Origin of the sequence: Bradyrhizobium sp. 62, assembly GCF_023073035.1 — a bacterium.
In the GTDB taxonomy this organism is placed as follows: domain Bacteria; phylum Pseudomonadota; class Alphaproteobacteria; order Rhizobiales; family Xanthobacteraceae; genus Bradyrhizobium.
The window spans coordinates 2,735-55,423 of record NZ_JADPIT010000027.1 but is presented as its reverse complement, the minus strand read 5'-3'; the positions used below and the strand labels follow the sequence as shown (position 1 = coordinate 55,423).

The 52,689-nt window shown below is 64.7% G+C and carries 54 protein-coding genes, 1 tRNA gene and 1 pseudogene; 22 read left to right on the top strand and 34 right to left on the bottom strand.

Features of this window, described 5'->3' with window-relative positions:
* The 5 genes from IVB47_RS26060 to IVB47_RS26040 all read right to left on the bottom strand — a co-directional run.
* Positions 1 to 823, bottom strand: an 823-nt coding sequence (locus IVB47_RS26060; protein ID WP_247465600.1) for an ABC transporter ATP-binding protein, incomplete at its 3' end; no start/stop codon positions are given.
* Positions 823 to 1,740 carry an ABC transporter permease gene (locus tag IVB47_RS26055; RefSeq protein WP_007615333.1) on the bottom strand — a complete coding sequence of 306 codons (918 nt, stop codon included), beginning with the start codon at positions 1,738 to 1,740 and terminating at the stop codon, positions 823 to 825. The genes IVB47_RS26060 and IVB47_RS26055, both read right to left, overlap by 1 nt.
* Positions 1,706 to 2,665 carry an ABC transporter permease gene (locus IVB47_RS26050; protein WP_007597394.1) on the bottom strand — a complete coding sequence of 320 codons (960 nt, stop codon included), beginning with the start codon at positions 2,663 to 2,665 and terminating at the stop codon, positions 1,706 to 1,708. The genes IVB47_RS26055 and IVB47_RS26050 overlap by 35 nt, the downstream gene beginning before the upstream one ends.
* Before the next feature lie 28 nt (positions 2,666 to 2,693).
* Positions 2,694 to 4,484 carry a peptide ABC transporter substrate-binding protein gene (locus IVB47_RS26045; protein ID WP_247465597.1) on the bottom strand — a complete coding sequence of 597 codons (1,791 nt, stop codon included), beginning with the start codon at positions 4,482 to 4,484 and terminating at the stop codon, positions 2,694 to 2,696.
* A 260-nt stretch (positions 4,485 to 4,744) separates the two neighbouring features.
* Positions 4,745 to 6,163, bottom strand: a complete 1,419-nt coding sequence (locus IVB47_RS26040; protein WP_247465595.1) for a M20 family metallopeptidase — start codon at positions 6,161 to 6,163, stop codon at positions 4,745 to 4,747.
* 287 nt (positions 6,164 to 6,450) lie between these two features.
* Between IVB47_RS26040 and IVB47_RS26035 the strand changes: the two genes are divergently transcribed.
* From IVB47_RS26035 to IVB47_RS26025, 3 genes are all read left to right on the top strand, one after another.
* Positions 6,451 to 7,422: a S1C family serine protease gene (locus IVB47_RS26035; protein ID WP_247465592.1), complete on the top strand. Its 972-nt coding sequence runs from the start codon at positions 6,451 to 6,453 to the stop codon at positions 7,420 to 7,422.
* 28 nt (positions 7,423 to 7,450) lie between these two features.
* Positions 7,451 to 8,521, top strand: a complete 1,071-nt coding sequence (locus IVB47_RS26030) for a phospholipase (RefSeq protein ID WP_247465590.1) — start codon at positions 7,451 to 7,453, stop codon at positions 8,519 to 8,521.
* Positions 8,522 to 8,603: 82 nt separating this feature from the next.
* Positions 8,604 to 8,810, top strand: coding sequence for a hypothetical protein (locus tag IVB47_RS26025; RefSeq protein ID WP_027514183.1), 207 nt, complete (start codon positions 8,604 to 8,606; stop codon positions 8,808 to 8,810).
* Between the two features lie 82 nt (positions 8,811 to 8,892).
* On the opposite strand, the gene IVB47_RS26020 is transcribed toward IVB47_RS26025, so the two are convergent.
* The 5 genes from IVB47_RS26020 to IVB47_RS26000 all read right to left on the bottom strand — a co-directional run bounded on the left by IVB47_RS26020 (position 8,893) and on the right by IVB47_RS26000 (position 11,695).
* Positions 8,893 to 9,552, bottom strand: a complete 660-nt coding sequence (locus IVB47_RS26020) for a DsbA family protein (RefSeq protein WP_027565644.1) — start codon at positions 9,550 to 9,552, stop codon at positions 8,893 to 8,895.
* An 87-nt stretch (positions 9,553 to 9,639) separates the two neighbouring features.
* Entirely contained in the window at positions 9,640 to 10,362 is a 723-nt protein-coding gene (locus IVB47_RS26015) for an LrgB family protein (RefSeq protein WP_027565645.1), read from the bottom strand.
* Complete coding sequence (locus IVB47_RS26010) at positions 10,359 to 10,742, bottom strand: CidA/LrgA family protein (protein WP_247406828.1); 384 nt, start codon at positions 10,740 to 10,742, stop codon at positions 10,359 to 10,361. Before IVB47_RS26010 ends, IVB47_RS26015 begins: the two co-directional genes overlap by 4 nt.
* Before the next feature lie 44 nt (positions 10,743 to 10,786).
* Positions 10,787 to 11,263, bottom strand: a complete 477-nt coding sequence (locus IVB47_RS26005; protein ID WP_247465587.1) for a PaaI family thioesterase — start codon at positions 11,261 to 11,263, stop codon at positions 10,787 to 10,789.
* Positions 11,264 to 11,266: 3 nt separating this feature from the next.
* Positions 11,267 to 11,695, bottom strand: coding sequence for an acyl-CoA thioesterase (locus tag IVB47_RS26000; RefSeq protein ID WP_247406832.1), 429 nt, complete (start codon positions 11,693 to 11,695; stop codon positions 11,267 to 11,269).
* Between the two features lie 129 nt (positions 11,696 to 11,824).
* On the opposite strand from IVB47_RS26000, the gene IVB47_RS25995 reads away from it, so the two are divergent.
* Positions 11,825 to 12,373: a TetR/AcrR family transcriptional regulator gene (locus IVB47_RS25995; protein WP_027565649.1), complete on the top strand. Its 549-nt coding sequence runs from the start codon at positions 11,825 to 11,827 to the stop codon at positions 12,371 to 12,373.
* Positions 12,374 to 12,420: 47 nt separating this feature from the next.
* Here IVB47_RS25995 and IVB47_RS25990 read toward each other — a convergent pair whose 3' ends face one another.
* Positions 12,421 to 12,903 (bottom strand): hypothetical protein, encoded by a 483-nt coding sequence (locus tag IVB47_RS25990; protein ID WP_247465584.1) that lies wholly within the window; start codon positions 12,901 to 12,903, stop codon positions 12,421 to 12,423.
* Positions 12,904 to 13,105: 202 nt separating this feature from the next.
* Here IVB47_RS25990 and IVB47_RS25985 point away from each other — a divergent pair, with 202 nt between their 5' ends.
* Entirely contained in the window at positions 13,106 to 13,390 is a 285-nt protein-coding gene (locus IVB47_RS25985; RefSeq protein ID WP_007597424.1) for a PsiF family protein, read from the top strand.
* Between the two features lie 96 nt (positions 13,391 to 13,486).
* A pseudogene (locus IVB47_RS25980) lies at positions 13,487 to 14,573 on the top strand (AbrB family transcriptional regulator).
* Between the two features lie 3 nt (positions 14,574 to 14,576).
* Here the strand turns inward: IVB47_RS25980 and IVB47_RS25975 are convergent.
* Positions 14,577 to 15,116 (bottom strand): disulfide bond formation protein B, encoded by a 540-nt coding sequence (locus IVB47_RS25975; RefSeq protein WP_247357770.1) that lies wholly within the window; start codon positions 15,114 to 15,116, stop codon positions 14,577 to 14,579.
* A gap of 154 nt (positions 15,117 to 15,270) precedes the next feature.
* Here IVB47_RS25975 and IVB47_RS25970 point away from each other — a divergent pair.
* The 5 genes from IVB47_RS25970 to IVB47_RS25950 all read left to right on the top strand — a co-directional run bounded on the left by IVB47_RS25970 (position 15,271) and on the right by IVB47_RS25950 (position 19,094).
* Positions 15,271 to 15,355: transfer RNA gene (locus tag IVB47_RS25970), tRNA-Leu, on the top strand.
* Positions 15,356 to 15,528: 173 nt separating this feature from the next.
* Positions 15,529 to 15,831 (top strand): hypothetical protein, encoded by a 303-nt coding sequence (locus tag IVB47_RS25965; protein WP_247465579.1) that lies wholly within the window; start codon positions 15,529 to 15,531, stop codon positions 15,829 to 15,831.
* A 160-nt stretch (positions 15,832 to 15,991) separates the two neighbouring features.
* On the top strand, positions 15,992 to 16,225 hold the full coding sequence (locus IVB47_RS25960) for a hypothetical protein (protein ID WP_247357768.1): 234 nt from the start codon (positions 15,992 to 15,994) through the stop codon (positions 16,223 to 16,225).
* A 251-nt stretch (positions 16,226 to 16,476) separates the two neighbouring features.
* Entirely contained in the window at positions 16,477 to 17,160 is a 684-nt protein-coding gene (locus IVB47_RS25955) for a response regulator transcription factor (protein WP_027565655.1), read from the top strand.
* The gene (locus IVB47_RS25950) at positions 17,157 to 19,094 is read left to right on the top strand and encodes an ATP-binding protein (protein ID WP_247465576.1); all 1,938 of its coding nucleotides are present in this window, start codon (positions 17,157 to 17,159) and stop codon (positions 19,092 to 19,094) included. The genes IVB47_RS25955 and IVB47_RS25950 overlap by 4 nt, the downstream gene beginning before the upstream one ends.
* Before the next feature lie 117 nt (positions 19,095 to 19,211).
* On the opposite strand, the gene IVB47_RS25945 is transcribed toward IVB47_RS25950, so the two are convergent.
* The gene (locus IVB47_RS25945; RefSeq protein ID WP_247285761.1) at positions 19,212 to 19,493 is read right to left on the bottom strand and encodes a hypothetical protein; all 282 of its coding nucleotides are present in this window, start codon (positions 19,491 to 19,493) and stop codon (positions 19,212 to 19,214) included.
* A gap of 69 nt (positions 19,494 to 19,562) precedes the next feature.
* Here IVB47_RS25945 and IVB47_RS25940 point away from each other — a divergent pair, with 69 nt between their 5' ends.
* Positions 19,563 to 19,952, top strand: coding sequence for a hypothetical protein (locus tag IVB47_RS25940; protein WP_247465572.1), 390 nt, complete (start codon positions 19,563 to 19,565; stop codon positions 19,950 to 19,952).
* Between the two features lie 96 nt (positions 19,953 to 20,048).
* Here IVB47_RS25940 and IVB47_RS25935 read toward each other — a convergent pair whose 3' ends face one another.
* The 4 genes from IVB47_RS25935 to IVB47_RS25920 form a co-directional block, all read right to left on the bottom strand.
* Positions 20,049 to 20,762, bottom strand: a complete 714-nt coding sequence (locus IVB47_RS25935) for a hypothetical protein (RefSeq protein WP_247465570.1) — start codon at positions 20,760 to 20,762, stop codon at positions 20,049 to 20,051.
* Between the two features lie 103 nt (positions 20,763 to 20,865).
* The gene (locus IVB47_RS25930) at positions 20,866 to 21,576 is read right to left on the bottom strand and encodes a hypothetical protein (protein WP_247465568.1); all 711 of its coding nucleotides are present in this window, start codon (positions 21,574 to 21,576) and stop codon (positions 20,866 to 20,868) included.
* 132 nt (positions 21,577 to 21,708) lie between these two features.
* Entirely contained in the window at positions 21,709 to 21,957 is a 249-nt protein-coding gene (locus IVB47_RS25925; protein WP_247285759.1) for a hypothetical protein, read from the bottom strand.
* Positions 21,958 to 22,095: 138 nt separating this feature from the next.
* Positions 22,096 to 23,070: a nitronate monooxygenase gene (locus IVB47_RS25920; protein WP_247465566.1), complete on the bottom strand. Its 975-nt coding sequence runs from the start codon at positions 23,068 to 23,070 to the stop codon at positions 22,096 to 22,098.
* Positions 23,071 to 23,178: 108 nt separating this feature from the next.
* Between IVB47_RS25920 and IVB47_RS25915 the strand changes: the two genes are divergently transcribed.
* Positions 23,179 to 24,741, top strand: a complete 1,563-nt coding sequence (locus IVB47_RS25915; protein WP_247465564.1) for an AMP-binding protein — start codon at positions 23,179 to 23,181, stop codon at positions 24,739 to 24,741.
* Between the two features lie 10 nt (positions 24,742 to 24,751).
* Here IVB47_RS25915 and IVB47_RS25910 read toward each other — a convergent pair whose 3' ends face one another.
* The 7 genes from IVB47_RS25910 to IVB47_RS25880 form a co-directional block, all read right to left on the bottom strand.
* Entirely contained in the window at positions 24,752 to 25,525 is a 774-nt protein-coding gene (locus tag IVB47_RS25910; protein ID WP_247465562.1) for a thioesterase family protein, read from the bottom strand.
* An 88-nt stretch (positions 25,526 to 25,613) separates the two neighbouring features.
* Positions 25,614 to 26,582 carry a nitronate monooxygenase family protein gene (locus IVB47_RS25905; protein WP_027565664.1) on the bottom strand — a complete coding sequence of 323 codons (969 nt, stop codon included), beginning with the start codon at positions 26,580 to 26,582 and terminating at the stop codon, positions 25,614 to 25,616.
* 148 nt (positions 26,583 to 26,730) lie between these two features.
* Positions 26,731 to 28,131: an aspartate ammonia-lyase gene (locus IVB47_RS25900; protein ID WP_027565665.1), complete on the bottom strand. Its 1,401-nt coding sequence runs from the start codon at positions 28,129 to 28,131 to the stop codon at positions 26,731 to 26,733.
* Positions 28,132 to 28,161: 30 nt separating this feature from the next.
* On the bottom strand, positions 28,162 to 28,698 hold the full coding sequence (locus IVB47_RS25895; RefSeq protein WP_247465560.1) for a hypothetical protein: 537 nt from the start codon (positions 28,696 to 28,698) through the stop codon (positions 28,162 to 28,164).
* Between the two features lie 48 nt (positions 28,699 to 28,746).
* The gene (locus IVB47_RS25890) at positions 28,747 to 29,349 is read right to left on the bottom strand and encodes a YqaA family protein (RefSeq protein WP_081747784.1); all 603 of its coding nucleotides are present in this window, start codon (positions 29,347 to 29,349) and stop codon (positions 28,747 to 28,749) included.
* Positions 29,350 to 29,394: 45 nt separating this feature from the next.
* Positions 29,395 to 29,799 (bottom strand): phosphoribosyl-ATP diphosphatase, encoded by a 405-nt coding sequence (hisE, locus tag IVB47_RS25885; RefSeq protein WP_027565667.1) that lies wholly within the window; start codon positions 29,797 to 29,799, stop codon positions 29,395 to 29,397.
* Between the two features lie 112 nt (positions 29,800 to 29,911).
* On the bottom strand, positions 29,912 to 30,283 hold the full coding sequence (locus IVB47_RS25880; protein WP_247465559.1) for a hypothetical protein: 372 nt from the start codon (positions 30,281 to 30,283) through the stop codon (positions 29,912 to 29,914).
* A 224-nt stretch (positions 30,284 to 30,507) separates the two neighbouring features.
* On the opposite strand from IVB47_RS25880, the gene IVB47_RS25875 reads away from it, so the two are divergent.
* The 6 genes from IVB47_RS25875 to IVB47_RS25850 all read left to right on the top strand — a co-directional run bounded on the left by IVB47_RS25875 (position 30,508) and on the right by IVB47_RS25850 (position 38,152).
* Positions 30,508 to 31,554: an ABC transporter substrate-binding protein gene (locus IVB47_RS25875; RefSeq protein WP_247465557.1), complete on the top strand. Its 1,047-nt coding sequence runs from the start codon at positions 30,508 to 30,510 to the stop codon at positions 31,552 to 31,554.
* Positions 31,555 to 31,643: 89 nt separating this feature from the next.
* A complete protein-coding gene (locus IVB47_RS25870) occupies positions 31,644 to 33,440 on the top strand; it encodes a glucan ABC transporter ATP-binding protein/ permease (RefSeq protein ID WP_247427504.1) in 1,797 nt (598 codons plus the stop codon).
* 215 nt (positions 33,441 to 33,655) lie between these two features.
* Positions 33,656 to 35,104, top strand: a complete 1,449-nt coding sequence (locus IVB47_RS25865; RefSeq protein ID WP_027565671.1) for a D-alanyl-D-alanine carboxypeptidase family protein — start codon at positions 33,656 to 33,658, stop codon at positions 35,102 to 35,104.
* 189 nt (positions 35,105 to 35,293) lie between these two features.
* Entirely contained in the window at positions 35,294 to 36,979 is a 1,686-nt protein-coding gene (locus tag IVB47_RS25860; RefSeq protein WP_027514214.1) for a long-chain fatty acid--CoA ligase, read from the top strand.
* A 15-nt stretch (positions 36,980 to 36,994) separates the two neighbouring features.
* Positions 36,995 to 37,549 carry a DUF924 family protein gene (locus IVB47_RS25855; protein ID WP_247465554.1) on the top strand — a complete coding sequence of 185 codons (555 nt, stop codon included), beginning with the start codon at positions 36,995 to 36,997 and terminating at the stop codon, positions 37,547 to 37,549.
* A gap of 117 nt (positions 37,550 to 37,666) precedes the next feature.
* Positions 37,667 to 38,152: a peroxiredoxin gene (locus tag IVB47_RS25850; RefSeq protein ID WP_027565673.1), complete on the top strand. Its 486-nt coding sequence runs from the start codon at positions 37,667 to 37,669 to the stop codon at positions 38,150 to 38,152.
* 159 nt (positions 38,153 to 38,311) lie between these two features.
* Here the strand turns inward: IVB47_RS25850 and rnhA are convergent, their stop codons facing one another.
* Genes rnhA through ispH form a run of 3 tightly spaced genes read right to left on the bottom strand, consistent with a single transcriptional unit; the run spans position 38,312 to position 40,731 of the window.
* Positions 38,312 to 38,776 carry a ribonuclease HI gene (gene rnhA / locus IVB47_RS25845; protein WP_007597503.1) on the bottom strand — a complete coding sequence of 155 codons (465 nt, stop codon included), beginning with the start codon at positions 38,774 to 38,776 and terminating at the stop codon, positions 38,312 to 38,314.
* Positions 38,773 to 39,756 carry a homoserine kinase gene (locus tag IVB47_RS25840; protein ID WP_247465551.1) on the bottom strand — a complete coding sequence of 328 codons (984 nt, stop codon included), beginning with the start codon at positions 39,754 to 39,756 and terminating at the stop codon, positions 38,773 to 38,775. Before IVB47_RS25840 ends, rnhA begins: the two co-directional genes overlap by 4 nt.
* 6 nt (positions 39,757 to 39,762) lie before the next feature.
* Positions 39,763 to 40,731: a 4-hydroxy-3-methylbut-2-enyl diphosphate reductase gene (ispH, locus tag IVB47_RS25835; protein ID WP_007597506.1), complete on the bottom strand. Its 969-nt coding sequence runs from the start codon at positions 40,729 to 40,731 to the stop codon at positions 39,763 to 39,765.
* 253 nt (positions 40,732 to 40,984) lie between these two features.
* On the opposite strand from ispH, the gene IVB47_RS25830 reads away from it, so the two are divergent.
* Entirely contained in the window at positions 40,985 to 41,680 is a 696-nt protein-coding gene (locus IVB47_RS25830; protein ID WP_027565675.1) for a cell cycle transcriptional regulator TrcR, read from the top strand.
* Between the two features lie 203 nt (positions 41,681 to 41,883).
* Here the strand turns inward: IVB47_RS25830 and IVB47_RS25825 are convergent, their stop codons facing one another.
* The 4 genes from IVB47_RS25825 to IVB47_RS25810 form a co-directional block, all read right to left on the bottom strand.
* Positions 41,884 to 42,144 carry a hypothetical protein gene (locus IVB47_RS25825; RefSeq protein WP_007597509.1) on the bottom strand — a complete coding sequence of 87 codons (261 nt, stop codon included), beginning with the start codon at positions 42,142 to 42,144 and terminating at the stop codon, positions 41,884 to 41,886.
* A gap of 169 nt (positions 42,145 to 42,313) precedes the next feature.
* On the bottom strand, positions 42,314 to 44,236 hold the full coding sequence (locus IVB47_RS25820) for a propionyl-CoA synthetase (RefSeq protein ID WP_027565676.1): 1,923 nt from the start codon (positions 44,234 to 44,236) through the stop codon (positions 42,314 to 42,316).
* Positions 44,237 to 44,380: 144 nt separating this feature from the next.
* The gene (locus tag IVB47_RS25815) at positions 44,381 to 45,766 is read right to left on the bottom strand and encodes a tetratricopeptide repeat protein (RefSeq protein WP_247465549.1); all 1,386 of its coding nucleotides are present in this window, start codon (positions 45,764 to 45,766) and stop codon (positions 44,381 to 44,383) included.
* 146 nt (positions 45,767 to 45,912) lie between these two features.
* Complete coding sequence (locus tag IVB47_RS25810) at positions 45,913 to 46,671, bottom strand: tetratricopeptide repeat protein (protein ID WP_027565678.1); 759 nt, start codon at positions 46,669 to 46,671, stop codon at positions 45,913 to 45,915.
* Positions 46,672 to 46,766: 95 nt separating this feature from the next.
* On the opposite strand from IVB47_RS25810, the gene IVB47_RS25805 reads away from it, so the two are divergent.
* Complete coding sequence (locus IVB47_RS25805) at positions 46,767 to 48,344, top strand: sodium:proton antiporter (RefSeq protein WP_247465546.1); 1,578 nt, start codon at positions 46,767 to 46,769, stop codon at positions 48,342 to 48,344.
* Between the two features lie 77 nt (positions 48,345 to 48,421).
* Positions 48,422 to 49,192: a hypothetical protein gene (locus IVB47_RS25800; RefSeq protein WP_247465544.1), complete on the top strand. Its 771-nt coding sequence runs from the start codon at positions 48,422 to 48,424 to the stop codon at positions 49,190 to 49,192.
* A 45-nt stretch (positions 49,193 to 49,237) separates the two neighbouring features.
* Here the strand turns inward: IVB47_RS25800 and IVB47_RS25795 are convergent, their stop codons facing one another.
* The 3 genes from IVB47_RS25795 to IVB47_RS25785 are packed head-to-tail and all read right to left on the bottom strand — an operon-like array spanning position 49,238 to position 52,583.
* Complete coding sequence (locus IVB47_RS25795; RefSeq protein WP_247465541.1) at positions 49,238 to 50,044, bottom strand: glucose 1-dehydrogenase; 807 nt, start codon at positions 50,042 to 50,044, stop codon at positions 49,238 to 49,240.
* A gap of 56 nt (positions 50,045 to 50,100) precedes the next feature.
* Complete coding sequence (locus IVB47_RS25790; RefSeq protein WP_247357749.1) at positions 50,101 to 50,478, bottom strand: DUF1850 domain-containing protein; 378 nt, start codon at positions 50,476 to 50,478, stop codon at positions 50,101 to 50,103.
* Positions 50,475 to 52,583, bottom strand: a complete 2,109-nt coding sequence (locus IVB47_RS25785; RefSeq protein WP_247465539.1) for a TRAP transporter permease — start codon at positions 52,581 to 52,583, stop codon at positions 50,475 to 50,477. The genes IVB47_RS25790 and IVB47_RS25785 overlap by 4 nt, the downstream gene beginning before the upstream one ends.
* Between the last annotated feature and the right edge of the window lie 106 nt (positions 52,584 to 52,689).

The window sequence follows — 52,689 nt, the reverse complement described above, 5'->3', positions numbered from 1 at the left end:
TCGCCTCCAGCCGCACCTTGTGCTCGCTGGCGAGATCGATGCGCGGGATCGAGCGGATCAGTCCCTGGGTATAGGGATGGCCGGGATTGCCGAAGAGCTCGTCGACAGACGCCTCCTCCACCACCTTGCCGGCATACATCACGACGACGCGCTGCGCGGTCTCGGCGACGACGCCCATGGCATGGGTGATCAGCATCACCGCCATGCCGAAACGTTCCTTCATGTCCTGGAGCAGGTCGAGGATCTGCGCCTGAATGGTGACGTCGAGGGCCGTGGTGGGCTCGTCGGCGATGATCAGCTTCGGCTTGCAGGCGAGCGCCATCGCGATCATCACGCGCTGGCGCATGCCGCCGGAGAACTGATGCGGATAGTTGTGCACCCGGCCTTCGGCATTGGGAATCTGCACCAGCTTGAGCATCTCGATGGTGCGCTCGAGCGCCTGTTTCCTGGTGACGTTCTCATGGCGGCGCAGGCTTTCGGCGATCTGCTCGCCGATGGTCAGCACCGGATTGAGCGAGGTCATCGGCTCCTGGAAGATGAAGCCGATCTCCTTGGCGCGGATCTCGTCGAGCTGACTGCTCGTCAGCGGCACGAGATCGCGGCCTTCGAAGATGATCTCGCCCGCCGCGATGCGGCCCGGCGGCATCGCGATCAGCTTGAGGATCGACATCGCGGTGACGGTCTTGCCGCAGCCGGATTCGCCGACGACGCAGAGAGTCTCGCCGCGATTGATGGAGATGTCGACACCGTCGACGGCCTGGAGGATGCCGTCGTCGGTGGAGAAGTGGGTTTTCAGTCCCTTGATCTCGAGCAGCGGCGCCATCAGATCACCCGCCGCGCATCGAGCGCGTCACGCAGGCCGTCGCCGATGAAGTTGATGGCGACCACCGCGATGAAGATCGCGCCGCCCGGAAACAGCGCCCAGTGCGGGCCGATGTCGAGAAAGTCCTTGGCATCATAGAGCAGCCGGCCCCAGGTCGGGGTATCCGGAGGGAAGCCGAGGCCGAGGAAGGACAGCGTCGATTCCGCGATGATGGCGGCGGCCACGTCGATGGTGCCGGCGATGATCACCGGACCCAGCGCATTAGGCAGGATATGGCGCACTACCTGCCGCACCGGGCTTGCCCCGAGCGCGCGCGCGGCTTCGACGAATTCCTTCTCACGGATCGACAGGAACTGCGCCCGAACGAGCCGGGCGACGGGCATCCAGCGCAAGCCACCGATCACGAGCACGATCAGGATGAAAATGCCGCCCTCGGGGCCGAAAGCGGCCTTCAGCCCGTCGCGGAAGAGATAGATCAGCAGCAGCAGCAGGGGCAATTGCGGCAGCGACAGAAAGAGATCGGTGAGCCACATCAGCCCATGACCGAGCGCGCCGCGCGACATGCCAGCGAGCGCGCCGATCAACACGCCGACAAAGACCGAGACCAGCATCGCGGCGAGACCGACCGCGAGCGAGATGCGCCCGCCATAGATCATGCGGGCGAGGATATCCTGCCCGAGATCGTCGGTGCCAAAGGGATGGGCCAGCGACGGCCCCTGCATGCCCGCCACGATGTCGATGTCGTCGATCTTGACCCGCCAGACGAAGGGGCCGACCACCACCGCCAGGATCAGAACGAGGAGCAGGAACGCGCTGACCACGGCAAGCTTGTGCCGGCTATAGCGCCGCCACGTCTCGCGCCAGGGCGAGTAGACGCGCCGCTCAGCGGAGGGAGATGCGAGGGTCAAGCCAGCCATAAAGAACGTCCGCGATGAGATTGAACAGCACGACCAGGCACGCAAAGACGAAGGTGACGGCCATCACCACCGGCGTGTCGTTGGAAAGGATGGAGGAGATCAGCAGCGAGCCGATGCCGGGGATGCGGAAAATCTGCTCGGTGACGATCGCGCCGCCGAACACCGCCGGGATTTGCAACGCAATCAGCGTGACGACCGGGATCATCGCGTTGCGCATCACGTGCTTGATGATCACCCGCCGCTGGCCGATGCCCTTGGCGCGCGCGGTGGTGACGTAGTCGAGTCGGATCACGTCGAGCATCGCCGAGCGCACGAAACGCGTCATCGACGCAGCCTGGAACAGGCCGAGCACCGCCACCGGCATGATAGCCTGACGGATCATCTCCAGCACCCAGTGAATACCCGTGCCCTTGATGTCGGTCGTGTAGACGAAAGGCAGCCAGTCCAGCGTGACCGAGAAGATCAGGATGAACAGGATGCCGGTGAAAAAGGTCGGCAGCGAGAAGCCGACAAAGGCGAGCGTGTTGGCGACCTGGTCGAACAGCGAATAAGGTTTCGTCGCGGCATAGACCCCGACCGGGATCGCGATCAGGAGCGCCAGAATCTGCGCCGAGCCGATCACATAGAGCGTCGTGGGCAGTCGCTGGAGAATGAGCGTGTCGACGTTCATCCGGCTGACGAAGGAGAAACCCCAGTCGCCGTGCAGCATGGCGTTGAGCCAATGCAGGTAACGAAGGTAGATCGGATCGTCGAGGCCGAACTTCGCCCGAAGCGCGAGAGCGACTTCGGGCGGCACGTTCGGATTGGTCGCCAGCTCCGAGAAAGGATCGCCCGGGGCGAGTGCGAGCACGACAAACAGCACGAGCGAGATTCCGAGCAGGCTCGGAATCGCGATCAGGAGGCGACGCAGGACATACTGGCTCATGAAGAAGGACCGCTCTAGGCGTGCGTGATCATTCTTCGCGGTACCAGTCGAACAAATTGTCGGTCTCGTTGGCCCAGCCGGAAACGACCGGGCGCAGATTGTTGGCGGCCGCCTCGACCTTCAGGCGGTGCTGTACCGGGATGAAAACGATGTCCTGGTACATCAGATCATTGGCCTTGATGTAGAGCGCCGCACGCTTGACCGGATCCATCTCGCCGTCCGCGGCCATGATGGTCGCGTCGTACTCCTTGTTGACCCAGCGCGGGAAGTTGGTGCCCTGCCACTTGTTCTCCTTGGTGGCGACGAGGTTCGAAAGGTAGCGACGCATATGCTGCGACGGATCGGGCTGGCTCAGCGGGATCTGGAACATCTCCATGTCGGCGTAGAACTTGGAATAGGTGTCGGGATTGCCGACGTCGGAGGAGAAGAACACGGAGGCGACGACCGATTTCAGCTCGACGTCGATGCCCGCCTTCTGGCACGCCTGCTTGACGATCGCCTGCGTCTTCTGGCGCGGCCCGTTGATCGCGGTCTGGTAGAGGAGCTTCAACTTCTTGCCGTCCTTCTCGCGGATGCCGTCGGCGCCCGGCTTCCAGCCGGCGTCGTCGAGGATCTTCGAGGCCTTCTCGACGCTGAACTCCCACGAGGTGTTCTTGGACACGAATTTTTCGGGCCCGTTGAGGAAGTTGGCGGTGGTGCGGCCGGCGCGGCCGTAGATCGCCTTCTTGACTGACTCGCGATCGATCAGCAGCGAGAGCGCCTTGCGCACCGCCGGATCAGAAAACAGCGGGTGCTTGGTCTTGATCGAGGAGCGTTCGCCATCGACCTCGGTGTTGGGATCGGTGAAGTTCAGCGCGATGAATTCGGTGTCGCCACCCACGGCGTAGACGGTCTTTCCCTTGCCGCCCTTCTCCAGGCGCAGCAGCACGTCGTCCTCGACCTGAATGTTCCAGCCGAAATCATATTCGCCGGTCTGGATCACCGCGCGCGCGGCAGAGACGGCGTCGCCGCCGCCCTTCATCTCGATCGAATCGAAATAGGGCCGGTTCGCCATGTGATAATCGGGATTGATCACGCCGCGGACAAGATCGCCCGGCTTGAACTCGACGAACTTGTAGGGGCCGGTGCCGACCGGCGAGAGGTTGGTCGGCGCCTCCCGCGACTTGGACCCCATATAGTCCTTGAACAGATGTTTCGGGATGATGGTATTGGGGGCCCCGACAAAAGCGTCGGCCCAGAACGGCGTGGGCTTGTTGAAGAGGATGCGGACCGTGAGGTCGTCCACCTTCTCGACCGTGATGTCGCGGAGCGTCGCGATCGTCAGCGCGGAGGTCGCCGGATCCTTGGCATATTCCCAGTTGAAGACGACGTCGTCGGCCGTGAACGGCGTGCCGTCGTGCCATTTGACGCCGGGCTTGAGCTTCCAGGTCACCGACTTGCCGTCGGCGGCGAGGCCACCGTTCTGGATCGAGGGAGTTTCGGCGGCCAGGACCAGCTTCATGTTGCCGTCGGGATCCCAACAGGCGAGCGGCTCGTAGAACAGGCGCGCGCCGTCCTGGTCCTTGGTGCCGGTGGCAAAATGCGGATTGAGCAGGGTGGGCCCCTGCCACCACAGCAGCTTGAGCGCACCACCGCCGCCGCGCTTGGTCGGCTTGTAGGTCGAGGCGCCCTCAGCCATCGCGACGCCGCCAAGCGCGAGGATCTGGTTGGCCAAAGGCGCGGTGAGACCCACGGCAGCCAGGCGCTGAATGAAGCCGCGGCGATCCATCCGCCCGTCCTTCACGTCACCGATCATCGAACGCAGTTCTTTATCCAGCATGGTTGTCCCCGTCTGGTTCCCGTATGGATGCAGGCGGTCGCGCGGGGCGACCACCAAGTTGGCTGGCGGTAGATGGCACACCGAATGGGCCGCGCGTCAACCGGGACCGTGTGTATGCAAACGGTCTTCTGACTGTCTGTTGGGCATAATCATATTCCGCAGCCCATCCGTTCGGCAATCCAGCATCAAAACGCGCTGAATTCCGCGCTGCACTGCAGAAAATTTAATCGCCGGATCAGACGAAGTATCGAGGCGAAATTCTACGCCACGGACATGTCGAGCGGCGGCGCGACGTGGTCTGGCAGCGGACAGACGTAAGGCGTCTTGGCCGTCCGCTTCTTAAGGTCAGCCTTGGCAGCCTTGATCAGCTCCGGGTCCGTCAGCGCCTTGATGCCGATGCCGGCCATCGCCTTGGCGGCCTGCACCATGGCCTTGTGGGCATGCGCGCTCTTGCCCTGCGCGACCACCTGCCAAGTGTGGAAGGGCGTACCGATTGCAACCGTGGGTGCGTGAACCTGCACGGTCGGCACCACCCAGCTCACGTCGCCGACGTCGGTCGACCCGACCAGCGGATTGCGCTTGGCATCGAGTGGCACCAGGAAGTCAGCCAGCGGCCGGTCGGTCGGCTCCATGCCGATCGCGTAATAGACCGACTCGATGTCCTTGTCGCTCAACGTCGCGCGGATCTCCGTGGCAAAGCCCTTGTCTGCGTCGTCGAAATGCGGCGGTCCGAGCTCTTCCATGACCCGGTGCAGCGCGTGCTCCAGCGGCGTGTTCGGCAGGATGTTGGAGACCGCGGAGATGATCTTCATCTCGACCTTGGTCTCGGTCATCAGCGCCGCGCCGTCCGCGATCTTGCTCACGCGTCCGACCAGCTCGTTCATGCCGGGCAGATCACGGGCGCGGATCGAATAACGCACGCGCGCATGCGCCTGCACCACGTTCGGGGCGATGCCACCGGTGTCGAGCAGCGCGTAGTGCACGCGCGCGTCGCTCGGCATGTGCTCGCGCATATAGTTCACGCCGACATTCATCAGCTCCACGGCGTCGAGCGCGGAGCGGCCGAGATGCGGCGAGGCCGCCGCATGCGAGGTGCGGCCGGTGAAGATGAAGTCGGCGCGGGTGTTGGCGAGTGACGGCGTCACCGCGACTTCCCAGAAGCTGTGCGGATGCCAGGTGATGGCGATGTCGGCGTCTTCAAATGCGCCGGAGCGCACCATGAAGGCTTTTGCCGCGCCGCCCTCCTCCGCGGGGCAGCCGTAATAGCGCACGCGACCCGGCACCTTGTTCTCGGCAAGCCAGTCCTTCACCGCCGTCGCGGCGAGGAGAGCTGCGGAACCGAGCAGATTGTGACCGCAGCCATGGCCGTGGCCACCGGTCTCGACCGGACGATGCTCCGCGACGCCCGCCTCCTGGCTGAGGCCCGGCAGCGCGTCATATTCCCCCATGAAGGCAATGACCGGTCCGCCCTCGCCCCATTCGCCCATCACCGCGGTCGGAATGCCCGCGACCTGCTCGGTGATGCGAAAGCCCTGATGACGTAGCTCGGCAAGATGCTCGACGGCGGACCGCGCCTCGGTGTAGCAGACTTCGGGCATGCCCCAGACCTTGTCGCTGAGGTCGATGAAACGTGCCTTGATCGTGTCGATGCCACGCCAGATGTCGCTGCGGTTGTCCATGCTTCGGTCCGTGATCTCTAGGTCAAACCAAGCGGCAATGGTTAGCAGCTTCATTGTACGGCGCCTAGCACCTCGCCGGACAGCAGCCATGCGGTCAATGCCGGAGAGCCGCCCGACCGACCGACCGTGCATAACCGGTCCTGTGCCTTTCAAAGATTTCACACGGCGTTCTCTGGAATAGTTAGGAACGAGGCTTTCAAGACGGCCTCCTCCGGCCTAAATTATGCGTGCTTCGTGCGTCGTTCCGCTAGCCACGGCGGAGCGATGCTCTCAGCCAGGAGAACTCGATGCCCGCCCTGACCGAATGGAGAGTGCCGCCGGCCAATCAACCGCGTGCGAGCGATTACGATTTCGATCTCGACCGCGCGCTCGCCTCCGTCGTCGGCCTGCATGCCATCATCCCGCCGGACGCCTTCAGCGCCGAGACACTGGGGACCGAACGCGCCGGCAACGGCGTCGTGATCGACGATGGGCTGGTGCTCACCATCGGTTATCTCATCACCGAAGCAGAGTCCGTGTGGCTGCATGTCGGAGACGGGCGCGTGGTGGAAGGACATGTGCTCGGCTTCGACGCCGTCACCGGCTTTGGCCTGGTGCAGGCGCTCGGCCAGCTCGACGTCGCCCCCTTGCCGCTCGGTATCTCGGCCGAGACCCGGCTCGGCGACCGCGTCGTGGTCGGCGGCGCCGGGGGACGCACGCGTTCGGTCGCGAGCCAGATCGTGGCCAAGCAGGAATTCGCCGGCTACTGGGAATATCTGCTGGACGAGGCCATCTTCACCCATCCCGCGCACCCGAACTGGGGCGGCACGGCGCTCCTCAACGAGCGCGGCGAGCTGATCGGCATCGGCTCGCTGCAGCTCGAACGCGAGCGCGACGGCAAGGCCGAGCACGTCAACATGATCGTGCCGATCGACCTGTTGAAGCCGATCCTCGACGATCTGCGCAAGTTCGGTCGCGTCAACAAGCCGGCACGGCCATGGCTCGGACTCTTTTCGACCGAGATCGACAACCGCGTGGTGGTGATCGGAATCTCCGCCAATGGTCCCGCCGCCCGCGCCGAGCTCAAGACCGGCGACGTCATCCTCGCGGTCGACGGCGAGAAGGTCACGAGCCAGACCGGCTTCTACAAGAAGCTGTGGGGCCTCGGCGCCGCCGGCGTCGACGTGCCGCTGACGGTACATCATGAAGGCGTCACCTTCGACGTCACGGTGACCTCGACCGATCGCTTCAAGCTCTTGAAGGCGCCGAAGCTGCACTGACAAGGCGAACTGACGCAGGGAAACGACGATGAGCGAGGCCGTCGTTGACGACATCGTGGCCGTGCTGCCGCCGCTGCTCAATGCGCTGGAAGCGCTCGCATTCTTTCAGCGAAACCTGCACCCGCCGGCCTTCGGCTCCGTGATGAACGCGATCGGCGCTCCCGACGAGGCGCTGCAAACGGCGCGCGCGGCAATCGGAGAATGGCCGGGGCAGTTCACCGGACTGCGCGAGCGGCTCGATCGTGCCTGCGACGAAACGCTCGCCGCCTTTGCCAGCCTGCGCGAGGTTGAGCGTGGCAATGGCGACCTCGTCGCGGTGTTCCGCGCGCTGCGCCATGTGCCGCGCGCGCAGGAGGCACTCTATCCGCTGGCCGTGCAGTTTCCGCCGGTCAGCAGCTTCTTCCTCAACGCCGCCATGCGCGAGAATGCCGACCTGTTGTCGCGGCTCGAAGCCGGCGCGGACGCGCACACCGGCATCATCCACGATCACAACGAGCCCGGCAGCCGCGGCGGCTTTTCGGTCTACGTGCCCGAATATTATACGCCCGATCGCGCCATGCCGCTGGTGGTGGCGCTGCATGGCGGCAGCGGCAACGGCCGCGGGTTTCTGTGGAGCTGGCTGCGCGACGTCCGCAGTCTCGGTGCAATCCTGGTGGCGCCGACCGCGACCGGCCCGACCTGGGCCCTGATGGGTGACGATTCCGACACGCCCAACCTCACGCGCATTCTCGAAACGGTGCGCAGCCGCTGGACCATCGACGCCTCGCGCATGCTGCTGACCGGCATGAGCGACGGCGGCACCTTCTGCTACGTCACCGGGCTCGACGGCGCCTCGCCCTTCACGCATCTCGCGCCAGTCTCGGCGACCTTCCACCCGCTGATGGCGGAGATGGCCGACGCCACACGCCTGCAGCGCCTGCCGATCTTCATCACGCACGGCAAGCTCGACTGGATGTTTCCGGTGCAGACCGCGCGGCAGACGCAGGCAGCCCTCGCCGCCGCCGGCGCGAATGTCACCTATCGCGAGATCGACGATCTCAGCCATACCTATCCGCGCGAGATCAACGCGGAGCTGGTGCAGTGGCTGAATGGAGAATGAACGACCTCTCCTTACCTGCGCCGCACTGTCGCGGAACAATCGATCCGGGTCGACGTTATCGCCCGTCATTGGAGGTTTCGCGATGCGGATGTTTCTTGGAATGATTTTGGGCGCGCTGCTGCTCGGCTGCGGCGTGTATGTCTATGACTCCATGCAGACGTCGTCGGTTGCTAATGGCGAGGTCGCGACGACCAATCGCACCATCGTGAACTGGGATGTCGCAAAAGCCGACTGGGACGCGCTGCGCGATCGCGCGCACAAGGACTGGGTCCGCATCTCCTCGAAGTAACGACGTGGTATCGTGAATGAAATGAGGCGCCGTCGCGGGTCCGCGGCGGCGCCTTCGTCTTGCGCGGTGAATATCGCTCGGCTCAGTTCATCTTGGCCTTGCGGGCGTCGGCGATGACCTGCTCGAACTCGTTCATGCTGAGCACGCCCGGCACGCGGTACTTGCCGACGATGAAGGACGGGGTGCCGCGGAAACCGAAGGCTTCGGCCTGCTCGTTGTTGCGCTTGAGCAGAGCGTCGATGTCCTTGGCGTGGTCGGCGAGATCGCGCTTCAACCGATCCATGTCGACGCCGGCGGCCGCGAGCAACTCGTTGATGCGTGGCTCGGTCAGGCGCGAGCTGACGCCCATCATGGCGTCATGGGCCTGGTGGTATTTGTCCTGGAATTTCGCCGCGAGCGCCGCCCGCGCGGCGGTGACCGAGACCGGCCCGAGGATCGGCCAGTCCTTCATCACCAGCCTGACCTTGCCGTCGTCCTGGATGACCTGACGCAACTCGGGCTCGAGCTTGCGGCAATAGGGGCAGTTATAGTCGGACCATTCGATAATACTGATATTCCCGTCGGGATTACCGGCGACGGGAACATCCGGGTCGCGCAGCACCTTGGCTTCGGTCAGCACCTCGTCTTCGTCGGTCGCCGCGCGCGCCGAGGTGATTCCACCCGCGACAAGGGCGCCCGCCCCAATCAGCGTCAGCGCCGCGCGCCGCGTCGGCACAAGGGCTTTATTCCTGAATCCAGCCATATCTCGTTCCATTTCGGTCCCATCTCCGTCGATACGGTTCGAGACTGGGAATTGTTACAGCTCATATAGAGTGTCGCGGCGCCGATGTCATCGCACCAGCAGCGTGACCGCCAAGGGTACCAGGAAGGAGGTCACCAAGGCGTTCAGGCTCATGGCGATCCCGGAGAAGACGCCGGCGATCTCGTCGACCTGGAACGCTCGCGCGGTACCGATCCCGTGCGCGGCAAGGCCGGCGGCAAAGCCGCGGGCGCGGAAATCGCTGATGCCGGTGCGGTTCATCAGCGGCGTCACGATGATCGCGCCCATAATGCCCGTAAGGATAACCGCAACCGCAGCCAGCGAGGGATCGGCGTGCAGGGATTCGGCGATGCCCATGGCAACACCGGCCGTGACGGATTTCGGCGCGAGCGACAAAACCACTTCGTGCGGCAGACCGGCAAGTTGGGCCAGTAACACCACGGACACCACGGCCGTGACCGATCCCGCGACCAGCGCCACCAGCATCGGCACGATCGAGGCGACGACGCGCTTGCGGTTCTCATAGAGGGGAACAGCCAGCGCGACCGTCGCGGGCCCCAAAAGGAAATGCACGAACTGCGCGCCGGCGAAATAGGTCGTGTAGGAGGTGCCGGTTAGCAGCAGGAACGCGCCGACGATCCACATCGCATGCAGCACGGGATTGGCGAGCGGATGGCGCCGCGTCGCCAGCGACACCGCGTCCGTACCGGCATAGACCAGCAGCGTCACTGTCAACCAAAGCAGCGGCGACTGCGAGAGATAGACCCAGAGCGAGAACGGATTGTCCTTCATCGCGCGTCCTGTTGCCTCAACAGGCGGCTGACCAGGCGGAAAGTGAGTACGGTTGCGAGCAGGGTGACGACCACCGACAGCGCGAGCACGAGGATGATGGCGATGCCGTGGGACGCGAGCAGATCGAGCTTCTGCACGACGCCGACCCCGGCCGGCACGAACAGCAGCGACAGATGCGCGAGCAGACCCTTGCTCGCCGTCTCGACGCCATCATCACGCAGCGGCCCGCGCGCGAGAAGCGCAAAGCGGTCGCGCGCGAGCAGCAGGATGAGGAGCAGCAAGAGGCCAAGCACCGGGCCCGGCATCGGCAGGCCGAGGCCGCGCACGACGGCTTCGCCGATCAACTGGCAGAGCAGAATGAGACCAAGGCTTGCAAGCATGACTTAGGCATCAAGGGATGCGCCGGCAGTCTTGTCAATCACCGCTATGCAGCGGTCGTGCGCGGCGCTTGCGCAGCCGCAACGCGCGGCAGCATTGCCATCAGCGTCCCGGTCATCATGGCGATCAACGTGACCTTGCCCTCGTGCTCGGCAAACGCCCTGGCCTCGCAAAAGGTCAGCGTGCGGCCGGGCTTGACCACTTCGGCCTTGAAGACGAAACGCTCGCCCCGTGCCGGCGCGAGCAACGTGGTCTTGAACTCGACGGTGAGGATATCGGCCTCGCACGGCATCAGGGTGAAGGCAGCGACACCACAGGCATTGTCTAGTCCTGCGGTAATGATGCCGGCGTGGACAAAGCCGTTCTGCTGTGTGAGGGCCGGCGAATGCAGCATGGCGAGTTCAGCCTCGCCCGGCGCAAGGCGGACGATCGCGATGCCGAGCGTGTGCATTGCCGGCTGGCGATCGAACATGGCGATGGCAGCCGCGCGGTAGCCCGGGTTCTTCGGCTCGTATGCGGCCATGGCTCAGGCCTCCGCCGGCTGGGCGAGATGTCTCAAGGCGATCTCGCGAATGTCGTCCGTGAACAGCACCGATTTGCGCAGGCTGCGGTCCATGTGCACGCCCGTGATCTCGCAGAACGCGGCGATCTCGCCGGTATCGGCATTGATCATGTCGTGCCGGAAGCGGATCGATTTGTCGCGGATCTCGAGCAGGTGACTGCGGATCTCGACGATGTCGCCGGCGAGCAACTCGCGCTTGTAGGTGATGTTCTGCTGCACGGCGGCCATGCCGCGGCCGGAGCCGCGCAGATAGCTCGGCGTCAGCCCGAGCCGGGCGAACAGATTCCAGTTGGCTTCGTCGAACTTGCCGACATACCACATGATGTTCATGTGGCCGACGTGATCGCACTGCCACGGATAGACCGTGCCGCGATAGGTCGCCTCCTGCTCCATCGCAATTCTCCCTGACCTTTTCTGGCTTTGATTGTTGATACGGTAGCGTATCAACCTCCTCCCGCGTTAACAATACGGTACCGTATCAAGAATCGGCGAGGCTGCTCAAGAATCGGCGAGGCTGCCTGCATGAGTGACGGCAAAGGCGATGTCTGGGTCGAGGCAGGGTTCACCGAACTCGCCCGATCGGGGGTCGAGGGGGTGCGGGTCGAGGTGCTCGCCAAGAATCTGGGCGTCACCAAGGGCGGCTTCTACCGCCGCTTCGCCGACCGTGCCGCGCTGCTCGGTGCCATGCTGGAGCGCTGGCGCGAGGGGCGCTCAACGGCGATCGCGCAGCAGACGAGCCTTGATGGCCAAGAGCCCCGTGAACGGCTGAGGGCAGTGATCCAGCTCTATTCGGAGCGGCTCAATCCGGACGGGATGGCAATCGAGCTTGCGATCCGGCAATGGGCCCGCTCGGACGAGGGCGCCGCGGCAGCGGTGGCGAACGTGGACGCGGCGCGGCTGAAGCACGTCGCCGAACTCTATCGCGCGACCGGCCTCGAGACCGAGGCAGCTGAAGCGCAGGCTTTCCTGTTCTACTGCTTCATCTTCGGCCAGAGCCTGCTGTTCGTCGAGCGCGGCCCGCGCAAGCGATCGCAGCTCGTGGCGAAATCGGCCGAGAAGCTACTGGATTAAAGCAAGAGGCCGGAGCTTGGCTCCGGCCTCTGCGTCGTCTTGAAGCCTCAGGCGGCGCCCTTCAGCTTCTTGTTGCATTCGCTGTAATAGCCGCCGCCCTTCTCGATCCACTTCATGCCGCCATTGCCGTTGGTGGTCTTGTTGGCGTTGTACTGGTCGACGCAGGTGTGCAGGCGCCCCTTGCCGGGGGTCTCCTTGGCGTATTTCGGATCAACGGCGTTCGGATAGATCGCGGGGCCGGCCGGCAGGGTCGGCGCGGCAGCCGGGGCGGCCTCCTTCTTCGCCTGCTTCGGCTCGGCGGGAGCAGCAGGAGCGGCCGCGGTCGGCGCAGCCGCTGGCGTCGCATCCGCGCCGCACTGGGCCTTGCGGAAGTCATTCCACTTCGTGGTGCCGAGCGAGCCGTCCTTCTTGGCGGCCTGGTATTTCGCGCTGCACTCCTGCGAGGTCAGCGCCTGCGCCGGCGCACTCACCACCAGCGCGGCAAAGCCCGACAGCGCAACTGCACACAGCAACTTTGATTGCATGGTCATCCTTGGTCTCCTCCTTGATCTTCCCCCGAGGGAAGTGAACCGAGGATTGCTATCCTAGCGTGCCGCCGGCTCGCGACAAGGAAGCGATGGCTGCTGCCGCCAAAATATAGTGATCCTCCACGTTCGAATTATTCATGTCGCGTTCAGCAAGGCCAGCCGACTTTCGCGCCCTTCGCAATTCCCGCAAGAAGAGTGCAGCATCATGACCTTCACATCTCGCCTCGCCGTCGTCGCTCTCGCCTCCCTGCTCGCCACCGGCACTGCCTTCGCGCAGACCGCCGCGCCGGCAGCAAAGACCGACACCAAGACCACAACCGCCGCCCCCATGGACAAGAAGGCACCGAAGGAGCACTCGGCCGAGTCGCTCGAATGCTCCAAGCAGGCCGACGCCAAGGGCCTGCACGGCAAGGAGCGCAAGAAATTCCGCTCCGAATGCATCAAGACCGCCAAAGCCGGTATGGCCGCGCCGGCTGCGGACAAGAAGTAAATCCTTCCCCCTGCTCGCGGCTTCGGGAGAGGCGCGCGCATTGCGGCATGACGTGGCCGCAATTGTGCGCCTCTCGCTGTTTTGCGATAAGGCGGTGTGAAGCAAATCACCGTCTCCCTGCCGTTCGAATGGCCGAGCCGTGCCAAGATCTTGAGCACGACGGAAACGCTTGTCATCGGCACCGCCGGCGGCCTCGTGTTTTTGCTCGCGGGCCTTCCGGGGGGGATTGATCTCGGGCTCCATGATCGCGGTCGGGATCGCCGCGATCGCCGGTCGCCAGCTGACGCTGCCGCCGATCCTGACCCAGACCGTGCTGGTGCTGCTCGGCATTTCGTTAGGATCAGTCGTCTCGCGCCACCTGCTTCAACAGGTCAGTGCCTATCCGCTCACCATCGGGCTGCTCGCGCTCGCGACCTTCTGCTCGACCTTCGGCTCGAGCTATTATCTCCAGCGCATCCACGGCTGGGACCGCACCTCGGCCTTCCTTGCGGGCAGCCCCGGCGCGCTGTCGCAGATCACGATTTTGGCGGTCGAGCGCGGCGCCGACTTGCCGGGCATCGCTGTGGTGCAGACCATGCGCGTGATCATCCTCACCGCGGCGCTGCCGATGGTGCTGGCGTTCGCCGGCGTCGCGCCCTCCGTCGCGCCATCGCTGACGACGACCATCGCCTCTCCGCTCGACCTCGTCGAGCTGGTCGCGGCCTCGCTGGCCGCGGCGCTCGTCCTGCGGCTGATCAGGTTTCCGGCGAGCTGGATGTTCGGCGCGATGATCGGCTCGAGCGTGTTGCATGGCGCAGGCTGGGTCGAGGGCGGCCTGCCGGACTGGGTACGCGGCGTGGCGCTGATCGGCATCGGCGCCCTGATCGGCAGCCGCTTCGCGCGGATGCAGATCAAGACGCTCGCCGGCCACATCAACGCGGCGCTGGGCTCGTTTGCCGTCGCCATCGCCGTCTCCGCGATCTTCGTCGGCATCGTGGCGCTCACCACGCAGGTGAAATTCTCCGACGTCGTGGTCGCCTACGCACCGGGCGCGATGGACGCCATGCTGGCGCTGGCCCTGACGCTGCACATCGACCCGATCTTCGTCGGCGCACATCACCTCTCGCGTTTCGTCTTCGTGACGATCGCGACGCCAGGCATCGTGCACCTGTTCGGCCGGACGCAGGACGATGTGGATGATTGAGCCTTAGCGCTTCGCAGTCGCAACGAATCCCCACGCGGCGATCGCAGCTATCAACAGCGAGATCAGCAAATTGTAGCCGGCAAGCGAGAGGCCGAGGAAGCGCCACTGCACCTCGTCGCAGCGGACCACCTTCACGGTGTCGAGTCGCGACAGCAGGTCGGTGGCGCTGCCGAGATTGACGACGGGACCGGAGCAGTCGGTCGGTCCCTTCCAAAAGCCCCATTCGACGCCGGCGTGATAGGTGCCGAGTCCGGCATTGGCGAGGCTCGCCAGCACAAGGATCGCGAGGCCCGCGAACAGCAGCGGCCTCGGCGCACCGCCCCGCGCCGCGAGTGCGATGAGCAGGCCCAGCGGGATCGCGAGGTAATAGGCGTAGCGCTGCTCCAGGCACAGCGGACAGGGCACGATCCCGAGCACCAGCTGGAAGAACCAGGCGCCTGCGATCGTCGCGGCTGCAATCAGCGTGACCGCGAGCGAAGCGACCAGCGCGGGGCTCGTGGCCGCCGGTTTGAATGCAGGTATTGCGGCACTCTGGGTCGTCACGGCAGCCTCTTTTCGATGGGTCGCTTTCCAAGGCTGTAACCCCGGCTCATGCGGCTGTCGAGAACGGCCGGGATCACTTTGGCGCGGGTTGACCCCGCTTGGTCCATGGCTATAGTCCGCCGGCTTCGCGACGCCCGCTCAGGGCCGACCGAGGGCCCCTGTGGCGGAACTGGTAGACGCGCTCGACTCAAAATCGAGTTCCGCAAGGAGTGCTGGTTCGATTCCGGCCAGGGGCACCACGCTTCGCCCTTTTCGGGCTTCGCGTGGCGCAGCCCGCCAAGCCCGAAAGGGTGAAGCGTGTCCGGCGAAGCCTCTTGGCGAAGACGGACTGTCTCGGCCTCCCCCTCCCTAGCAATCGTCACATGCCACCTGTATAAACCGGTAGCTTCTTCCGCAATTCGAAGGAGCTCATATGAACGACCTGCACACGTGGCTTTCGCAACAGCACCACGGCCTGCGCACCTTCCGGATCTTTCAGCAAAAGCTCGAGACGCTCGGCCGCGACGACCCCGAACAGCGCGGCCTGTGCCGTCTGTTGAGCGGTCTCGTCGGCAGCTATGTCGAGACGTTCGATGAGGCCCCGCTGCCCGTCGAGGTCGCTGACGGCGCCTATCATCGCCTGCTGACGCTGGTCGCAAGCCTCGACCTCGCGGGCGACACCAGCCGGCGGCTCGCGGACATCAACCGGGTTGCGACCTGCGAACTCTGGCAGTGACGAGAGCGGGCCGCCGTCCGGCTCACATCCCCATCCTTGGGACACTTCGCCAGGAGAGGGCCGCGTGCTTCCCTGCACGAGCCTCCCTCGACGGGTTCGACTTCGCAGAGCCGGTCCCTATATCGTAGGGCAATCTATGTTGATGCAGCGAGCAGCTTCGATGGCCAGGAGACGCGCGACCGAAACGGACGCTGACGACGTCCCCCGCTTCTTCGTCTGGGTGCGCGGTCTCGAGGGCCCCGAACCGCAGAAATGGATGGCGATGGATTTCGGCGTCGGTGACTGGAAGCGGCCGCTCGTGCTCGCCTATCTGGAGCTGCCGGAGGGCGAGCGACACTTGCCGTTGTCGGCGCTGGCCCGGCGATACCCACCGCCGCGGGGAGAGGCTTCGTAGAAGAGCCATCCTGGACGGAGGCAAGGATCTCGCCAGCCCCTCAACCCAGGGCGAGCAACGCCGCACGGCGCTAATCACGGTGCAGCGTCTGCCAGTGCCGCCGACGCCATCGGCCGCAGCAAAGCGATAGGCGGCGTCCGCGACGGCGGAAGAGTGACAATGCGCCCCCATGATTATGGGTGTCGCGGCGCCCGCACCGCAGCTAAACTTGGCCCTGCGCCGCGGGGGACACGCGGTGCAGGACGATGATCATGACCGAACAGGGCGAGACGGGTGAAGCCATCACCATCCTCCTCGTCGAGGACGACGCGCCGACCTGCTGGCGGCTCCACGACGCGCTGGTCAAGGCCGGTTACGAGGTGCGCAGCGCCGGCACGCTCGCAGAGGCCCGCGCCGGGCTCGGCGACCGGGCGCCGCGCGTGCTGCTCACCGATCTGCGGCTGCCCGACGGCCACGGCGTCGAGCTGATCCGCGAGACAAGGCAACGCTTTCCCGACACCGAGATCATGGTGATCTCGGCGCTCGGCGACGAAGAAAGTGTGATCTCCGCGATCACGGTCGGCGCCACCGGCTATCTCCTGAAGGATGCGTTCCCCACCGACATCGCCACCACCGTGCGCGATCTGGTCGCCGGCCATTCGCCAATCTCGGCCTCGATCGCCCGTTTCATCGTGCGCAGAACGCAGGGTACCGCGCAGAATGCGGCCGAGCCTCCGCCCGGCCCCGCGCTCAACACCGCAAGGCTCACCCCACGCGAGATCGACATCCTCTGGGGCATCGCCAAGGGCTTCAGCTACGCCGAGATCGCGAGCCATCTCGGCCTGTCCAGGCAGACCGTGCCCGGCCACATCAAGAACATCTATCGCAAGCTCGAAGTGCACACCCGCAGCGAAGCGGTGTTCGAAGCAGTGCAGCAGGGCCTGATCAAGCTGTGAGCGAAATCGCGGCGAAGGCACCGGTCAAACCCGCGCGGCGCCGGCTGCTGGTCTCGCGCCTCGTGCCCTATCTGCTGCTCCAGGCACTGATATTGGTCGCAACTGTCCTCGGGCTGCGGCTGCTCCAGCCCAGCGACCCCGACGACTTTGCCCTGAGCGAATTCTCGCTGCGCGAGGACGGCGTGGCGCGCCCCGTGACGCTGCCGCATTTCACGTCGTCACGCTATTCCCTGGCCGACCCGCCGCTCTACAGCGGCGCCTTCACGTTCCGCCGCGGCGATGTGGCGTCGGGATGGTCGGTATTCCTGCCGCGCTTCAGCAATGCGGTGGAGGTCTCAATCAACGGCGTCATCATCCTGGATTCCCGACGCGATGCCAACGCCAACCGGCCCGACCGCAACACTCCGCAGATCGGGTCGATCCCGTCCTCGCTGCTGCGCGAGGGCGCGAACGAGATCACGGTGCGGCTGTTGGTTTGGGGACCGCTCAAGGGCTTTCTCGACACCGTCTATGTCGGGCCGGATGCGGCCTTGCGGCCGGCCTACGAGACACGCACGCTGATGTTCGTCACGTTGCCCGTGGTGTTCTCCGCCTGGCAATCGATCCTCGCCGTCATCCTGGCTATCATGTGGCTGATGCGCCGCCGCGAGCCGGTTTACGGCGTGCTGGCCGTAGCGATGGTACTCGGCGTGGTGCAGGCCTTCGCGCCACCACCGGTGCCCCCCGTCAACACGTCCCGGCTCGCCGCGGTGTTGCTCGCGTCCGCACCGATCGAGAGCGCCCTGGTCGTCGTATTCGGCGTGCTGTTCTTCGGCTGGCGTTGGCCGCGTTACGGCATGCTGCTGTTCGCGCCGGGGCTCGTCGTGTTCAGTGTCGGGCTGATCGCCGGCCCGCCGTTGCCGCGCATTCTGTTTCTCCTGTTGGGGATTCCGACCGTCGGGATCTGCCTGTTGCTGATGGCCTGCGTCACAGCTGCCGCAGTGGTGCGGCGGCAGGACGCGGCAAGCTTCACGCTCGGCTGCGCGGTGACCATCGTGCTGATCTGCTGGGTCCACGACATGCTGTCGGTGTTCGAGATCGTGACCGACGAGCGCATCTTCCTCTCGCGCCTGTCCTATTCGGCGATGCTGGTCGCGATCGGCGCCGGCTTGACCTGGCGGTTCGCGCGCGCGCTGAACCAGGTCGACAGCTTTGCCGGCCAGCTCGTAACGCGCGTACGCGAGGCCGAGGAGCGGCTGAAGGCGAGCTTTGCCCGCGAGGAGGAGCGTGCGCGGGCCGCCGCGCTTGCCAATGAGCGCACGCGACTGATGCGCGACCTGCATGACGGCCTCGGCGGCCAGCTCATCAGCATCGTGGCACTGTCCGAGCGCGGGCACGAGGGCGCGACCATCACTGACGCCGCCCGTGCGGCGCTGAAAGACCTCCGCCTCGTCATCGACTCCATGGACGACATCGGCGGCGACCTGATGCTCGCACTCGGCTCCTGGCGCGAGCGCGCGACCGCACAATTGCGACCACACGACATCGCACTCGACTGGCACGTGGCGACGCCGCAAGGGCTGCCGCTGCATCCCGAGCTCAGGCCATGGCATGTCATCCAGATCGTGCGCATCCTCGACGAGGCCGTGACCAATGCGGTCAAGCACGCAGAGGCCCGCCGCATCGCGGTCACCATCGAGACGGTCGACGGAGGTCAGGGACCGTACGGTGTGATCAGGGTCGCGGATGACGGCAAGGGCTTTGCGAACGGTTGTGCGCCGGTCGGCAGCGGCGGGGCCACCGACGCGAGCCAGACCGCGCGGGGCCTTCGCAACATGAGGAGCCGTGCCGCGCGCTGCGGGGCGATGCTCGATCTGAGCTCGGATTCCTCAGGCACGCGCGTGCGGCTGCAATTGCCGCAGATTTTCCCCGACAGCGGTGCCGCCGTCGGCTGAAAAGCCCCCTCTCCGAACGTGTGGGACGCGCGGAGAGAGGGACGGGCCGCATGATTTGCCTGCGGAGGACGGGGAGTTCGTCCGCACGGCTCCTTCGCCCGAACTCTTTCGTTGTTCTCAGCGCACGCCCACGCGATTGACCGGACCACCGCGATTCATCGGCGAGCCCGCGCGCACGCCGACACCGGGCGCACCGACCCCGGGTGTCGCCACGGCGACCGCGGCGGCCGGCGCTACCCTCACCGCTGCCGCCGGTCGCACCACGCAGCCTTTGGGTATGCCGACCGTCTTGCAATAGACCACCGCTTGCGCCGGGCTCGTGCCCAGCGACACCATCGCCGAACCTGCCAGCGCCAAAATCGTCAACCCGGCGCTCAGCGCTCCCGCTCTTTTCGACATCTTGCTCTCCTGCTTGCCGTTCGGCGTCCCGATGCAATCACCGGGTCTCGCAGCCGACGTGCAGCCTGAATGACAAAAGACGGCGCGCTGATACATGCCATGAAAATGGGGGTACGGCGGCGGGACGGGCTGGCCGATGCCATGAACATGGCATGGACCTGCGCCCGGCGCTCGCGAGATGGTCCGGCCCGCTTGATCCCAGGCGGGACCAACGACATTCCAAGGAGGTGTTTTATGAAGATTTCGGTTCTTGCCGTGCTGCTGCTCGCCGCTACGGCCCAGACCGCCGCTGCGCAATCCGGTCCGACCCCACAGGAGCAGATGACCTGCCGAAGCGACGCGAGCAAATTCTGCGTCGAACACATCGGCAAGCCGCCGCAGATGAATGCCTGCCTGCGCGAGAACAAGTCGAAGCTTTCGGACGGCTGCCGCAAGGTCGTGGAGTCGCACGGCGGGTGAGTGGCCGCCGTCCGCGGCACAAATCTCGCGGGTGTTGCGTCAGACCATAGCCGTCGATGCGCCCGTCATAGATCGCGCGCGACGGCGAGGACGGACCTAATCGTCGTCGCCGAATAGCCTGATCTGCGGAAAGCCGCCGCGCGGCCGGCTCGGGACCTCGCGCGCGTCGGCATCTTCGCGGATGTTGCGCGCGACGTCGTCCCAATCGGTCCGGTCGCGCATCCCACGCGGCTCGCGGGAATCGTAATGACGGCGCTCGGCCCAACGCTCACGGCGCTCCGTCCGGCGCCGTTCAGACGTGGCCCGCTTGACGTCAGAATCTCTGGCCTTGGCAAAGGCGTTGTCGGGTGGGGATGACGGCTCTGTCGACGCCTGCTGTGCAGCAGGCTTCGCGAGTTGCGGAGGCGATGCCGGCGCTGGCTTGGGCGGCTCTACCGCAGCCGCTTGCGAAGGCTGTTGCGCTGGCTGTTCAGCGTTGGCCTGAGTGGTCTGCGTGCCGGGCTTCGCGGCTTCGGATTTTGCTTCAGGCGTGGATTCGGGTTTAGCGTCGGATTTCGCTTCGGCCTGCGCTGGCGCGGCGACCATGGCGCCAAATGCTTGCGAGCCGGTGAGATATTGCAGGCGCTCGGATGGCGCATCCGTCGTGCCGGGCTTGGCGTCAGCGCGTTGCGCCATCTTGCTGGTATCAGGCCCCTGCTTGGGCGAGACCGGATTCATGATATTGGCGGCGACAATGCCGCCGCCGAGACCAATGGCGATGGCTGCGACGATGGTTCCTGCACCGACGAAATAGGCTGTCGAGGCGCGCATTGGTCCACTCCCTCTTTGGAGCGGGCAACGCTTGTCGATTGCCGGATGTTCCCGATACAGGCGCAGTTCCGGGAGGAACTTGATTCCGGAAGAAACTTGCGCGTTAGATCTGCTGCGCCACCTTCTCGAGCCCGATGATGCGGGCGAGCTTGCGCACTTCCTCTTTCTGGTCGTCACGCAGCTGGAACAGCAGCGGCATCGCCGCCGACTTCAACTGCTGGACCTCGTCGCAATTGGGATCGATCGGAACACCCTGCACGTTCGGATTGGACAGCTTGTTTGCCGAGATCTTGCGGACAACATTGCGCAGCGCGGTTTCGACCGAGGGCCAGTAATATTCTTGCGACGACGACAACTTCAGACGGTCCCTGATGCCCGCGATCTGCACGTCGGACAATAGCGAATAGGATTTTTGCGGCTGCGGCTTGGCGACGACCTTCGGCTTGGCCGGGACTTCGACGGCAGGAATGTCTGCAGCGGCCGGAGCCTCGTTCACGCTCGCCTTAGGCATCGGGAAATCCGCTGGCGTGGCGGCGGCAAACGCTTGGCGCAGCGGCTCGGTCAGCACGGGCATCTGCGAGAGCTTGTCGGCAGGAACCTGGACCGGGTCGAACGCGGCCGAGGCCAGTGCCAGCGTCGGAACCAGACGATCGGCCTTGGCGGCCCGATCGGTTGCAAGCGGCTTGGGTGCCGGCGCCTGCGTGATCATTTCGGCGCTGACGCTGGGCACGCTGTCGCGGCCGAGAATGGCGGTGGTGGCGGCGCCGAGGACGAGGAAGCAGGTCAGCACGACGATGGTGATGGCTTTCGACAAACGTCTCTCCGCAACCGGCTTCAAGTCCACGTGATCACTGCCCGGAAACTGGGCGAAAATTAAGGCTTAACCGTGCCATTGCGACGGCAATCGCGCGGACTACGGCGACATTGCCTAGAAAGCTCAACAAAATCAGGCAGCTATCGCCAGATCGTAGGCGTCCTGGATGTCGGCCACGATCTCCGAGGCCTCCCAGACTCCGCGCGGCTCGACCGATTGCAGCGCCACCGTCCAATTGCCGCCCCGGCGGGTGCGGGGGACGCTGACGATGTCGAAGCGCACATTGCGGCACAGCGGGTGGCGGGCCAGCGCATGGGCTACGCGAACACGAATCTCGTCCAGCGAAGCCGCCGTCCTGGCGTTGAGAAAGTCGAAGTCCATCGCCTGTCCCTCTCGGTCCTGATTGGCGCCGTGAGAGGGATTCTTGCCGGGCGTTGGTTAATCTGCCGTTAAGTGGGGGCCTCTAAGGAGCGCTCGATTAACCGTGAGGGGCGACGGGCCCTGTCGGTCTCCGCATTTTCACGGGGAGACGCGGCCACCCGCCCCTCGATACTCGGCGACCGTCCCTGCGACGAGATCGTCAACCGCGAGCACGTCGGTCACGCCGGATGTCGAGTGCCCACCGCTCCAGATATCGCGCCAGCGCTTTGGCCGGTTCTCCCGTGCGGCGACGTCGATGTCCTTGGCGATGTCGATGGCCCCGCGCGCCGGCAGGTCGTCGGGATCGAGACCCGCGGCGACGATCGACGGCTTTAGCATGCTGGTTTGAAGTCCCGTGAACGCGGTGGTCAGCAGGATATCGTCGGCGCTGCTCTCGACCAGAAGCCGCTTGTAACGATCATCCGCCATGCTCTCGTGGGTCGCGATGAACTTCGTGCCCATGTAGCCGAGATCGCAGCCGAGCACTTCGGCCGCGCGCAATGCGTGGCCGTCGCTGATACCCCCCGCGAGCACGATGATGCCATCGTAGAACGCCCGCACCGCACGGACGAAGGCGAACGGGTTGAGCCAGCCGGTCTGCCCGCCCGCGCCCGCAGTAAGCAGCACGAGCCCGTCGGCACCTGCTTCCGCCGCGCGTTCGGCGTGGCGGATCGAGGCAACATCCGCAAGCACCAAGGCGCCGGCGTCGTGCAGCGGCTTGAGCACCGGTGTGGGGGAGCCGACCGAGGTGATGACGATCTCCGGCCTGTGGCGCAGCAACACGGCGAGATCCTGCTCCAGCCGCGCGTTGGAGCGGTGCACGATCAGGTTTGGGCACAGCGGCGCGGCCTTGCGGCCGGTTTGATCTTCATGCCGCAGCAGCCGCGCTTCGATGTCGGTGAGCCATTCATCGAGTTGCTCGGTGCTACGGCAATTCGCGCTGGGGAAGCTACCGATCACACCGTTGCGGCAGGCGGCGACCATGAGCTCGACGCCCGACACCAGAAACATCGGCGCGGCGATCAGCGGCAGGGCGAGACGACCGTGGAAACGTTGCAGCCGATCTGACGTCACGCATGCCTCCCTCGCGCGGGCTTAGTCGTTCCCTCCCGCATTCCCTGTGCTAGCGTCGCGGTAAACATTGGCACGCCGGAAGCCGATGACAAAGCAGCGAGGAAACATATGTCCGATCCGCTCCATGCATCGTCTCCGACTTGCGCGCAGGCGCTGCGGGCGCTGTCGCGCTACCCGGGCCGAACCGCGTTCGCGTGGCCCGGCGGATCGCTGAGCTATCAGGGCACCATCGACCTGATCGGGCGCATCCAGGGCCTGTTCATGCGGCTTGGATTGCGGCCCGGCGCGCGGGTCGCCTTCCTCACCGCGAACCGCGCCGACACATGGTGCGCCGGCGTCGCCGCGCAATTGTCGCGGCTCTGCGTCACCTGGCTGCATCCTTTGGGATCGCGGGGAGACCAGCTGTTCCAGCTCGAGGATTCCGGGGCCGAAATGCTGGTGGTCGATGCGGGCTCCTTCCGCGAGCGCGGCGGCGAGCTCGCCGCACAGGCGGCCTGGCTCAAGGCGGTGTTCACCACGGGACCGGCTGACTACGGCGTCGACCTCTTGCAGGCGATCGAGATCGAAGGCCATGCCAGCGCGCATTGCCTCGCCGGCCCCGACGATCTGTCCACCCTGAATTACACCGGTGGCACGACCGGCAAATCCAAGGGCGCGTTGCGCTACCACCGCGAAAATGCCGGAGCCGCGGCCGCGATCCTTGCGGACTTCGAGATCCCCGATGGCGCGCGCTACCTCGCGGTGGCACCGATCAGCCATGTCGCCGGCACGAAAGTGCTGCCGACCTTGATGCGGGGCGGCACCGTGCACATGCTGAAGGGTTTTGATCCCGAGGCGGTACTGGCGACGATCGCACGCGAGCGCATCAACTTCACGCTGTTCGTGCCGACCATGATCTACGTGCTGCTCGATCATCCCGCGCTCGACAAAACCGACCTCTCCTCGCTTGAGCTCGTGCTCTATGGCGCCTCCGCGATGTCACCGAGCCGGCTGATCGAGGGCATCGAGCGGATCGGGCCGGTGTTCTCGCAGCTCTACGGCCAGACCGAATGCTATCCAATCTCGGTGCTGCGCAAGGCGGATCACGATCCCAACAGGCCGGAGCTGTTCCTGTCATGCGGTTTCCCGATCGCGGCGTGCGAGGTCAAGATCCTCGACGACAACGACCAGGAAGTGAAGACGGGCGAAGCCGGCGAAATCTGCGTGCGCGCTCCACACGTCATGGCGGAGTACTGGAAGCGGCCGGACATCACCGCCGAGACGCTGAAGAACGGCTGGGTGCACACCGGCGACATCGCTCGCAAGGACGATCGCGGCTACATGTTCATCCTCGACCGCAAGAAGGACATGATCGTCTCCGGCGGCTTCAACATCTTTCCGCGCGAGGTCGAGGACGTGCTGTCGCAGCATGCGGACGTGGCCATGGTGGCGGTCGTAGGCATCCCCGACGAGAAATGGGGCGAAGCCGTCACGGCTGTCGTCGTCCTGCGCGAAGGCGCAAAACCTGACGCCGATGAACTGATCAATCTGGTGAAGACGCGAAAAGGCTCGGCCCATGCGCCGAAGCAGATCCAGTTCGTCAAGCAACTCCCGATGACGGGTGTCGGCAAGGTCGACAAGAAGGTGCTGCGCGGGAGCTTTTGGAGCGGGCGGGGCCGGATGGTGGGATAGAAAAGGTGCCTTACCGCTTCTCGATCACAAGGCTTTGCACGGCGCGGCCGAAATAGCCCTGCCGGTCGGCGAGCCGCGACATCGCAAGCCCGGCGCCATCGGGACCGATCCAGGAATCGCCGTCGAGCAGGATCCATTCGCCGATCGGCTGGCGCGAAAAGCTCACGGTGAGGTCGGCGTTGATATAGGTCCAGGCGCGGAAATCGAGCGACGAGGCGGTGCCATTGGAAAAATCGGCCGCGACCACGGCGCGCATCGCCTGCGAGAGCGGTTCGCCTGCGATCAGGGGATGGTCGACGCGAAACCAGATCGCGCCGGCGCCGGCCTGGCCGAAGCGGCCGCGCGCGGCACGCATCGACACCGATCGCACGAACGGACTGGTGGCGGCATGACCGTCCTCGAGCAGCGAGTCCTCCGGGGACGGCAGCGTAACCGGCAGCGCCTTGACGTCCTCGGGCAGCGTCAGCGCCTGGCGCTTGATCTTGAGCACGGTGGCGCCGACCACCTGTACGCCGTCGGCGAGCAGCTTGACCCCGCAGAGCTGGATCTTGCGGCCCTCGCGCAAGATCTCGGTCGCGATCGTGAGCGGCGCCACCGGCACCGGGCGCATCAGGTCGATGGTGACGCGCGCGATGTCCATCGCGACAGGCGTCGGAATACGCTCAGCCGCCCACGTCACCAGCGAGGCCGGCGCCGAACCGTGCTGCATACGCCGGTCCCACGGGCCCGCAGCATCCGGGCTGGTGACGACGCTGTCGCCGTCGACGCGGTAGATGGGGATCATCGGTTCTCCGTGATGCATGTGCGGAGTTCAGCAAAAAGTGTCGTCCCGGCCCCTAGTGCGCAATTGGGCACTAGCCGGACGACTAAGATCACAACGGCGGATCAACCGCCTCGTCGTATTCCCTCTTGAAGCGCGCGATCATTTCGGCGGCGGGCACGATGCCGTCGATGCTGCCGACGCCTTGGCCTGAACCCCAGATTTCCTTCCAGGCTTTTGGCTTGGCACGCTCGCCGGAGGCATCAGTGCCGAAGTTCATCTTGGAGGGATCGGACGTCGGCAGGTTCTCCGGATCCATACCGGCGGCGAGAATCGACGGCTTCAGATAGTTGCCATGCACGCCGGTGAAGAGGTTGGAATAGACGATGTCATCGGCCGTCGCGCCCGCGATCATCTCCTTGTACTTCTCGACCGCATTGGCTTCCTTGGTGGCGATGAAGGCCGAGCCGATATAGGCAAAGTCGGCGCCGAGAATGCGCGCGGCGCGGATCGCCTTGCCGTTGCCGATCGCGCCCGACAGCGCGATCGGGCCGTCGAACCATTTTCGAGTTTCGGCGACGAACGCCAACGGCGAGATCGTGCCGGCATGGCCGCCCGCGCCCGCCGCGACCAGGATCAGGCCGTCGGCACCCTTCTCGATCGCCTTGTGCGCAAATTTCTGGTTGATCACATCGTGGAAAACGATGCCGCCCCAGCCGTGCACGGCCTGATTGAGCTCCTCGCGCGCACCGAGCGACGAGATGATCATCGGCACCTTGTACTTGGCGCAGAGCTGCATGTCATGGTCGAGCCGGTTGTTCGACTTGTGCACGATCTGGTTGACCGCAAACGGCGCCGACGGCTTATCGGGATGCGCGCGATCATACGCCGCGAGCTCTTCGGTGATGCGCGCCAGCCACTCGTCAAGCAGCTCCGGCGGCCGTGCGTTCAGCGACGGAAACGAGCCGACCACGCCCGCCTTGCACTGCGCGATCACGAGATCGGGCACCGAGATGATGAAGAGCGGCGAACCGATCACCGGGATCGACAGGCGTCCCTTGAACAAGGCAGGCATGGACATTGCGAGACGATCCTCTGTTGGCGACAAATCGAAGCTGGGAGCCATACCAACAAGGCAATCTTTCCACTGTCAAGTATTGCGTTTTGGTGCCGTGGAGGACGGCGTTACCGCAATTCCAAGCCGCGGAATTCAGCGCGGGACGACGCCATCACGCAATCAGGTCCGGATTGATCAGCCGCTCGAACGAGAACATCTCGTCCCATTTCTCCTGCGTCAGCAGCTTACGCTCGACCACGACGATCTGGTGCAGTGACTTGCCGCTCTTGTAGCCCTCGCGCGCGATCTCGGCGCATTGCTTGTAGCCGAGCAGCGGCTTCAGCACCGTAACGATACCCAACGAGTTCAGCACCATGTTGCGGGTATGCTCCTCGTTGGCAGTGATGCCCACGACGCAATTCTCGCGCAGGCTGTTGACCGCGCGCTCCATGGTGCGGATGGAGAAGAACAGCGCGAACGAGATCACCGGCTCCATCACATTGAGCTGGAGCTGACCCGCGGACGCCGCGAGCGTCACGGTGGTGTCGAGCCCGATCACGAGGAAGCTGGTCTGGTTGACGACCTCGGGGATGACAGGATTGACCTTGCCCGGCATGATCGAGGAGCCCGGCTGAAGCTGCGGCAGGTTGATCTCGTTGAAGCCGGCACGCGGGCCCGAGGCGAGCAGGCGGATGTCGTTGCAGATCTTGGTCAGCTTGCTCGCGGTGCGCTTGAGGACGCCGGAGAGCTGCACATAGGCGCCGGTATCCGACGTCGCCTCGACGAGGTCGCCTGCAAGGATGAAGTCGACGCCGGTGAGCGCGCTCAGATGCCGGACCGCGAGCTTGGGATAGCCCTGCGCAGCGGTGACGGAGGTGCCGATCGCGGTCGCGCCGAGATTGATCTCGCGCAGCAGCGCGCGGGCCTCGGAGATTCGATCGACCTCCTCGCCCATGGTGGTGCCCCAACCGCGGAATTCGGCGCCGAGTGACATCGGCACCGCGTCCTGTAGATGGGTGCGGCCCATCTTCAGCACGCGATCGAACTCCCTGCCCTTGGCGAAGAACGCCTCCTGGAGTTGACGCAGCGCCGTCATGTAGCTCTCGAGCCGCAGGATCAGCGCCAGCCGAAAGGCCGTCGGATAGGTGTCGTTGGTCGACTGGCCGTAATTGACGTGATCGTTGGGGCTGACGTGCTGGTAATCGCCCTTCGCAAAGCCGAGCGATTCCAGCGCGAGATTGGCGATCACCTCGTTGGCGTTCATGTTGGTGGAGGTGCCGGCCCCGCCCTGGATGAAGTCGGTGACGAACTGGTCCATCATATCGCCGGCGATGACGCGATCGCAGCCCACGATAATGGCTTCCGCGACTTTGGTGTCCACCGCCCCGAGATCGCGGTTGGCCATGGCGGCGGCCTTCTTGACGTAACCAAGCGCCTTTACGAAGTAAGGCTCCTGGTTCATCGGAATGCCGGTGATGTGGAAGTTCTCCTTCCCGCGGATGGTCTGGACGCCGTAATAGATGTCGTCGGCGATCTCACGCTGTCCGAGGAAGTCCTGCTCCGTGCGACTCATGGGCGCTCCTTGCTTGCTCGCGCGACGTCCTCAGTTCTGGCACAGCGCGCTGGTGACGAAGGTATCGGTGCGGCAGTCATCCGGTTTGCGTTGCCTGCCCGGAATCAGAACCTTGGCCGAGCACTTTTCCGCGGAGTCGGCATTCAGGCTCTTGCCTTCCGTGTACCCCTTGCTCTGGCAAAGTTTGTCGGCGGCGAGCTTGCAGTCGGGCGCGCCGTTCGACGAGGCCGGACAGGCCACGCGCCCCGACACCATGGTCGACGGCTTCGCCAGGCGCGACAAATCGTTCATGGTCTCGCTCGGGCTTTTGATCGGCGGCAGGATCGAGGGCAGCTTGTCGAACAGCTTGCCCATTTCGTTGATCAGCCCGGGATTTTCCTCATGCACCGGCGGCGATGGAGGGGCTGTCGAGGGCGCCGGTGCGGCCTGCGGTCCTTGCTCCTGCAAGCCGAGCGCCGGCGGTGCGGATTGCGGCCATCCGGTACCGCCGGCAAGGAGCAGGACCGAAAGCGCCGCAAATATCAGCCTGCCCAGTCGCAGGACCGGATTGCCGGATCGAAGCATCATGACGGCAACCGTAGCCGAACGAGACGCAGCGGCAAAGCGCCTTCGGGGTTAGATCAATTTGACTGCGACGACAAAGCCGAGCACGAGCACCGCGGCGCCGATTGCCACCACCAATCCGAGATGCTTCTCGATCTTGACCCGGATCCAATCGCCGTAGCGGTTGAGCAGAATCGCCACGATAAAGAAGCGCCCGCCACGCGCCACGATCGAGCACAGGATGAAGAGCCCGATATTGTAGCCGGCAAAGCCGGACGTGATGGTCACGAGCTTATAGGGGATCGGTGTCAGGCCCTTGAGCAGGATGATCACGGCGCCCCATTCGGCATAGGAGGCGCGGAAAGCGTCGACCTTGCCGCCGAGGCCATAGACCTCGATCAGCCAATGGCCGACCGAGTCGAAGAGCAGCGCACCGATGGCGTAGCCCAACAGGCCACCCAGCACCGACGTCGCAGTGCAGATCGCCGCATAGACCCAGGCGCGTTGCGGGCGCGCCAGTGACATGGGGATCAGCATCACGTCCGGCGGGACGGGAAAGAAGGAGCTTTCAGCGAAAGCCACGGCGCCCATGATCCAGAGCGCGTAAGGCTTGTGAGCGGCGTCGATGCACCAGTCGTAGATACGTTTCAGCATGGCGCCGCGATGAAGCACCATGGGACGGATTTGTCCATGCCGAGATGGGACCGATTCGTGCCAATACTAGTGGCGCTTGCGCGCGGTACGGCCTTCGAGCGCGACGATTGGCCGCCTGGCGGCGACACGCGGTGATGCACCTTTGGGCAGTTTCATCGCCGATTTCGGCAGCTTCTCGGCGATGCCGAGCATGTCTTCACGCCGCGTCATCTCGCGCCAGACGTCCTCAGGGCGCACGCCGGCCGAGGCCCAGAGCACGGTCAGATTGTAGAGCAGGTCGGCGCTTTCCCGGATCACGGCTTCGCTATCGCCGTTGACCGCGTCGATGACGACCTCGATAGCCTCTTCAGCCAGCTTCTTCGCCATTTTTGACGGGCCGCGCTGAAACAGCCGCGCGGTGCGCGATGTTGCCGGATCAAGGTCCCTGGCCGCGAGCACAGCCAGATATAGCCGCTCAAGCGAATCACTCATGTACGCGAAGCTACTCTAAACCCGTGGCGGGGACGTTAACGCACGGCAGCAAAAGCAAAAAAGCCGGCCGTCGCAGCGAGCGCGACGGCCGGCCAACATTTGCTAGCCAAAGCTAGTAGCAAGTCGAAAGGTTGCCTTGGCCGCCCTGCGCGGACTGGTACGGGCCGCCGCAACGGTGATACGGGCGCGGACCGATATACGAGTCGCCGCCGTAATAGACCGGACCGTCGTCGTAGTAGACCGGGCCGCCGCCGTAATAGGCAGGAGCATCATAGGCGTAGGCGTCACGGGTCGCGGCGATTGCGAGGCCGGTGCCGATAGCACCGGCGATGGCCGCGCCGGCAAAGGCCGCACCGCCGCCGCCACCATGCCAATGACGGCCGCCCGCGTACGAAGCGGTCGGGGTCATTGCGGTCAGCGCCAGCACCGCGGCGGTAGCGAGAACGGCCTTACGGCCGGCAAATCCTGAAAATCTCTCAAACATGTCCTGGACCCTCCTTGGGACCTCGAATGGTGCCTGATGACAGGCTCGTGTCTCTCAAACACCCGCATCCCATGTTGGGTTCCCCAAACCCAACACAAGCTGAACGGGGTTGCGTGATCGTGACGCAACCGCCGCTCATCCGCCGTTCATATTGACGCGGACAAGCTTGTCGCCAGCCGGCGCTCCGAGCGTCACCAAATCATAACACCGGACCGGCGCCACTGATGTTCGAATTCGCGACAATCGCTCTTCGCGGCCTGCTGGCCGCTGCAATTTCTCTTGCGGCGCTGACTGCGCGCGATGCTACCGCGGCCGAAACCGCCCCGCCCTCCATTGCAATCCACTTCACCTTCGACCGCCCGATCGATGCGAGCATGGCGCCGTTCTTTCTTGCCGCAAAGGACGGCAGCTTCGGAGCCGAGCGTCTCAACGTCTCCTTTAGCAGCGCGGCCGGATCGCCGGAGGCGCTTGCGCGCGTCGCCAAGGGCGACAGCGAGCTCGCGCTCGTCGACATCAACGAGCTGATCCGCTTCCGCGACAAGGATGCGACACCGGTCAAGGCGGTGTTCGTGCTGTTCAACCGCGCGCCCTACGCGATCGTCGCCCGCAGGAGCCGTGGCATCCACCTCCTGCCCGACCTGGACGGCAAGACCGTCGGCGTTGCCGATAGCGATCTGTCGATGCGGCTGTGGCCGGCGCTGGCGCAGCAGAACGGCATCAACACGGCTCACGTGAAATTCCACAAGATCAGCGCCGCGGTGCGCGAGCCGATCCTCTCCGCGGGACAGGTCGATGCCGTCGCCGGCTTCAGCTATCTCTCGGCAGTGAACCTGCGCGACCGCGGCGTACCAGGCGGCGATCTCGTCGCGCTTCGCTATGCCGACTATGGTTGCGAGGCCTATGGCTTTGCCGTCGTGGTCAACCCGGTTTTCGCCGCGGCCAAGCCGGACACCGTGAAGGGCTTCGTCCGCGCATTGATCGCCGGCATCAACGCGACCGTCAAGGAGCCGGCGCGTGCGGCGGACGAGGCCGCGAGCCGCATTGAGGACGGCGACCGCGATCTTGAGCTGGAGCGCCTGCGCACCGTCCTCATCGACAACATCCTGACCGACGAGGTCCGTCGCAACGGCCTCGGCGACATCGACCCGGCGCGCATGGATCGCGCGATCGACCAGATCGGGCAGGATTTCAAATTCCGCAAACGGCCGGCGGCGGGCGACATCTTCGACGGCGGGTTCTTGCCGCCCGTTGCAGGGCGGTTGATCAACTGAGCAAAACCGACAGCTTCCGCTATATCTCGCATCCGATCCCTGATTAGAGTATGGGCTCACTCCGTTCGATCCGCCCGAGCTCCCCGCCCATGCCCATTCTCCGCCTTTACACCCGCGTTCTCGAGCTGCTCGGCAAGGAGGCACGACTGGGCTGGCTGCTCGCGGTCGTCAATCTCCTGCTTGCGGGCTCGCAATTCGCCGAACCGGTGCTGTTCGGCCGGATCGTCGATGTGCTCTCGGGCAAGACGGTCGCCGGCTCCAACTCGGCCTGGCCGTTCCTGGTTGCATGGGTCGCGTTCGGGCTGTTCACCATCGCCTGCAGCGCGGTCGTAGCGTTGCAGGCCGACCGGCTCTCCCACCGCCAGCGGCAGGCGGTCCTGACGGACTATTTCGAGCACATCATGCAGCTGCCGCTGACCTTCCATTCGGGCACCCATTCGGGCCGGTTGATGAAGGTGATGCTGAACGGCACAGATGCGCTGTGGCGATTATGGGTCGGCTTCTTTCGAGAGCATTTTGCCGCGATCCTCTCGGTCGTGGTGCTGCTGCCGCTGTCGCTCTACCTGAACTGGCGGCTTGCAATCCTGCTGTTCGTGCTCTGCATCGTCTTCACCGCGCTGACCACCTTCGTGGTGCGCAGAACTTTCGGCATGCAGATGGAGGTGGAGGAGCACTACAGCGAGCTCTCCGCGCGCGCTTCCGACGCCCTTGGCAATGTCGCGCTGGTGCAGAGTTTCGTGCGCATCGATTCCGAGGTGAAGGGCCTGCGTTCCGTCGCCGACGAGTTGCTAGCGGCGCAAATGCCGGTGCTGTCGTGGTGGGCCCTCGTCACCGTCATCACGCGCGCCTCCACCACGATCACTGTGCTCGCGATCTTCACTTTCGGCATCGCGCTGCACGACCAGGGGCTGACCTCGGTCGGCGAGATCGTGATGTTCGTGAGCTTCGCGACGCTTCTGATCCAGAAACTGGAGCAGGTCGTGAGCTTCATCAACAACGTGTTCATGGAAGCCCCGCGCCTGCGCGAGTTCTTCAACGTGCTCGATGCGGTGCCTGCGGTGCACGACCGGCACGACGCGATCGATGCGGGTCGGCTCTCCGGCCTCGTCGAATTCAACGACGTCACCTTCTCCTATGATGGCAAGCGGCCGGCGGTCGAGGACCTCTCCTTCACCGCGCTTCCCGGCCAGACCATCGCGCTGGTCGGCGCAACCGGCGCCGGCAAGTCGACGGCGATTGCGCTGCTGCATCGCGCCTTCGATCCACAGTCCGGCTTCATCAGGATCGACGGCATGGACGTGCGCGGGGTGACGCTGACATCGCTGCGGCGGAACATCGGCGTGGTCTTTCAGGAGGCGCTGCTGTTCAACCGCTCGATCGCGGAGAATTTGCGCGTCGGCAAGCCGGACGCCACCGAGGCCGAGATGCGCAAGGCGGCGGAGCGCGCGCAGGCGCTCGAATTCATCGAGCGCAGCGGCGGCTTCGAGACCAATGCCGGCGAGCGCGGCCGCATGCTGTCCGGCGGCGAGCGCCAGCGGCTGTCGATCGCCCGCGCACTGCTGAAGGATCCGCCGATTCTGATCCTGGACGAGGCGACCAGCGCACTCGACGCCGTCACCGAGGCGAAGGTGAATACCGCTCTCGACGAAGTGATGAAGGGCCGCACCACCTTCGTGATCGCGCATCGTCTCTCCACCATCCGCAATGCCACGCGCATCCTGGTGTTCGAGAACGGGCGTGTGATCGAAAGCGGAACTTTCGATGAACTCGTGGCCAAAGGCGGCCATTTCGCCGACCTCGCCAGGGCTCAGTTCATGGTTCAGGAGAACGCACGGGCCAGCGTGACAGCGGCTGAGGCTGCCGCGACGGCCGCCAAGTCATCTTAGCAAGTCGCCTTGGCAAGTCGCCTTGGCAAGTCCCCATCATATCGTCGAAATTCGGCCCATTTCATTGCGGAATACCCCGCTGATGCCCCTATTCCCGACGCACCAGCCGGTATAGGTTTGCGGCGCCGCAAGCGGCGGCGCTGGATTTCAGAACCGAACATCAGATCACGAGAGCCGACCGGAACCGGCGGGTCTCCAAGGACCGGAATCGGATAGTGCACGCTCTTCGCCCGCTGCTTCGTCAATCCCTGTTCAACCTGTTCGCCGCGACACTCGCCTGCGGCGCATTGCTCGCGCCGCGCGCGGCGGGCGCCGAAGCGCTGCTTCTGATCGAGGCCGATAGCGGCAAGGTGTTGCAGGCGGAAAACGCGACCATTCCCTGGTATCCGGCTTCCGTCACCAAGATCATGACCGCCTATGTGACGCTGAAGGCGGTCAAGGACGGCAAGCTCACGCTCGACACCATCCTCACGGTGTCGCCGACCGCAGCCTCGCAGTCGCCCTCGAAGATGGGGTTCCGCCCAGGAACGCAGCTTACCGTCGACAACGCACTCAAGATGATGATGGTGAAATCGGCGAACGACATGGCCGTCGTGCTCGCCGAAGGCGTCGGCGGTTCGATCGACGGCTTCTCGGCGCTGATGAACGACACTGCGCAGAAGCTCGGCATGACGCAGACGAGCTACGTCAATCCGAACGGCCTGCCCGCCGACGGACAGATCACCTCCGCACGGGATCTCGGCATTCTCGCGCGCTCGTTCCTGCGCGACCTGCCCGAGTACGAGTATTTCGTGCATATTCCGGCAATCCGCTTCGGCAAGCGCGTCACTGGCAATTTCAACAAGCTGATCGGCCGCTATCCCGGCGCCGACGGTTTCAAGACCGGCTTCATCTGCGCCTCCGGTTACAACCTCGTCGCATCGGCCACCCGCAACGGCCGCCGGCTGATCGCCGTCGTGCTGGGCGCCAACTCCGGGACCGCGCGCGCGGTAAAGGCGGCGCAGCTGCTGGAGCGCGGCTTCTCGCAAGACAATCTCACCTGGCTCCGGCCCTCGCTCGGCACCGTGGACAAGCTGGTGCCGGTCGACGCCTCGCCGCCGAACCTGCGTGACGACATGTGCGGCGGCCATCGCAAGCGGCCGGCCAGTGACGATGACGACGCACTGATCGCGACCAATGGCGGCACGTCCGGGTCCGCCTCGGCCACGGGCGGCGAAGCTCAGGTCACCTTCTTCACGGCCGGGCTTCAGCCGCCGCTGATGAAGGCCTCCGAGCTGATGGCCTCGGCCCCGGCGGCGGCCGAGCCCGTGCTGGTGTATACCGGCCCGACCCGCACCGGGACCGCCCTGATCGCGGCGGTCGCGGCCGATGCCGACCAGCAGGCCACGCCAAAGCCGCGTGGCAAGAAGTCGCGCGTCGCCAAAAAGCCCGACGCGGCAGACAAGCCGAAGGATGCCAAGACGGCGGCGGCAAAGCCCGACAGCAAGCCGGTGGCGGCCGCCAAGCCGGCCGACGGCAAATCCGCAACCAAGCCGGCCGGTACCAAGCATGCCGCAGCCAAGCCCGATGCGGCGGCAAAGCCTGCGGCCAGCGGCGAGCAGGCGGCCAAGCCCGCCAAACCCAAGGCCGCGACCAAGCCCGCCAAGCCGGCCAACAACAGTTAACGGCCGACGCGAGCCGAGACCGCGCCGCACTTCGCAGTTGCGGCAGCGCCATTGCGAGGATTCCGGTAGCCACTCCCTGACGTTTGTCCTAAGGCTCGACCGCTTGCCACCCGTTCCGGCAGGCTCGATACTGACGGCAATGAGGCAAGCTCGAGACACAACGGGCTCTGGTCAATGAGGGGAGTTTCCATGGAGCGCATCTGGCTTAAGCAATATCCGCCCGGCGTCCCCGCCGATATCGAGCCGACGCAATATTCATCGCTGGTCGACCTTCTGGAGGAGAGCTTCGCCAAGTTCGCCGACCGCAAGGCGTTCATCTGCATGGACAAGTCGATCAGCTATCGCGATCTCGACCAGATGTCGCTGGCGATGGCGTCCTACCTGCAAGGACGAGGCCTGCAACGCGGCGCCCGCGTCGCGATCATGATGCCGAACGTGCTGCAATATCCGGTCGCGACCGCGGCCGTGCTGCGCGCCGGTTTCGCCGTGGTCAATGTCAATCCGCTCTACACGCCACGCGAGCTCGAGCACCAGCTCAAGGATTCCGGCGCCGAAGCCATCATCGTGCTGGAGAATTTCGCCCACACCGTCGAGCAGGTGATCGCGAAGACACAAGTCAAGCACGTCATCGTCGGCAGCATGGGCGACCTGCTCGGCTTCAAGGGCGTGATCGTCAATCTGGTCGTCCGCCGCGTCAAGAAGATGGTGCCGGCCTGGTCGCTGCCGGGCGCGGTGTCCTTCAACGACGCGATCTCCGCCGGTCGCTCTCTGGCCTTCAACAAGCCGAAGCTGTCGCCCGGCGACGTCGCCTTCCTGCAATATACCGGCGGCACCACCGGCGTGTCCAAGGGTGCCACCCTGCTTCATCGCAACATCGTCGCCAACGTCCTGCAGAACGACGCCTGGCTGCAGCCAGCGATGGCCGCGCCGCCACATGTCGATCAACTGATGGTCGTCTGCGCGCTGCCGCTCTATCACATCTTCGCGCTGACGGCCTGCTACCTGCTCGCGGTGCGCGCCGGCGGCTGCAATCTCCTGATCCCCAATCCGCGCGACATCCCGGGCTTCATCAAGGAATTGGCGAAGTACCAGGTCAACAACTTCCCGGCCGTGAACACGCTCTACAACGGCCTGATGCACCATCCCGACTTCAAGAAGCTCGACTTCTCCAAGCTGAAGATCTCGAACGGTGGCGGCATGGCGGTGCAGCGTCCGGTCGCCGAGCAGTGGAAGGCGATCACGGGCTGCTCCATCGCCGAAGGCTACGGCCTGTCGGAGACATCTCCGACGCTGACCTGCAACACCACGACCGATCCCGAGTTCAACGGCACCATCGGCATCCCCGTGCCCTCGACCTGGATCTCGATCCGCGACGACGACGGCAACGAGATGCCGCTCGGCCAGCCCGGCGAGATCTGCGCCAAAGGCCCGCAGGTGATGTCGGGCTACTGGAACAGGCCGGAGGAGACCGCCAAGGTGATGACTGCGGACGGCTATTTCCGCACCGGCGACATCGGCATCATGGACGAGAGGGGCTACACCAAGATCGTCGACCGCAAGAAGGACATGATCCTGGTCTCCGGCTTCAACGTCTATCCGAACGAGATCGAGGAAGTGATCGCGAGCAACCCCGGGGTGCTCGAATGCGCCGTCATCGGCATTCCCGATTCCAAGTCGGGAGAGGCGGTGAAGGCGTTCGTGGTCAAGAAGGACCCGAACCTCACGGCGGAGGCCCTGGTCAAGTTCTGCCAGGAGCAGCTGACCGGCTACAAGGTGCCCAAGCACATTGAATTCCGTACCGACCTGCCGAAGACTAACGTCGGCAAGATCCTGCGCCGGCAGCTGCGCGACGAGAAGAAGGCGGAAGCGGCGTAAGCGCCTCTTTCGTTCATGACCGACGACAGCAACATCAGTCCGGCCGGCATCCTCGCCTTCTGGCGCGAGGCCGGCCGCGATGCCTGGTACGAGCGCAATGACGCATTCGACGTTGAGGTCAGGCGCCGCTTTCTCGCGCTGTGGCAGAAGGCGGTCGCCGGCGAGCTCTTGTCATGGGAGGCGACCGACGAGGGCGCACTCGCGCTCGTCATCGTGCTCGACCAGTTTCCGCGCAACATGTTTCGCGGCACGTCGCAGGCCTTTGCCAGCGACGCTTTGGCGCGCGACGTCGCCCGCCGCGCCATTGCGCGGGGTGCAGATCAAAGGATCGACCCGATTCTGCTCGAATTCCTCTATTTGCCCTTCATGCATTCCGAGCACCTGCCCGATCAATTGCACTGCGTCGCGCTGTTTCAAAACACCGACAATGCCGAAAACCTGAAATACGCGTGGGAGCACGCGGATATCATCCGGCGGTTTGGCCGCTTCCCTCACCGCAACCGTCTGCTCGGCCGCGACACCACGCCGGACGAGCAGGCCTTCCTCGACGGCGGCGGGTTCGCCGGCTGATGACATAAAGGTGAAGGTCCCGCCCTCACCGCCTACGGGTCACTATCCGTGCCGGCAATATTGTGCAGGCCCGCCGCACGGTCTAAAAAGCGGGACCGATTTTCAGGGAGACTGACGATGGCGATCCAGACTGGCGACAAGCTGCCCGAGGCGAAATTCCGCGTGATGACGGCGGAAGGCCCGCAGGTGAAGACCACCGACGATATCTTCAAAGGCAAGAAAGTGGCGCTGTTCGCGGTGCCCGGCGCCTATACCGGCACCTGCCACAAGATGCATCTGCCGAGCATCTTCCTCAACGCCTACGCCCTGAAGGACAAGGGCGTCGACACCATCGCCATCGTCTCCGTCAACGACGCTTTCGTCATGAACGCGTGGAAGCGCGACACCGACCAGCGCGACGAGGCCATCTTCCTCGCCGACGGCAATGCCGACTTCGCCAAGGCGATTGGCATGGAGCTCGACGCCTCCGGCAACGGTCTCGGCATCCGCTCCAAGCGCTATTCGATGCTGGTCGAGGACGGCGTGGTCAAGAAGCTGAACCTCGAGGCGATGCCGGGCAAGGTCGAAGTGTCCGGCGGCGATACTTTGCTCGGGCAGCTGTAAGCGGCCATCGCTTTCAGCCACAAACGACACTGTCATGCCCCGCGAAAGCGGGGCATCCAGTATTCCAGAAACAGTTGTTGTTAAATCGAGAGGCCGCGGCGTACTGGATCGCCTGCCTTCGCGGGCGATGACAGTTGAGACTGGAGCGCCGACCGCGCGCTACTCCGCCACCCGCGCCTGCAACCGCGCCTTCACGATCCCGTCGCGCGCGAGCTGATCGGCGCGTTCGTTCTCGGGATGCCCTGCGTGGCCCTTGACCCAGTGCCAGCGCACGTCATGAGCCTTCAGCGCGGCATCGAGGCGCTGCCATAGCTCGACATTCTTCACCGGCTTCTTGTCGGCGGTGCGCCAGCCGTTACGCTTCCAGCCGTGGATCCAGCCAGTGATGCCCTGACGGACATATTGGCTGTCTGTATAGAGATCGACGGTGCAAGGCTTCTTCAGCGCTTCCAACGCGGAGATCGCCGCCATCAATTCCATCTGGTTGTTGGTGGTGTGGCGCTCACCACCGTTCAGTTCTTTTTCCTTGTCGCCGAACTTCAGGATCGCGCCCCAGCCGCCGGGCCCCGGATTTCCCGAGCAGGCGCCGTCGGTGTAGATCGTGACAATCGGAAGCTCGCTCACGCCATCAGCCCCGACGGCATCAGCCCGTAGTCGCGCACGCTGGAAACGCTCTGGTGGAAGCGCAGCTTGCGGACATATTCCAACGGATCCTTCGGCCGAACCAGCGCGCCGGGCGGAACGTTGAGCCAGTCGACCAGCCGCGTCAGCAGGAAGCGCATCGCAGCTCCGCGCGCGAGCAGCGGCAGCGCCGCCTCTTCCGCCTCGGACAGCTTTCGCACGCGGCCATAGGCATTGAGGAAGGCCCGCGCCTTGGTGACGTTGAAGGAATGATCCGGCTCGAAGCACCAGGCGTTGAGGCAGATCGCGACGTCATAGGCAAGCCAGTCATTGCAGGCGAATGTGAAGTCGATGATCCCCGAGAGCTTGTCGCCGAGGAAGAAAACGTTGTCGTTGAAGAGGTCGGCGTGGATCACGCCTTCGGGCAGCTGCGTCGGCCAGACGCCACTCTCGAGGTAGTCGAGCTCGTGGCCCAGGAACGCGCGCAGGCCGGGCTGCACCTCGTCGGCCCGCTGTGACGCGGCATCGAACAGCGGCCGCCAGCCCGGGACCGACAGCGCGTTCGCACGCCTGATCGCGAAATTCGCGCCGGCCAGATGCATCCTGGCGAGCCCCTCGCCGACGCCGGCGCAATGGGCCGCGCTCGGCTTGCGCGGCCAGACGCCTTCGAGAAAGGTGATGATGGCGGCGGGCCGGCCGGACAGCTCGCGCAACGCCTCGCCGTCCGTTCCCTTCACCGGCAGCGGGCAGTTGACGCCGTGCTCGGCCAAATGCGTCATCAGCGCGAGGAAGAACGGCAGATCGTTTTTCGCCACGCGCTTCTCATAGAGGGTGAGGATGAACGACCCCTTGGTCGTATGCAGCAGGAAGTTGGAATTTTCGACGCCCTCGGCGATGCCCTTGTAGGAGAGCAACTCGCCGAGATCGTATTGGTTGAGGAAGTCCGCAAGCTCGTCGGCGGCAACGTCGGTGTAGACCGCCATGAAGGTCTACTCGGCGGCGGCTTCGGGGCGCACCTGGCGCGGCAGCGGGAAGAACTCGTTCTCTTCCGCGGCCGAGACCGTCTCCACATGCAGCGTGAAGCGCTCGGCGAACGCGTCCATGATCTCCTCGACGATCACTTCCGGTGCCGAGGCGCCCGCGGTGATGCCGAGGCTGGTGATGTTCTCGAACCGCTTCCAGTCGATTTCGGTGGCGCGCTGAGCCAGCACGGCGATCGGGCAACCCTCGCGCTCGGCGACCTCACGCAGGCGCTGCGAGTTCGACGAGTTCGGCGCACCGACCACGATCAGGGCATCGACCACCGGCGCCACCTTCTTGACCGCGAGCTGGCGGTTGGTGGTGGCGTAGCAGATATCTTCCTTGTGCGGCCCGTTGATGTTCGGGAAGCGCTCCTTCAGCAGCGCCACGATCTCCGCGGTGTCGTCGATCGACAGCGTGGTCTGGGTCACGAAGGCGAGGTTGTTCGGGTCCTTCGGGGCAATGGTCTTGGCGTCCTCGGCGGTCTCGATCAGGGTCACGGCGCCGGTCGGGAGCTGGCCGAGCGTGCCCACCACCTCCGGATGATGGGAATGGCCGATCAGGAAGATCTCGCGGCCGCGCTTGAAATGGATCGCGGCCTCGCGGTGCACCTTGGTGACCAGCGGACAGGTCGCATCCAGCGAGAACAAATTTCGGGACGTGGCGTCGGCTGGAACCGATTTCGGCACGCCATGGGCCGAGAACACCACCGGCGCGGTGGTGTTTTCCGGGATCTCGGCGAGTTCCTCGACGAAGATCGCGCCCTTCTTCTTCAACCCATCGACGACGTATTTATTGTGCACAATCTCATGGCGAACATAGACGGGGGCACCGTATTTATCGAGCGCCCGTTCCACGGTGTCGATCGCCCGGACCACCCCGGCGCAGAAGCCACGGGGAGAACAAAGCACGATCTTGAGGTCTGGTTTGGCTGACATTGAGCGATCTCGGGACCGAATCACCTCGCCAGAGGGGCGGGAAGCGGTCGATGAATGAATAGGGCTTGGGTGCGGTCTTACAGCGACTTCAGAGGGAATTGGGCCCCCTTTCGGGCGCTGTCAAGGCACTATCTATAGCAGAACCATTGCGTGGCTACCCCCTCCGGGCTTATATAGCGCGAATTCCCAGTCATCGCTGATGACCACCGGTTTCGCCTCCAAAGGGGTGGGCGAAGCACAAAGGAGATTTGCCATGAGCAACGCACCTCTGATGCCCAAGGCGACCGCCGTCTGGCTGCTCGACAACACCGCGCTGACCTTCGATCAGGTCGCCGATTTTACCAAAATGCACCCCCTCGAGGTGCGCGCGATCGCCGACGGCGACGCCGCCCAGGGCATCAAGGGCATGGATCCCCTCTCCAACGGCCAGCTGACCCGCGAGGAGATCGAGAAGGGCGAGAACAACCCGGACTACCGGCTCCGCCTCCAGGAGAGCAAGGTGGTGCTGCCGCCGCAGCCCAAGCGCAAGGGCCCGCGCTACACCCCGGTCTCGCGCCGCCACGAACGCCCGAGCGCCATCCTCTGGCTGCTGCGCAACCATGCCGAGCTCAAGGACGCCCAGATCATGCGCCTGGTCGGCACGACCAAGAGCACGATCGCCAGCGTCCGTGATCGCACCCACTGGAACACCTCCCAGCTGACGCCGATTGATCCCGTCACCCTCGGCCTCTGCTCGCAGATCGAACTCGATTTCGAGGTCGCGCGCGCGGCCAAGGAAAAGCCGATCGACGCGGCCTATGGCGGCGCCACCCTGCTGCCGGCCTCCGAAACCACCAAGAAGGACGAGTACGAACCCGCGGAGAGGTCCAGCGACGATCTCAACGTCGATGCCGTGTTCGCCAAGCTGAAGACGCTCGGCGGCAAGAAGCAGGACCAGGAGGAGGAGTAATCCTTCGCCTTCAGTCGTCATCGAATGCAAGCGCGGCGGGGAAACCCGCCGCTTTTTTTTGTGTGACGCAAGAAGCTTCAGCAACCGCGTCATTGCGAGCGCAGCGAAAAGCAATCCAGATTGTCTCGACGGAGAGATGCAATCCAGAATCCGTGCCGCGGAAATAGCTGGATTGCTTCGCTGCGCTCGCAATGAAGCAGCCTTTACGGCCGGTCCGGATGGTTCAGCATGTATTCGCCGAGGTCGCGCTGGCGTCGGTCGGCGCGGGTGGTCGCGGCGCTGCGCTGGACGTCGCGGTCCTTGCGGCAGGCCACGTATTCGGGCGAGCCGGCCGCATAGCCGCGGCTCTGGCAGACCGCATCGTCATCGTCGCCGCCCATGGCCACCGGCGTCTGGTAGCGCGCGGAGCAGGCGGAGAGAATGAGGCCCGCAAATGCAATCGCTAGAAACGGCTTCGAATTCATGGCAGGCCCTTCATCCTCAGGGTGAGGAGCCCGCGCAGCGGGCGTCTCGAACCATGCAGGCCAAGCTGCAGCAGCGGGGCCTTTCATCCTTCGAGACGCGCGCGAGGCGCGCTCCTCAGGATGAGGATTGAGCGGAAAAATGCGGCCTATTCAAGCCCCATTACAAACCTCACACCCGCCCCTTCAGCGCATCGCCGATCTCGTCCAGCACCTTGGGGTCCTCGATCGTCGCCGGCATGGTCCAGGCTTCACCATCTGCGATCTTCTTGATGGTGCCGCGCAAGATCTTTCCGGATCGCGTCTTGGGCAGGCGGCCGACGGTGATGGCGAGCTTGAACGCGGCAACGGGACCGAGCTTGTCGCGCACCAGCGCGACGATCTCCTTCTCGATCTCGGCCGGGGCCCGTTTCACACCCGCCTTGAGCACCAGGAAGCCGCAGGGCACCTCGCCCTTGATCGCGTCCTTGACGCCGAGCACGGCGCATTCGGCAACATCGGGATGCGAAGCCAGGATCTCCTCCATGCCGCCGGTGGAGAGCCGATGGCCGGCGACGTTGATGATGTCGTCGGTGCGTCCCATGACGAAGACATAGCCGTCTTCGTCCTTGTAGCCGGCATCCGACGTTTTGTAGTAGCCGGGGAATTCGGTGAGATAGGCTTCCTTGAAACGTTCGTCCTGATTCCAAAGCGTCGGCAGGCAGCCCGGCGGCATCGGCAGCTTGATGACGATCGAGCCCATGGTGTTCGGGCCGACCGGCTTTGCCGCTTCGTCGACCACATCGACCTGATAGCCCGGCATCGGCACCGTCGGCGAGCCGTGCTTCACCGGCAGCTGGCCTAAGCCGACCGGATTGCCGGCGATGCACCAGCCGGTTTCGGTCTGCCACCAATGGTCGATCACAGGCACTTTCAACTGCTGCTCCGCCCATTCCACCGTTGGCGGATCGGCGCGCTCGCCAGCCAGGAACAGCGTACGGAAGGTCGAGAGGTCGTATTGCCGGATGAATTTTCCTTCCGGATCTTCTTTCCGGATCGCGCGGAATGCGGTCGGCGCAGTGAAGAAGGCGACAGCTTTGTGCTCGCTGATCACACGCCAGAATGCGCCGGCATCGGGCGTGCCGACCGGCTTGCCCTCATACATGATCGAGGTCGCGCCGTGCAGCAGCGGGCCGTAGACGATGTAGCTGTGGCCGACCACCCAGCCGATGTCGGAGCCGCACCACCAGACCTCGCCCGGCTTGACGCCATAAAGGTTGAACATGGACCATTTCACCGCGACGAGGTGGCCGCCATTGTCGCGCACGACGCCCTTGGGAATGCCGGTCGTGCCTGACGTATAGAGGATATAGAGCGGATCGGTGGCGGCGACGGGCACGCAAGGCGCCTTCTTGCCGTCGTTCATCGCCTTGCGGCGCAGGCCCGCCCAATCATAGTCGCGGCCGGGCGTCAGGGCGCAGACGAGCTGCGAACGTTGCAGCACGATGCAGGCCTTCGGCTTTGCGCCCGCAAGCCTGATCGCCTCGTCGAGCAGCGGCTTGTACTGCACGATCCGGCCGGGCTCGATGCCGCAGCTCGCCGACAGGATCAATTTTGGCTGCGCATCGTCGATGCGGGTGGCGAGCTCTTTCGCGGCAAAGCCGCCGAACACCACGGAGTGCACCGCGCCAATGCGCGCGCAGGCGAGCATCGCGACGACGGCCTCCGGGACCATCGGCATATAGAGGATGACGCGATCGCCCTTGACGACACCAAAATCCTGCATGATGGCGGCGAGCGCCTGCACTTCGGCCAGCAGTTCCGCGTAGGTGAATTTGGTGACGTTATTTGCCAGCGGCGAATCATGGATCAGCGCGATCTGGTCGGCGCGGCCGCGTTCGACATGGCGGTCGAGCGCGTTGTAGCAGGTATTGACGACACCACCGCTGAACCAGCGACCGTAGACGCCCTGCGAGGGATCGAAGATCTTTTTCGGCGGCTCGATCCAGTCGATTTCCTTGGCCGCCTCGGCCCAAAAGCCCTCAGGGTCGGCCAGCGAGCGCGCATAAACCTCGTGATAGAGGCTCTTTCCGTCGACGTTCCCTCGGACGTTCATTCCCGCGCTCCCGTTCCCTTTATTCGCCTAGGCTTGACCTTGTGGCAGGACAAACGTCCCGCCATGACAGGGATCAAGTACCAGCCATGTTTGAGGGGTATTTTCCCGGGAACGGGCCGCGGTTCAAGCTGAAAAGAACAGTGCTCAGCTGTCCATCGCATTGAGCCGCTGCAGCCGCTCCTGCATGACCTTCCTGAGATCATAGCCGGGGCGGCCGAAGCTGGTATTGCGGGTGGCGAGGAAGTCGCGTTGGGTGCGACGGAGGTCGCCGGCCGAGCGGGACCCGGCCGATTTCAGCACGCGCTCGTAGGTCTCGGCGATCTGGCGATCGAGCACGCCCAACTGCGGATCGGCACAAATCACCTTCTCGACCTCGCGCTTCGCAGTGGCACAATCGAACGACGGGCCATTGCCGGAATTCGCAGCGAGCGGCCGCAGCGGCTCGCCGCCGAATTTCGCGATCTCCGCGATCATGGCGCGGCGTCCGGCGGCGGCGTTGTCATTGCCGGGATCGAGCCGCAGCGCGGTCTCGTAGTCGGCCAGCGCCTTCCTGCGTTCGCCCATCTTCTTGTAGAGCACGGCGCGGTTATTGTAGGTCTGCGCGAAATTCGGATCGAGTTTCAGCGCGGCCTCGTAATCGCTCAGCGCCGCGCCAAGCTCGCCCTTGAGGTGGTAGGAATCGCCGCGGTTTGTGAAGAAATTCGGCCGCGGTGCCAGCCGCAGCGCCTGATCGTAATCGGCAATCGCCTTGTCGTACTCGCCCATCGCGGCCAGCGACAGCCCGCGATTGTCGTAATATTCGGGTACCTTCGGATCGAGCCTGATCGCCTCGCCGTCGTCAGCAACCGCCTTGTCGAGCTGGCCGAGCTTCTTGTAGGCGGCGCCACGATTGGTGTAGCTGCGCGGCCGGTTCGGATCGAGCCGCAACGCCTCGCTGAGATCGCGGACCGCCTTCTCGTTGTCGCCGCCGAGATAATAGGCCACGCCGCGGTCGGACCAGGCCTGTGCATTGTCCGGCTTTAGCTTGATCGCCTGATCGTAATCGGCAAGCGCGCGGTCGAGCCGGCGCTGGTTGGTGTAGACGACGGCGCGCAGCTCGTAAGACTCGGAATCCTGCGGATCGAGCTCGATGGCCTTGCTGAGATCCGCCGCGGCGCGGTTGAGATCGCCGCCGGCCTCGCGCAGGAGATCGCCGCGCAGGCGCCAGGCTTTTGCGTTCTTGCCATCGAGTGCGATGGCGCGGTCGATATCTCGCAGCGCCTGCGTGAAGCCGCCCGAGGTCCGCGCATTGGCGTCGGCGCGCACCAGCAACGCCGCGGCGCGATCGGAGGATGGAATTGAGGTCTGGTCAATGGTGGCGCTGCAGGCCGGGATCAGCTCAGCCGGAGCGGCCTTGCTCCCCATCACGCAATCGACGCCGGCCGAAGCAGGGGCGACGAGGACGACGCTCATTGCCGCGCTGAGCAGGAGCGAGAGAAACGAGATTTTTGCAAACGAGAGCATTTGCGCGGAAGGATGCGTGCCGCACATGGCATAGGGCTCCGGGACATCAGGCTTTCACCATTGTCGCGGCGGGGACGCGATGGGTTCAAAATTGAGCCAGTCAGGGGCGCACCAGCGCCCTTCTCACGAGAAGTCGTCATCCCCGGGCTTGAGGTTGCGGAGGCCCTAAAGCTTCAATACCCGTCCACCCCGTTGAGCCGCTGCAGCCGCTTCTGCATTGCCTTCTTCAAATCGTACCCCGGCCGGCCGAACCCGGCGTTGCGGCGGGCGATGAAATCGTCCTGCTCGCGCTGAAGCGCCTTCGCTTCGCCTGCATTGCGGGCTTCGCGCAACACGCGTGCGTTAGCGGCAAAGACCTCACGGTCGAGATCAGCGAGCTCGCGGTTGGCGCAGATCGCCTTCTCGACGGGACGGCGCGCACCCTTGCAAATGAAGCTGGGCTTGCCCGCGACCGCCATCTGCGCGCCGATCCGCTCGATCTCGCGCGCCATCGCCTTGTGGTTGACCTTGGCCTTCTCGTGGTTCGGATCGATCTTCAATGCCGCGCCGAAATCCTGCACCGCCTTGGGCTTGTCACCCTTCCTCAGCCAGAGCTCGCCCCGCGCGTTGAAGATATCGGCGAGACCGGAATCGAGCTCCAGGGCGCGGCTGTCGTCAGCGATTGCGCGGTCGACCTGATCATGCCGGGCAAACAGCGCGCCGCGCGCGATCAGCGCCTTGATCAGGTCGGCCTTCGCCGTCTTCTCATTGTCGATCACGGCGGCGCAGGCCGTGACGGCCTTGTCAATATCGTCGGCTGCGGCGGCCGCGAGGCACGGCGCGATGTCGACCTGCGGGACCGCGGCCGGTTCGCCGCCGGTCGCGGCATGAGCCACGACGAACGAGAGCGCGAAGAGCACCGCGGCGCCGGACCATTGAATGAGAAAACGCATGCTCGTCACAGTCGGAAAGTCTTGAGTTAAGGTCCGGGTTGAGGTCTTGCCTTGGGGCTGCACTATCCATCATACGGCCGGATTGGTGCTAGCTTGTGGCGCCGCTCAAATCGGTTTCGGGGATCAACGTGTCGACATTCGAATGGATCATCGTTCTTCTGCTCGGCGCCGTTGGATTATCGGCGCTGGCGCGGCGGATCAAGGTCCCCTACCCGACCTTTCTTGCGATCGGGGGTGCACTGATCGCCTTTGTGCCGTCGAGCCCGTCCTGGACGCTGGAGCCCGACCTGGCACTGGCTCTTTTTGTCGCACCGGTCCTGCTCGATGCCGCCTTCGACACCTCGCTGCGCGATCTCCGCAACAATTGGGTTCCAGTCGCCACCCTGGTCGTCGCCGCCGTCGGCCTGACCACGACCGGCGTGGCCTACGTCGCGCACCGGCTGATGCCTGATATGCCCTGGGCCGCCGCGGTTGCGCTCGGCGCCATCGTGGCCCCGCCGGATGCGGCCGCCGCGGTTGCGATCCTGAGTCAGGTCAAGCTGCCTCATCGCATGGTGAAGGTCCTGGAAGGCGAGAGCCTGCTCAACGACGCGACCGCGCTCCTGATCTATCGCATCGCCGTCGGCACGGTTGCCACCGAGCATCTGGCATGGAGCCAGGTCGCGCCGACCATGGCGCTGGCGCTGGTCGGCAGCATCGTCGCGGGCCTGGTCGCAGGCCGCATCATCCCGCTGTTCATGGAACGCGTGAAGGAAGCGCCGAGCGCGATCATCGTGCAGTTCGCCACCACCTTCATGGTCTGGATTGCCGCCGAGCATCTCGGTCTCTCCGGCATCCTCACCATCGTGGTCTACGGCATCACCATCGCGCGCACGGCGGGGGCACGCATGCCGGCGCGGCTGCGGGTGCCTTCCTATGCGGTGTGGGAGACTATGGTGTTCGTGCTCAACGTGCTCGCCTTCATGCTGATCGGCATGCAGATGCGGCCGATCTGGACGCGGCTCGATGCAGACGTGCGCTGGGAATATTGCGTGGCCGCGGCCTGGATCCTGCTCACCGTGGTCCTGGTGCGCCTGGCCTGGATCACATTCTACCGCACGACGCTGCGCGCGCTGATCGCGCACGGGATCTATCACCCCAAGGATCCGAAGCAGGTCGCCTCGCCCAAGGGCGGCCTCATCATCTCCTGGTGCGGTATGCGCGGCCTCGTCACGCTCGCCACCGCCTTTGCCTTGCCGGAAAACTTTCCGCATCGTGACTTCATCGTCTTCTCGGCGTTTGCCGTCGTGCTCGGCACGCTGGTCGTTCAGGGCCTGACGCTGCGGCCGCTGATCCTGGCGTTCGGCCTCAAAGATGACGATCCCGTCGGCATCGAGGTCGCGCGCGCCCGGGCCGTCGCCTATCGCGCGGCGCTCGACGCGATCGAGGACGATCCATCCGAGGAGGCTGAAATCCTGCGGCTCGAATATCGCGCCATCCTGATGCAGGCGGACGACGATCCCCATGGCGGCATCACCAACGGCGAACTGCCCGCCGATCCGCTGCGCCGCCGAGGTATCGCGGCCGCGCGCAAATCGATCTTCGACCTTCGCGCCAGGGAAGTGATCGGCGACGATGCGTTCCATCGGATCGAGGAAGAGCTCGATCGCGCGGAATTGAGTGCAGGGGGTTAAATCCCCATCCCCGACAAGAGCCCTGCACAGGTGGCTAGGGGCTTGAACCAAACGCCGCCTCTCCAGACTCATCCCTCATGACGACCCTGATCGACGACCGTCGTGTGCGCGCGCGAGATGCGTCGCCCGCACGATATTTCTATCTCCACATGTCCCTGGCCTGCGCTGTCACCGCTTTTCTCGGCTTCGCACCGACCTATTTTGTGCCGCTGGCGCAACGGACGTTGTCCGCAAGCCCCGTCATTCATTTCCACGGTCTCTTGTTCTTCACCTGGTCTCTCTATTTCGTGATCCAGACCTGGCTCGCCGCCTCAGGCCGCGTGGTCAATCACCGTGCGCTCGGCATCGCCGGCGTTTCGCTCGCGACCGCGATGACGATCTTCGGCTTCCTCGCCTCCGTACATGTGATGCAGCATTCCGCCGCGCTCGGACAGAAAGAGGCCGGCATCGCCTTCTCGATCGTGCCGATGAGCGGGATCGCGTTCTTCGCAGTGGTGTTCGTGCTCGCGATCATGAACACGCGAAAGCCCGAGATTCACAAACGCCTGATGCTGCTCGCCGCGGTCTCCATCCTCGATGCCGCGATCGCGCGCTGGTTTCTCACCTTTCTCGCGCCTCCGGGACCGCCCGGGCCGCCGCCGGTGCCGGTTACCATCGCGCCCGCGATGGTCGCCTCGCTGCTGCTCGTCGTCGCCATGGTACGCGACTGGCGCACCGAAGGCCGGGTGCATCCGGTCTACATCACCGGCACGCTCGCGATGCTGGCGGTGAAGGTCCTGAACTGGCCGGTCAGCGAGACCGCGGCGTGGCATTCGTTTGCCGGCGGGATCCTGGCGCTGGCGCAATAAGGTTCAGCCGTCGTCCTGGCGAAGGCCAGGGCGACGAGCAAGGGGCTACGCCCCCGCCTTGCACGTGATCCCGCCGTCCACCACGAGCTCGATCCCCGTCACATATTTCGCTTCGTCCGAGGCCAGGAACAGCGCGGCATTCGCGACGTCCCAGGCCTCGCCCATGTGACCCATCGGCACTTGCGCATCGCGGGCGCGCCACATCGCCTCGACGTCGCCCTTGGCGTAGCTGTTGGCGAGGCCCGCGGAATGCTCCACCATCGGCGTCTTCATCAGGCCGGGTAGGATCGCGTTCACCCGCACATGGTTCTTGGCGAACTCGACCGCGGTGGAGCGCGTCAACTGGTTCATCGCCGCCTTGCTGGCGTTGTAGCTGACATAGGAAATCCCGACATGCCGGATCGAGGCGATCGAGGAGATGTTGATGATGGAGCCGCCACCCTGCTTCACCATCACGGGGATGACGTGCTTCATGGCGAAATAGGCGCTCTTTAGGTTGACGCTGAAGACGCGGTCCCAGCTCTCCTCGGTCACTTCGACCACGCTGCCCATCTCGGCGATGCCGACATTGTTGTCGAGGACGTCGATGCGGCCGTAGGCCTTCAGGCACGCCGCGACCATCGCCTCGACCTCGCGCGCACGCGAGACGTCGCCCGTAAACGCGCTCGCCTTGCCGCCTTCGTCCGTGATGATCTTCGCGGTCTCCTCGGCAGCTGCGCCGTTGCGATCGACGCAAAACACCTGCGCGCCCTCGCGCGCAAAGGTGACCGCGGTGGCCTTGCCGTTGCCCCAACCCGGCCCGATCGAGCCGGCGCCCACGACCATCGCAACCTTGCCCTTGAGCCGATCCATCGCGTTTCTCCCCTATTCTTGTTCTTGTAGCCCGGATTACGCTTCGCTCCATCCGGCTACGGATCTTTGCAGACGCTCATCTTTGTGACGTTAGCACCAATGGGATGACCGACAATCTCGGACAACGTCCGGCACTTGCCGTCATGGCATAGCCGCCATTCGCCAGCCGCGCCGGAATTGCCCAGCACGACCTCCGGCATCGGCGCGCGCGCAGGCTTCCATTGAAACCAGCCGTCGACGAGGCGCGCCTCGGGCGGCGGCTCCATGCCGGGGCCGGTGCCCTTCACGCGTGCCTGCGTCAGTTCGAGCCCGGCGGGGGTGACGCGCCAGTCTTCCTGCCAGTCGACCTTCGCGATCGAATGCGTCCACACCAGCGTGAACGCGGACAGCGCCAGCGCCTTCACGCCTGAGGCTGTGACGAAGCAGAGGCTCACACCGCCTCGACCGGCGCCGGCGGACGCCGACGCCACTGCCACAGCACGATGGCCGCTGCGAGCAGGAAGCCCGCGGTGTCGCTGAACGGGAAGTCCCCGAGCAGGCAGAGCGCAGCACCGAGCGCGACCAGACGTTCGAGGAACGTCAGGCGCGTGAACAAAAAGCCGATCGCGACCATGCCGAACAGCGCGATCGCCACCATCGCCTTGAGAGTCGCCAATGCCACCGCGCCGTAGAAGCCGAGCTTGGCCGCCATGGGATCGCCGCCCTGCAGCATCAGCGCCGGCGAATAGACGAATATGAAGGGGATTACGTAGCCGGCGAGCGCGATGCGCATCGCCTCCCAACCGATCTTGTCCGGATTCTCCTTCGCGATCGGTGCTGCGGCTAACGCCGCCAGCGCCACCGGCGGCGAGAGGTCTGCCATGATGCCGTAATAGAACGCGAACATGTGGCTCGCGATCAGGGGCACGCCAAGCTTGGCCAGCGCGGGCGCCGCGAGCGCTGCCGTGATGATGTAGGTCGGAATGGTCGGGATGCCGGTGCCGAGCAGGATCGACAGCAGCATGGTCATGATCAGCGCCAGGAACAGGCTCTTCTCGCCGAGGCCGATCACCCAGCCGCCGAAGATGGTGCCGACGCCGGTCTGCGACATCATGCCGATGATGACGCCGACAATGGCGCAAGCCATGCCGACGGTGATGGCGGATTTCGCGCTTTCAGCCAGCGCATCGCGGCAGGCGCGCAGGGCGGAAAATCCACCGCGCACGAACGCAGTGACCACGATCAGCGCGACGACGACGCAGGCGACCGGCACGATCTGAAGGCCGCCGCGCGAGAGCGCGGCGACGACGAGCGCGAGCCCGATCCAGAAGATATAGCGGATCGCCATCGAAGGCGCGCCCGTCGTGATGGCGGTGCCAAGGATCAGCGCCACCGTCAGCGCAAGGCCCATGCTGCCGGCATAGAGCGGCGTAAAGCCTTCGAACAGCATGTAGACCAGCGCCGCGAGCGGCAACACGAGGTACCAGCGCGTCACCAGCGCCTTCCAGGCGCTTGGAATCTCCGAGCGCTTCATGCCGGTGAGCCCGTGCTTGCCGGCTTCCAGATGCACCATCCAGAAGGCGGAGGCGAAATAGAGCATCGCGGGAATCGCCGCGGCTTTCACGATCTCCGAATATTGGACGCCGAGCGTCTCCGCCATGATGAAGGCAACCGCGCCCATCACCGGCGGCATGATCTGTCCGCCCATCGAGGCCGTCGCCTCGACGCCAGCCGCGAACGCGCGGCGATAGCCGAACCTGATCATCAGCGGAATCGTGAACTGGCCGACGGTGACGACGTTGGCGACGCCGGAGCCGGAGATCGTGCCCATCATGCCCGAGGCGAACACCGCGACCTTGGCCGGGCCGCCGCGGGTCCGGCCGAATAATCCAAGGGAAACGTCGGTGAAGAGCTGGATCATGCCGGCGCGCTCCAGGAACGAGCCAAACAGGATGAACAGGAAGATGTAGGTCGCCGAGACGTAGATCGGCACGCCGTAGAAGCCCTCGGTGCCGAACGACAGATGCGTGACGATCTGGTCGAAATCATAGCCGCGATGGTTGAGCGGCGACGGCAGATACTGGCCGAAGAACCAGTAGACGAGACAGGCGCCGCACATCAGCGGGAGCGCCGCGCCCATCAGCCGCCGCGTGCCTTCGAAGATCAGGACGGCGAGCAGCGTGCCGACCACGAGATCGAGGCGCGTCGGATCGCCGTCACGTGCGATAAGATCCGCATAGAAGATCCATTGATAGAGCCCGCACAGAAAGCCCGCGCCGCCGATCAGCCAGCCGATCGCGCGGCCGAAATCGCTTTTGGCAGTGAAATTGCCGATCAGGCCGAAGGTGAGGAGGATGAGGAAGCCGACATGGACGCCGCGCACCACCTGGCTCGGCAGATAGTTGAAGGCCGCGACATAAAGCTGGAAGGTCGCGAAGGCGATGCCGATCCAGTACGCGAGCGTGCCCCACCAGCCCGGGCCAAAACCTTCCGGAAAACCGTGCTCGAAATTGTCGAACTCGACCTTGATGGGCGCTTCGCTGCCCTCTGCCTGCAACATCGATATGACCCCAACCGTCCAGCGCTTATAACATTGCACGACGCCTCCAGACCGTCATGGCCGGGCTTGTCCCGGGCATCCACGCTATTCGGTCAGGCGTCAAAAT

Coding starts and splice junctions, on each gene's coding strand:
- IVB47_RS26055 (WP_007615333.1), bottom strand. CDS start 1,740: ATGGCTGGCTTGACCCTCGCATCTCCCTCCGCTGAGCGGCGCGTCTAC.
- IVB47_RS26050 (WP_007597394.1), bottom strand. CDS start 2,665: ATGAGCCAGTATGTCCTGCGTCGCCTCCTGATCGCGATTCCGAGCCTG.
- IVB47_RS26045 (WP_247465597.1), bottom strand. CDS start 4,484: ATGCTGGATAAAGAACTGCGTTCGATGATCGGTGACGTGAAGGACGGG.
- IVB47_RS26040 (WP_247465595.1), bottom strand. CDS start 6,163: ATGGACAACCGCAGCGACATCTGGCGTGGCATCGACACGATCAAGGCA.
- IVB47_RS26035 (WP_247465592.1), top strand. CDS start 6,451: ATGCCCGCCCTGACCGAATGGAGAGTGCCGCCGGCCAATCAACCGCGT.
- IVB47_RS26030 (WP_247465590.1), top strand. CDS start 7,451: ATGAGCGAGGCCGTCGTTGACGACATCGTGGCCGTGCTGCCGCCGCTG.
- IVB47_RS26025 (WP_027514183.1), top strand. CDS start 8,604: ATGCGGATGTTTCTTGGAATGATTTTGGGCGCGCTGCTGCTCGGCTGC.
- IVB47_RS26020 (WP_027565644.1), bottom strand. CDS start 9,552: ATGGCTGGATTCAGGAATAAAGCCCTTGTGCCGACGCGGCGCGCGGCG.
- IVB47_RS26015 (WP_027565645.1), bottom strand. CDS start 10,362: ATGAAGGACAATCCGTTCTCGCTCTGGGTCTATCTCTCGCAGTCGCCG.
- IVB47_RS26010 (WP_247406828.1), bottom strand. CDS start 10,742: ATGCTTGCAAGCCTTGGTCTCATTCTGCTCTGCCAGTTGATCGGCGAA.
- IVB47_RS26005 (WP_247465587.1), bottom strand. CDS start 11,263: ATGGCCGCATACGAGCCGAAGAACCCGGGCTACCGCGCGGCTGCCATC.
- IVB47_RS26000 (WP_247406832.1), bottom strand. CDS start 11,695: ATGGAGCAGGAGGCGACCTATCGCGGCACGGTCTATCCGTGGCAGTGC.
- IVB47_RS25995 (WP_027565649.1), top strand. CDS start 11,825: ATGAGTGACGGCAAAGGCGATGTCTGGGTCGAGGCAGGGTTCACCGAA.
- IVB47_RS25990 (WP_247465584.1), bottom strand. CDS start 12,903: ATGACCATGCAATCAAAGTTGCTGTGTGCAGTTGCGCTGTCGGGCTTT.
- IVB47_RS25985 (WP_007597424.1), top strand. CDS start 13,106: ATGACCTTCACATCTCGCCTCGCCGTCGTCGCTCTCGCCTCCCTGCTC.
- IVB47_RS25965 (WP_247465579.1), top strand. CDS start 15,529: ATGAACGACCTGCACACGTGGCTTTCGCAACAGCACCACGGCCTGCGC.
- IVB47_RS25960 (WP_247357768.1), top strand. CDS start 15,992: ATGGCCAGGAGACGCGCGACCGAAACGGACGCTGACGACGTCCCCCGC.
- IVB47_RS25955 (WP_027565655.1), top strand. CDS start 16,477: ATGACCGAACAGGGCGAGACGGGTGAAGCCATCACCATCCTCCTCGTC.
- IVB47_RS25945 (WP_247285761.1), bottom strand. CDS start 19,493: ATGTCGAAAAGAGCGGGAGCGCTGAGCGCCGGGTTGACGATTTTGGCG.
- IVB47_RS25940 (WP_247465572.1), top strand. CDS start 19,563: ATGACAAAAGACGGCGCGCTGATACATGCCATGAAAATGGGGGTACGG.
- IVB47_RS25935 (WP_247465570.1), bottom strand. CDS start 20,762: ATGCGCGCCTCGACAGCCTATTTCGTCGGTGCAGGAACCATCGTCGCA.
- IVB47_RS25925 (WP_247285759.1), bottom strand. CDS start 21,957: ATGGACTTCGACTTTCTCAACGCCAGGACGGCGGCTTCGCTGGACGAG.
- IVB47_RS25915 (WP_247465564.1), top strand. CDS start 23,179: ATGTCCGATCCGCTCCATGCATCGTCTCCGACTTGCGCGCAGGCGCTG.
- IVB47_RS25910 (WP_247465562.1), bottom strand. CDS start 25,525: ATGATCCCCATCTACCGCGTCGACGGCGACAGCGTCGTCACCAGCCCG.
- IVB47_RS25905 (WP_027565664.1), bottom strand. CDS start 26,582: ATGTCCATGCCTGCCTTGTTCAAGGGACGCCTGTCGATCCCGGTGATC.
- IVB47_RS25900 (WP_027565665.1), bottom strand. CDS start 28,131: ATGAGTCGCACGGAGCAGGACTTCCTCGGACAGCGTGAGATCGCCGAC.
- IVB47_RS25895 (WP_247465560.1), bottom strand. CDS start 28,698: ATGATGCTTCGATCCGGCAATCCGGTCCTGCGACTGGGCAGGCTGATA.
- IVB47_RS25890 (WP_081747784.1), bottom strand. CDS start 29,349: ATGGTGCTTCATCGCGGCGCCATGCTGAAACGTATCTACGACTGGTGC.
- hisE (WP_027565667.1), bottom strand. CDS start 29,799: ATGAGTGATTCGCTTGAGCGGCTATATCTGGCTGTGCTCGCGGCCAGG.
- IVB47_RS25880 (WP_247465559.1), bottom strand. CDS start 30,283: ATGTTTGAGAGATTTTCAGGATTTGCCGGCCGTAAGGCCGTTCTCGCT.
- IVB47_RS25875 (WP_247465557.1), top strand. CDS start 30,508: ATGTTCGAATTCGCGACAATCGCTCTTCGCGGCCTGCTGGCCGCTGCA.
- IVB47_RS25870 (WP_247427504.1), top strand. CDS start 31,644: ATGCCCATTCTCCGCCTTTACACCCGCGTTCTCGAGCTGCTCGGCAAG.
- IVB47_RS25860 (WP_027514214.1), top strand. CDS start 35,294: ATGGAGCGCATCTGGCTTAAGCAATATCCGCCCGGCGTCCCCGCCGAT.
- IVB47_RS25855 (WP_247465554.1), top strand. CDS start 36,995: ATGACCGACGACAGCAACATCAGTCCGGCCGGCATCCTCGCCTTCTGG.
- IVB47_RS25850 (WP_027565673.1), top strand. CDS start 37,667: ATGGCGATCCAGACTGGCGACAAGCTGCCCGAGGCGAAATTCCGCGTG.
- IVB47_RS25840 (WP_247465551.1), bottom strand. CDS start 39,756: ATGGCGGTCTACACCGACGTTGCCGCCGACGAGCTTGCGGACTTCCTC.
- ispH (WP_007597506.1), bottom strand. CDS start 40,731: ATGTCAGCCAAACCAGACCTCAAGATCGTGCTTTGTTCTCCCCGTGGC.
- IVB47_RS25830 (WP_027565675.1), top strand. CDS start 40,985: ATGAGCAACGCACCTCTGATGCCCAAGGCGACCGCCGTCTGGCTGCTC.
- IVB47_RS25825 (WP_007597509.1), bottom strand. CDS start 42,144: ATGAATTCGAAGCCGTTTCTAGCGATTGCATTTGCGGGCCTCATTCTC.
- IVB47_RS25820 (WP_027565676.1), bottom strand. CDS start 44,236: ATGAACGTCCGAGGGAACGTCGACGGAAAGAGCCTCTATCACGAGGTT.
- IVB47_RS25815 (WP_247465549.1), bottom strand. CDS start 45,766: ATGTGCGGCACGCATCCTTCCGCGCAAATGCTCTCGTTTGCAAAAATC.
- IVB47_RS25810 (WP_027565678.1), bottom strand. CDS start 46,671: ATGCGTTTTCTCATTCAATGGTCCGGCGCCGCGGTGCTCTTCGCGCTC.
- IVB47_RS25800 (WP_247465544.1), top strand. CDS start 48,422: ATGACGACCCTGATCGACGACCGTCGTGTGCGCGCGCGAGATGCGTCG.
- IVB47_RS25795 (WP_247465541.1), bottom strand. CDS start 50,044: ATGGATCGGCTCAAGGGCAAGGTTGCGATGGTCGTGGGCGCCGGCTCG.
- IVB47_RS25785 (WP_247465539.1), bottom strand. CDS start 52,583: ATGTTGCAGGCAGAGGGCAGCGAAGCGCCCATCAAGGTCGAGTTCGAC.